The organism is Paraburkholderia nodosa, assembly GCF_001718195.1.
GTDB classification, from domain to species: domain Bacteria; phylum Pseudomonadota; class Gammaproteobacteria; order Burkholderiales; family Burkholderiaceae; genus Paraburkholderia; species Paraburkholderia nodosa_A.
Genome location: NZ_MCNV01000009.1, coordinates 113,204 through 170,874, shown reverse-complemented (window position 1 = coordinate 170,874; position 57,671 = coordinate 113,204). Strand labels below are relative to the sequence as shown.

Annotated in this window: 46 protein-coding genes and 1 pseudogene; 17 read left to right on the top strand and 30 right to left on the bottom strand. The window is 65.9% G+C overall.

Annotation, left to right across the window (positions count from 1 at the left end; genetic code table 11):
• Positions 1-97: 97 nt before the first annotated feature.
• Positions 98-2,497: a phosphoenolpyruvate synthase gene (gene ppsA / locus BFD71_RS17865; RefSeq protein ID WP_069265628.1), complete on the bottom strand. Its 2,400-nt coding sequence runs from the start codon at positions 2,495-2,497 to the stop codon at positions 98-100.
• 399 nt (positions 2,498-2,896) lie between these two features.
• On the opposite strand from ppsA, the gene ppsR reads away from it, so the two are divergent.
• A complete protein-coding gene (ppsR, locus tag BFD71_RS17860) occupies positions 2,897-3,712 on the top strand; it encodes a posphoenolpyruvate synthetase regulatory kinase/phosphorylase PpsR (RefSeq protein ID WP_028204047.1) in 816 nt (271 codons plus the stop codon).
• Positions 3,713-3,779: 67 nt separating this feature from the next.
• On the opposite strand, the gene BFD71_RS17855 is transcribed toward ppsR, so the two are convergent.
• From BFD71_RS17855 to rpsB, 16 genes are all read right to left on the bottom strand, one after another.
• A complete protein-coding gene (locus BFD71_RS17855; RefSeq protein WP_069265627.1) occupies positions 3,780-4,565 on the bottom strand; it encodes a TrmH family RNA methyltransferase in 786 nt (261 codons plus the stop codon).
• A gap of 103 nt (positions 4,566-4,668) precedes the next feature.
• Entirely contained in the window at positions 4,669-5,457 is a 789-nt protein-coding gene (gene rnhB / locus BFD71_RS17850) for a ribonuclease HII (protein ID WP_083245318.1), read from the bottom strand.
• A complete protein-coding gene (gene lpxB / locus BFD71_RS17845; RefSeq protein ID WP_069265626.1) occupies positions 5,454-6,623 on the bottom strand; it encodes a lipid-A-disaccharide synthase in 1,170 nt (389 codons plus the stop codon). The genes rnhB and lpxB overlap by 4 nt, the downstream gene beginning before the upstream one ends.
• A 3-nt stretch (positions 6,624-6,626) precedes the next feature.
• On the bottom strand, positions 6,627-7,415 hold the full coding sequence (gene lpxA, locus BFD71_RS17840) for an acyl-ACP--UDP-N-acetylglucosamine O-acyltransferase (RefSeq protein ID WP_069265625.1): 789 nt from the start codon (positions 7,413-7,415) through the stop codon (positions 6,627-6,629).
• Between the two features lie 77 nt (positions 7,416-7,492).
• A complete protein-coding gene (fabZ, locus tag BFD71_RS17835) occupies positions 7,493-7,957 on the bottom strand; it encodes a 3-hydroxyacyl-ACP dehydratase FabZ (protein WP_028204052.1) in 465 nt (154 codons plus the stop codon).
• A 225-nt stretch (positions 7,958-8,182) separates the two neighbouring features.
• Positions 8,183-9,256 carry a UDP-3-O-(3-hydroxymyristoyl)glucosamine N-acyltransferase gene (gene lpxD / locus BFD71_RS17830; RefSeq protein WP_069265624.1) on the bottom strand — a complete coding sequence of 358 codons (1,074 nt, stop codon included), beginning with the start codon at positions 9,254-9,256 and terminating at the stop codon, positions 8,183-8,185.
• 37 nt (positions 9,257-9,293) lie between these two features.
• Positions 9,294-9,842, bottom strand: coding sequence for an OmpH family outer membrane protein (locus BFD71_RS17825; RefSeq protein WP_141710716.1), 549 nt, complete (start codon positions 9,840-9,842; stop codon positions 9,294-9,296).
• 71 nt (positions 9,843-9,913) lie between these two features.
• On the bottom strand, positions 9,914-12,220 hold the full coding sequence (gene bamA, locus BFD71_RS17820; RefSeq protein WP_069265622.1) for an outer membrane protein assembly factor BamA: 2,307 nt from the start codon (positions 12,218-12,220) through the stop codon (positions 9,914-9,916).
• Positions 12,221-12,288: 68 nt separating this feature from the next.
• On the bottom strand, positions 12,289-13,677 hold the full coding sequence (rseP, locus tag BFD71_RS17815; RefSeq protein WP_069265621.1) for an RIP metalloprotease RseP: 1,389 nt from the start codon (positions 13,675-13,677) through the stop codon (positions 12,289-12,291).
• Positions 13,678-13,786: 109 nt separating this feature from the next.
• The gene (locus BFD71_RS17810; RefSeq protein ID WP_042265799.1) at positions 13,787-14,968 is read right to left on the bottom strand and encodes a 1-deoxy-D-xylulose-5-phosphate reductoisomerase; all 1,182 of its coding nucleotides are present in this window, start codon (positions 14,966-14,968) and stop codon (positions 13,787-13,789) included.
• A 37-nt stretch (positions 14,969-15,005) separates the two neighbouring features.
• Positions 15,006-15,815, bottom strand: a complete 810-nt coding sequence (locus BFD71_RS17805; RefSeq protein ID WP_069265620.1) for a phosphatidate cytidylyltransferase — start codon at positions 15,813-15,815, stop codon at positions 15,006-15,008.
• Positions 15,809-16,585 (bottom strand): isoprenyl transferase, encoded by a 777-nt coding sequence (locus BFD71_RS17800; RefSeq protein ID WP_069265619.1) that lies wholly within the window; start codon positions 16,583-16,585, stop codon positions 15,809-15,811. The genes BFD71_RS17805 and BFD71_RS17800 overlap by 7 nt, the downstream gene beginning before the upstream one ends.
• A 71-nt stretch (positions 16,586-16,656) precedes the next feature.
• Positions 16,657-17,217, bottom strand: coding sequence for a ribosome recycling factor (gene frr, locus BFD71_RS17795; RefSeq protein WP_069265618.1), 561 nt, complete (start codon positions 17,215-17,217; stop codon positions 16,657-16,659).
• 92 nt (positions 17,218-17,309) lie between these two features.
• Positions 17,310-18,026, bottom strand: a complete 717-nt coding sequence (gene pyrH, locus BFD71_RS17790) for a UMP kinase (RefSeq protein WP_028204061.1) — start codon at positions 18,024-18,026, stop codon at positions 17,310-17,312.
• A gap of 256 nt (positions 18,027-18,282) precedes the next feature.
• Entirely contained in the window at positions 18,283-19,164 is an 882-nt protein-coding gene (tsf, locus tag BFD71_RS17785; RefSeq protein WP_069265617.1) for a translation elongation factor Ts, read from the bottom strand.
• 210 nt (positions 19,165-19,374) lie between these two features.
• Positions 19,375-20,130 (bottom strand): 30S ribosomal protein S2, encoded by a 756-nt coding sequence (gene rpsB / locus BFD71_RS17780; protein WP_069265616.1) that lies wholly within the window; start codon positions 20,128-20,130, stop codon positions 19,375-19,377.
• Positions 20,131-20,569: 439 nt separating this feature from the next.
• Between rpsB and map the strand changes: the two genes are divergently transcribed.
• The 4 genes and pseudogenes from map to BFD71_RS42840 all read left to right on the top strand — a co-directional run bounded on the left by map (position 20,570) and on the right by BFD71_RS42840 (position 26,382).
• Positions 20,570-21,391 carry a type I methionyl aminopeptidase gene (map, locus tag BFD71_RS17775; RefSeq protein ID WP_069265615.1) on the top strand — a complete coding sequence of 274 codons (822 nt, stop codon included), beginning with the start codon at positions 20,570-20,572 and terminating at the stop codon, positions 21,389-21,391.
• Positions 21,392-21,662: 271 nt separating this feature from the next.
• The gene (locus tag BFD71_RS17770) at positions 21,663-24,242 is read left to right on the top strand and encodes a [protein-PII] uridylyltransferase (protein WP_069265614.1); all 2,580 of its coding nucleotides are present in this window, start codon (positions 21,663-21,665) and stop codon (positions 24,240-24,242) included.
• Positions 24,243-24,267: 25 nt separating this feature from the next.
• Positions 24,268-25,713 (top strand): annotated as a pseudogene (locus tag BFD71_RS39185) (hypothetical protein); the annotation flags it as partial.
• Between the two features lie 99 nt (positions 25,714-25,812).
• Positions 25,813-26,382: a pseudouridine synthase gene (locus BFD71_RS42840; RefSeq protein ID WP_324153263.1), complete on the top strand. Its 570-nt coding sequence runs from the start codon at positions 25,813-25,815 to the stop codon at positions 26,380-26,382.
• A 78-nt stretch (positions 26,383-26,460) separates the two neighbouring features.
• Here the strand turns inward: BFD71_RS42840 and def are convergent, their stop codons facing one another.
• The 5 genes from def to BFD71_RS17735 form a co-directional block, all read right to left on the bottom strand.
• Positions 26,461-26,994, bottom strand: a complete 534-nt coding sequence (def, locus tag BFD71_RS17755; protein ID WP_069265612.1) for a peptide deformylase — start codon at positions 26,992-26,994, stop codon at positions 26,461-26,463.
• The gene (gene ligA, locus BFD71_RS17750; RefSeq protein WP_069265611.1) at positions 26,991-29,060 is read right to left on the bottom strand and encodes an NAD-dependent DNA ligase LigA; all 2,070 of its coding nucleotides are present in this window, start codon (positions 29,058-29,060) and stop codon (positions 26,991-26,993) included. Before ligA ends, def begins: the two co-directional genes overlap by 4 nt.
• Positions 29,061-29,358: 298 nt before the next feature.
• Positions 29,359-30,654 (bottom strand): cell division protein ZipA C-terminal FtsZ-binding domain-containing protein, encoded by a 1,296-nt coding sequence (locus tag BFD71_RS17745; protein ID WP_069265610.1) that lies wholly within the window; start codon positions 30,652-30,654, stop codon positions 29,359-29,361.
• Between the two features lie 144 nt (positions 30,655-30,798).
• Positions 30,799-34,317 (bottom strand): chromosome segregation protein SMC, encoded by a 3,519-nt coding sequence (gene smc / locus BFD71_RS17740; protein WP_069265737.1) that lies wholly within the window; start codon positions 34,315-34,317, stop codon positions 30,799-30,801.
• A 169-nt stretch (positions 34,318-34,486) separates the two neighbouring features.
• Positions 34,487-35,590, bottom strand: a complete 1,104-nt coding sequence (locus tag BFD71_RS17735; RefSeq protein ID WP_083245316.1) for a DMT family transporter — start codon at positions 35,588-35,590, stop codon at positions 34,487-34,489.
• Positions 35,591-35,901: 311 nt separating this feature from the next.
• Between BFD71_RS17735 and dapC the strand changes: the two genes are divergently transcribed.
• The 6 genes from dapC to cls all read left to right on the top strand — a co-directional run bounded on the left by dapC (position 35,902) and on the right by cls (position 42,205).
• Positions 35,902-37,125, top strand: coding sequence for a succinyldiaminopimelate transaminase (gene dapC, locus BFD71_RS17730; RefSeq protein WP_069265736.1), 1,224 nt, complete (start codon positions 35,902-35,904; stop codon positions 37,123-37,125).
• Between the two features lie 82 nt (positions 37,126-37,207).
• On the top strand, positions 37,208-38,035 hold the full coding sequence (gene dapD, locus BFD71_RS17725; RefSeq protein ID WP_069265609.1) for a 2,3,4,5-tetrahydropyridine-2,6-dicarboxylate N-succinyltransferase: 828 nt from the start codon (positions 37,208-37,210) through the stop codon (positions 38,033-38,035).
• On the top strand, positions 38,035-38,400 hold the full coding sequence (locus tag BFD71_RS17720; protein WP_028204073.1) for an ArsC family reductase: 366 nt from the start codon (positions 38,035-38,037) through the stop codon (positions 38,398-38,400). Before dapD ends, BFD71_RS17720 begins: the two co-directional genes overlap by 1 nt.
• Positions 38,401-38,525: 125 nt before the next feature.
• Positions 38,526-39,665, top strand: coding sequence for a succinyl-diaminopimelate desuccinylase (gene dapE, locus BFD71_RS17715; protein ID WP_069265608.1), 1,140 nt, complete (start codon positions 38,526-38,528; stop codon positions 39,663-39,665).
• A gap of 33 nt (positions 39,666-39,698) precedes the next feature.
• Positions 39,699-40,595 (top strand): 50S ribosomal protein L3 N(5)-glutamine methyltransferase, encoded by an 897-nt coding sequence (gene prmB, locus BFD71_RS17710; protein ID WP_069265607.1) that lies wholly within the window; start codon positions 39,699-39,701, stop codon positions 40,593-40,595.
• Positions 40,596-40,762: 167 nt separating this feature from the next.
• A complete protein-coding gene (gene cls / locus BFD71_RS17705; protein WP_069265606.1) occupies positions 40,763-42,205 on the top strand; it encodes a cardiolipin synthase in 1,443 nt (480 codons plus the stop codon).
• 24 nt (positions 42,206-42,229) lie between these two features.
• Here the strand turns inward: cls and BFD71_RS17700 are convergent, their stop codons facing one another.
• Entirely contained in the window at positions 42,230-42,712 is a 483-nt protein-coding gene (locus BFD71_RS17700) for a glutathione peroxidase (protein ID WP_069265605.1), read from the bottom strand.
• Positions 42,713-42,873: 161 nt separating this feature from the next.
• Between BFD71_RS17700 and BFD71_RS17695 the strand changes: the two genes are divergently transcribed.
• Positions 42,874-44,823, top strand: a complete 1,950-nt coding sequence (locus tag BFD71_RS17695; RefSeq protein ID WP_069265604.1) for an ATP-binding cassette domain-containing protein — start codon at positions 42,874-42,876, stop codon at positions 44,821-44,823.
• A 66-nt stretch (positions 44,824-44,889) separates the two neighbouring features.
• On the top strand, positions 44,890-46,128 hold the full coding sequence (locus BFD71_RS17690) for a CaiB/BaiF CoA transferase family protein (RefSeq protein ID WP_083245315.1): 1,239 nt from the start codon (positions 44,890-44,892) through the stop codon (positions 46,126-46,128).
• 67 nt (positions 46,129-46,195) lie between these two features.
• Here BFD71_RS17690 and BFD71_RS17685 read toward each other — a convergent pair whose 3' ends face one another.
• From BFD71_RS17685 to alr, 3 genes are all read right to left on the bottom strand, one after another.
• A complete protein-coding gene (locus BFD71_RS17685) occupies positions 46,196-46,459 on the bottom strand; it encodes a DUF2866 domain-containing protein (protein WP_042265827.1) in 264 nt (87 codons plus the stop codon).
• A 141-nt stretch (positions 46,460-46,600) separates the two neighbouring features.
• Positions 46,601-47,977, bottom strand: a complete 1,377-nt coding sequence (radA, locus tag BFD71_RS17680; protein WP_069265603.1) for a DNA repair protein RadA — start codon at positions 47,975-47,977, stop codon at positions 46,601-46,603.
• 16 nt (positions 47,978-47,993) lie between these two features.
• Complete coding sequence (alr, locus tag BFD71_RS17675; protein WP_069265602.1) at positions 47,994-49,064, bottom strand: alanine racemase; 1,071 nt, start codon at positions 49,062-49,064, stop codon at positions 47,994-47,996.
• A gap of 220 nt (positions 49,065-49,284) precedes the next feature.
• Here alr and lplT point away from each other — a divergent pair, with 220 nt between their 5' ends.
• Complete coding sequence (lplT, locus tag BFD71_RS17670; protein ID WP_069265601.1) at positions 49,285-50,595, top strand: lysophospholipid transporter LplT; 1,311 nt, start codon at positions 49,285-49,287, stop codon at positions 50,593-50,595.
• Positions 50,596-50,712: 117 nt separating this feature from the next.
• Complete coding sequence (gene thiD, locus BFD71_RS17665) at positions 50,713-51,519, top strand: bifunctional hydroxymethylpyrimidine kinase/phosphomethylpyrimidine kinase (RefSeq protein ID WP_069265600.1); 807 nt, start codon at positions 50,713-50,715, stop codon at positions 51,517-51,519.
• Positions 51,520-51,535: 16 nt separating this feature from the next.
• Here the strand turns inward: thiD and BFD71_RS17660 are convergent, their stop codons facing one another.
• From BFD71_RS17660 to tsaB, 4 genes are read right to left on the bottom strand one after another with little or no spacing between them, the layout of a single operon-like run.
• Positions 51,536-52,582: a DUF1853 family protein gene (locus tag BFD71_RS17660; protein WP_083245314.1), complete on the bottom strand. Its 1,047-nt coding sequence runs from the start codon at positions 52,580-52,582 to the stop codon at positions 51,536-51,538.
• On the bottom strand, positions 52,579-53,565 hold the full coding sequence (locus tag BFD71_RS17655) for a uracil-DNA glycosylase (RefSeq protein ID WP_069265598.1): 987 nt from the start codon (positions 53,563-53,565) through the stop codon (positions 52,579-52,581). The genes BFD71_RS17660 and BFD71_RS17655 overlap by 4 nt, the downstream gene beginning before the upstream one ends.
• Positions 53,552-54,046: a ribosomal protein S18-alanine N-acetyltransferase gene (gene rimI, locus BFD71_RS17650; RefSeq protein WP_069265597.1), complete on the bottom strand. Its 495-nt coding sequence runs from the start codon at positions 54,044-54,046 to the stop codon at positions 53,552-53,554. The genes BFD71_RS17655 and rimI overlap by 14 nt, the downstream gene beginning before the upstream one ends.
• Positions 54,043-54,852 carry a tRNA (adenosine(37)-N6)-threonylcarbamoyltransferase complex dimerization subunit type 1 TsaB gene (gene tsaB / locus BFD71_RS17645; RefSeq protein ID WP_069265596.1) on the bottom strand — a complete coding sequence of 270 codons (810 nt, stop codon included), beginning with the start codon at positions 54,850-54,852 and terminating at the stop codon, positions 54,043-54,045. Before tsaB ends, rimI begins: the two co-directional genes overlap by 4 nt.
• 196 nt (positions 54,853-55,048) lie before the next feature.
• Between tsaB and BFD71_RS17640 the strand changes: the two genes are divergently transcribed.
• Both BFD71_RS17640 and BFD71_RS17635 read left to right on the top strand, forming a co-directional pair.
• On the top strand, positions 55,049-55,318 hold the full coding sequence (locus tag BFD71_RS17640) for an acyl-CoA-binding protein (protein WP_028204087.1): 270 nt from the start codon (positions 55,049-55,051) through the stop codon (positions 55,316-55,318).
• Between the two features lie 412 nt (positions 55,319-55,730).
• Entirely contained in the window at positions 55,731-57,452 is a 1,722-nt protein-coding gene (locus tag BFD71_RS17635) for a DEAD/DEAH box helicase (protein WP_069265595.1), read from the top strand.
• Positions 57,453-57,671 lie beyond the last annotated feature (219 nt).

Sequence of the window (57,671 nt, the reverse complement as noted above, 5' to 3'; positions counted from 1 at the left end):
GAAGCTGACACTTTTTTCCGCAGCGTGCAGTGACGCACGGGAAGCTGCATCAAGCTCCGTATGTGCCGAGGAGTGACGCCCTCGGCACCGCGCTTACTTACTTCGACTGCGACTTCGCCAGCTGCTGCCACGTCTCGACAACCGAGTCCGGGTTCAGCGAGATCGAAGCGATGCCTTCTTCCGCGAGCCACTGGGCGAAATCCGGGTGATCGGACGGGCCCTGACCGCAGATGCCGACGTACTTGTTCAGACGGCGGCAGGTTTCGATCGCGCGCTTGAGCATGAACTTCACGGCCGGATCGCGCTCGTCGAAGTCGACGGCCAGCAGTTCCATGCCCGAGTCCCGGTCGAGGCCGAGCGTGAGCTGCGTAAGGTCGTTCGAGCCGATCGAGAAGCCGTCGAAGTACTGCAGGAACTCTTCGGCGAGAATCGCGTTCGACGGCACTTCGCACATCATGATCAGCTTGAGGTCGTTCACGCCGCGCTTGAGGCCGAACTTCTCGAGCAGACCGACCACGCGCTCCGCCTGCTTGAGCGTGCGCACGAACGGCACCATGATCTCGACGTTCGCGAGACCCATTTCTTCACGCACGCGCTTGAGCGCCAGGCACTCCATTTCGAACGCCTGCGCGAAGTCCTCGGCGATGTAACGCGACGCGCCGCGGAAACCCAGCATCGGGTTTTCTTCGTCCGGCTCGTAGCGCGAACCGCCGATCAGCTTCTTGTACTCGTTCGACTTGAAGTCCGACAGACGCACGATCACGGGCTTCGGATAGAACGCCGCCGCGATCGTGGCGATGCCTTCCGTGAGCTTGTCGACGTAGAACGCGCGCGGCGAGGCGTGGCCGCGAGCCACGCTTTCTACGGCCTTCTTCAGGTCCGCGTCGACATTCGGGTACTCGAGAATCGCCTTCGGGTGCACGCCGATGTTGTTGTTGATGATGAACTCGAGACGCGCGAGGCCAACACCCGCGTTCGGCAGCTGCGAGAAGTCGAACGCGAGCTGCGGGTTGCCGACGTTCATCATGATCTTGACCGGAATGGCCGGCAGATCGCCACGCTGGACTTCGCTGACTTCGGTTTCCAGCAAACCGTCGTAGATGCGGCCTTCGTCGCCTTCCGCGCACGAAACCGTCACGAGCGCGCCGTCCTTCAGCACGTCGGTTGCGTCGCCGCAGCCCACCACGGCCGGCACGCCCAGCTCGCGCGCGATGATCGCCGCGTGGCAGGTACGGCCGCCACGGTTCGTGACGATCGCCGAAGCGCGCTTCATCACCGGCTCCCAGTTCGGGTCGGTCATGTCGGCGACGAGGACGTCGCCCGGCTGCACGCGTTCCATTTCGGACGGATCGTGAATCACCTTCACGCGGCCCGCGCCGATCTTCTGGCCGATCGCGCGGCCCGTTGCGAGCACCTGCGACTGGCCCTTGAGCTTGAAGCGCTGCTCGACCTTGCCGGCGGCCTGGCTCTTCACGGTCTCCGGGCGCGCCTGGAGAATGAAGATCTTGCCGTCGAGGCCGTCCTTGCCCCACTCGATGTCCATCGGACGCTGGTAGTGCTTCTCGATGATGACGGCGTACTTCGCCAGCTCGATCACGTCTTCGTCGGTGATCGAGAAGCGGTTGCGCTGTTCGTGCGAGACGTCGACCGTCTTCACGCGACCCGGCTCGCCCGGCTGCGTGAATTCCATCTTGATGAGCTTCGAGCCGATCGAGCGGCGGATGATCGGAGCCTTGCCCTGCGCGAGCGTGGTCTTGAAGACGTAGAACTCGTCCGGATTCACGGCGCCCTGCACGACCGTTTCACCGAGGCCGTAGCTCGACGTGATGAAGACCGCGTCCTTGAAGCCCGATTCCGTGTCCAGCGTGAACATCACGCCTGCGGCGCCGCGGTCCGAGCGGACCATGCGCTGCACGCCAGCCGACAGCGCGACTTCGGCGTGGGTGAAGCCCTTGTGGACGCGATAGGAAATGGCGCGGTCGTTGTAGAGCGACGCGAACACGTGCTTGAGGCGATCGAGCACGTCTTCGATGCCGACCACGTTGAGGTAGCTTTCCTGCTGACCGGCAAACGATGCGTCGGGCAGGTCTTCCGCCGTTGCCGACGAACGTACGGCGAACGAGAGCTCGGACGGCGAACCGTTTTGCAGCGTCTCGAAACCGGCGCGGATGTCCGCTTCGAGTTTCGGCTGCAGCGGCGCGTCGATGATCCACTGACGGATCTCCTTGCCAGCTTCGGCCAGCGCCTTCACGTCGTCGACGTCGAACGTCTCCAGACGAGCCGCGATCCGTTCGGTCAGGTTGTTATGTTTCAGGAAGTCGCGGAAGGCGAGCGCCGTCGTCGCGAAACCCGTGGGCACTCGCACGCCTGCCTCAGCCAACTGGCTGATCATTTCGCCGAGCGAGGCGTTCTTGCCGCCTACGATCTCGACATCGGTCATCCGCAACTGCTCGAAAGGCACTACATACGCCTGATCCTTGGCAACGGTGTTAGTCATACAAGCCCCTAAGTGTGAAAAAAATTCACGATTGCGCAAGTGGGCTCGAACGCGGTCCGCCCATTGGGGGCGGATTCACGTCTTGCGCAACCTGTTGGAGAAGCAATCGCTCAAGAGCCGAGCGAATTTCCATTCAATGGAAAAGCACGAAGATGCGGGCGATTACATAAAGTTAGACGGAATCGCTGCAAATTGACACCAGAATGCACCGCGATAGGCGGCGGTTTGGCGCGGTTGCACTGCAATTGCTTATCCAACAGGTTGCCGCTATTCTACCGTGCCGACTCTCGAATTTGTGCCAGTCGGCGAGAATTGCCCCTCGGTCCCGCCGGACGGGGCTTTCCGGGCGCCCAAGCCTGTCCCGAGCGGCCCTGCAGCTCACGTACCCAGCCTCAACCGATGCCGCCTACCGTATTCATCGTCTCCGACGGTACCGGGATCACTGCCGAAACTTTCGCGCATTCGATCCTGTCGCAGTTCGACCAGAAATTCCGCCTCGTGCGCGTGCCCTTCGTCGATTCGTCCGAAAAGGCCTACTCGACCGCCGAGAAGATCAACGAAGCCGCCGTGCAGGAAGGCCGCCGTCCGATCGTGTTCACGACGCTCGTGGACAGCAACTCGAACGAGATCGTCAAGCGCGCGAATGCGCTCGTGATGGACATGTTCCAGACCTTCGTGGAACCGCTCGAGCAGGAGCTGGAGCTCAAGTCGAGCCACGCCATGGGCCGCGGCCACCAGAACGCCGACACCGACGAATACAAGAACCGTATCGAGGCGATCAACTTCTCCCTCGCGCACGACGACGGGCAGTCCGACCGCAATCTCGCCGACGCCGACGTGATCCTCGTTGGCGTGTCGCGCAGCGGCAAGACGCCGACGAGCCTGTATCTCGCGATGCAGTACGGTGTGAAGGCCGCGAACTACCCGCTCATCCCCGACGATTTCGAGCGCGGCAAGCTGCCGAATGCGCTGCTTTCGCATCGCACGAAGATTTTCGGCCTCTCGATCGATCCGCAGCGCCTGACCGAGATCCGCAACGAGCGGCGCCCGGGCAGCAAGTACGCCGCGCTGGAAAATTGCCGCTACGAGGTCAACGAAGCCGAGGCGATGATGCGGCGCGAAGGCATCAAGTGGCTCTCGTCGACGCACAAGTCGATCGAGGAAATCGCCACCACGATCCTGCAGGAAATCCGCATCGACAAGCCGTCGTATTGAAACGCCCGGCCAGAAACGAAAAGGCCCGCATCTGAGCGGGCTTTTTTATTGCTCTCCGGCGCGAGTGTCAACGTGCGTGACGCTGCTGCCGGCATTGCTCGAACACGCACACCGCCGCCGCCGCCGCGACGTTGAGCGACTCCATGCCGCCCGGCTGCGGAATCGTCACGCGCAGCGCGGCCGCGTCGCGCCATACCTGCGAGACGCCCGCTCCTTCGTTGCCGAACACCCACGCGAGCTGGCCCGTGAGATCGGCCTCGTCGATCGCCTGCGCGCCGTGCGAATCGGTGATGACGACCGGCACGCCGAGCATCTCGACGAGCGCTTCGGCCTCCACGTTCTCGAACACCTGTAAGAGGAAATGCGCGCCCATTGCCGAGCGCAGCACCTTCGACGACCACACATAGGCCGTACCCGGCGTGCAGAATACCCTGTCGATGCCGGCGGCCGCCGCGCTGCGCAGGATCGAGCCGACGTTGCCGGCGTCCTGCAATCCGTCGAGCACGAGGCACGTCGATGCAACGCGTTCGGGCAACGGCGCTTCAGGCATATCGACGAGCAGTAGCAGCCCTACGCCGTGCACGACGTTCGAGAGCTGCCCGAAGAGTGCATCGGGCAGTGTGATGACGCGGCGCTCGTCGACGCGGGCAACGATCGCCTGCGCTTCTTCGTGCGCGAGCGCGCCTTCGGTCACGACGCAGTACTCGGGCTGTGTGCCGCCGTCGAGCCACGCGCTCGCGAGATGGAAGCCTTCGAGCAAGGCCTGATGGCTGCGCCGCTGTTGATGCGTCGAGCCGGCGAGCGCCTTCAGACGCTTGTAGAGCGGATTGTCGCGCGAGGTAATGGCTTTCACGGGCGGCTCAGGCGTGTCAAATGAGAATCGGGAGATAGAAAAACGGCTGCGCCGGCACCGTGCGAGACGGCGCCGGCTCGCGCGAGACGCCGTCAGCGGCGGCTCAAGGCAGCGGCGCGAAGGCGTCGTCTTCTTCGAGGCCGGCGGCGTCGCTGACCACGGTCGAAGCGTCGGGCAGGACGATGCCGTGCAGCACGTAGGCGTCGCGCACGGGCGCGAACGAGCGCCGGTGATGCTCGCACGGACCATGTACGCGCAACGCTTCGAGGTGCTGCGGCGTGCCGTAGCCCACATGGGCGTCGAAACCGTAATACGGATGGCGTTGGTGCAGATCGATCAGCATGCGGTCGCGCATAACCTTGGCTACGATCGACGCCGCCGAAATGCTCGGCACGAGCGCGTCGCCGCCGATCACTGCCTCGCTGCGCACCGGCATCACCGGGCAGCGATTGCCGTCGATCTTCGCGAGCGTCGGCACGAGGCTCAAGCCCTCGACCGCGCGCCGCATCGCCAGCATCGTCGCGTGCAGGATGTTGAGCGTGTCGATTTCCTCGACGCTCGCCGATGCGACGCACCACGCGAGCGAGCGTTCGACGATGCGCTCGTAGAGCGTTTCCCGCGCCTGTGCCGTCAGCACCTTCGAATCGTTGAGCCCACGAATCGGCCGGGCCGGATCGAGAATCACGGCCGCGGCAACCACGGGCCCGGCGAGTGGCCCGCGGCCGGCCTCGTCCACGCCGCAGATCACGTCGTCCGGCGATTCGAACAGCAGTCCGGCCTGCCGCGCCGCCTTGCGACGCGCGGCGAGCTTGAGCGCCGCCTGCGACGGCGGTTTTTTCTCCGCCGGCGCTGTCGTGCGCCTGGCCGTGCGCTTGATCGTGCCCTCGCTCATGCCCGCCCCTTTCGGCCTTCGACGATGCTCGCGACCACCTCGGCCGCGCGCTCCGCTGTGTTCTGGCGCAGGGTCAGATGCATCTGCGTGAACACCTCGGTCAGCGTGCGCCGGTTTGCCTCGTCCTGCAACTGCGTGAGCGTCGCGTCGGCAAGCGCCTCCGGCGTCGCGAAGTGCTGCAGGATTTCCGGCACGACGAAGCGCCCCGCGAGAATGTTCGGCAGGCCCACGTACGGCAGGTAAGCCTGACGGCGCATGATCTGCCCCGTGAGCCAGGGCACCTTATAGGAGATGACCATCGGCTTCTTGAGCAGCGCCGCTTCGAGCGTGACCGTGCCGCTCTTCACGAGGATTGCGTCGGCGGCCGTCATGGCGAGTTGCGACTGGCCGTCGATGATCGTGAGCGCGAGACCCTGATGCGCGTTCGCGAGTTCCTGCAGCTGCGCGTGGATGGCCGGCGTTGCCGCCGGCATCACGAAACGCAGCGTCGGCTCGCGCCGCTGCATGATCTGCATCGCGTCGAAGAAGGTCGGCCCGATCAGGTTGATTTCCGAGCGGCGGCTGCCCGGCAGCACCGCGATCACCGGGCCGCTTTCCGGCAGGCCCAGCGTGCGGCGCGCACCGGGCATGTCCGGTTCGAGCGGAATCTCGTCGGCGAGCGGATGGCCCACGTACGATGCCGCCACCCCGGCCTTCTCGAGGAGCGCCGTTTCGAACGGAAACACGCAGAGCATGTGATCCACAGCCTTCTGGATCTTCTTGATGCGACCGCCGCGCCACGCCCAGATCGACGGGCAGACGAAGTGGATGGTCGGAATACCCGCGTCGCGCAGCGCGTGCTCGAGGCCGAAGTTGAAGTCAGGCGCGTCCACGCCGATGAAGGCGTCAGGCGGCTCGGCCAGCAGCTGATGCTTGAGCTCGTTGCGGATGCGCAGAATCTCGGGAATATGCCGCAACGCCTCGACGTAGCCGCGCACCGAAAGTTTTTCCATCGGCCAGTGCGCATCGAAGCCGGCGGCCATCATGCGCGGCCCGCCGATTCCGTAGTACTGCGTAGTGTCGGGCAAGCGGGCTTTGAGACCTGCAAGCAGCGACGACGCAAGCAGGTCGCCGGACGGCTCGCCGGCGACCATTGCGAGGCGCAGCGGACGCGTTTGCAGCGCCATCGATCAGCGAATGATGCCGCGTTGCGACTGCTCGACGAAGTCGAGCAGCGCCTTCACGTGCACGTCGCCGTCGCCGCCCGCTTGCGCGAGGTCGGCGAGCTGCACCTTCGCCTCTTCGAGCGAGAGCCCGTTCTTGTAGAGCGTGCGATACGCCGAGCGCAGCGCGGAAATCGCGTCAGCCGAAAAGCCGCGACGGCGCAGACCTTCGACGTTGATGCCGTGCGGCACCGCCTTGTTGCCGGCGGCGATCACGAACGGCGGCACGTCCTGCACGAGCGCCGAGGCGCCGCCGACCATCGAATGCGCGCCGATGCGCACGAACTGGTGCACGCCGGTCATGCCGCCGACGATCGCGTGGTCTTCGACGAACACGTGGCCCGCGAGCTGCGCGTTGCTCGACATGATGACGTTGTTGCCCAGACGGCAGTCGTGGCCGACGTGAACGTAGGCCATGATCCAGTTGTCGTCGCCGATGATCGTGACGCCGGTGTCCTGCACCGTGCCCGTATGCAGCGTCGTGAACTCGCGGATGGTGTTGCGGCTGCCGATTACGAGCTTGGTGGGCTCGCCCTTGTACTTCATGTCCTGCGGACGGCCGCCGATCGACGCGTAGTGGCCGATCGTGTTGTCTTCGCCAATCGTCGTGTGGCCTTCCAGCACGCTATGCGAACCGACCTTCGTGCGTGCACCGATGGTGACGTTCGCACCGATGACCGCGAACGGTCCGATTTCGACCAATTCGTCGATCTGCGCGCCCGACTCGACGACCGCAGTGGGATGGATCCTGCTCATTCGTCCTCGCTCTCCGATTCTGTTTCCGTGCGCCGGCGCCTCGAGGTCAAGGGCGCTGCGGCATGCGGCGGCGCTGCTTATTGCGCCGCGTCCATTTTCTTGACGGTGCACATGAGTTCCGCCTCGCAGGCCACGGAGCCTTCCACTTCGGCCACCGCCTTGAACTTCCAGATGCCGCGCATGTAGCGCTCGAACGTCACGTTGAGGATGAGCTGGTCGCCCGGCTCGACCACGCGCTTGAAGCGCGCGCCGTCGATGCCCACGAAGTAGTACAGCGTATTCTCGAAGTCCTGCTCCTCCTCCGAGAACGTGAGCAGCGCGGCGGTTTGCGCCAGCGCCTCGAGAATCATCACGCCGGGCATGACCGGACGCTGCGGGAAGTGTCCCGTGAAAAAGGGCTCGTTGACCGTCACGTTCTTCAACGCCTTGATGCTCTTGTGCGGCTCCAGTTCGATGACCCGGTCCACCATCAGGAACGGATAGCGGTGCGGCAGCAGCGTGAGAATCTTGTGGATGTCGAAGTTGAGTTTTTCGATGTTCATGGTGGTTCTGCTCACGCAGGAATTGCGCGTGTGACTTTCGATTTCGATATTCGAGGCGCCGGACCAAACACGCCCGCGCTGACGCGAAGTATGCGCCACGCCCGCGCTCCCGTGCATGCGTATTGCCCCGGGCGGGCAGCCCCGGGGCGGCCAGTCTGGTCGTCCGCGACGCAAAGCGGCGCGCCGCTCCCGCGACACGCCGCCCGCTACCTCGATACTGCTTTCTTATTCGCCCTGCGGCTTCTGGGCTACCGCCGCCTCGAGCGCCTTGATACGGTCGCGCAGCTTGTCGATGTTACGCAACAGCGCGGCGCTCTTGTTCCAGTCGGCGTGATCGACCGCCGGGAAAGCGCTCGTATAGATGCCAGCCTTCGGCAACGACTTCGAGACACCCGACTTCGCCGTGACGATCACGTAGTCGCCCAACGTGACGTGCCCCGCGATGCCCACCGCGCCGCCAATCATGCAATGACGCCCGATCGTCGTGCTGCCCGCAATGCCGGCGCAGCCCGCGATGACCGTGTACGCGCCGATCCGGCAGTTGTGGCCGATCTGCACGAGGTTATCGATCTTCACGCATTCTTCGATGATCGTATCGGCCATCGCGCCGCGGTCGATCGTGGTGTTCGCGCCGATCTCGACGTCCGGCCCGATGGCCACGCCGCCCACCTGCGGAATCTTGACCCAGCTACCCGTGCGCGCGGCGCCCTCGCCCGTGAAATCGGGGGCGAAACCAAAGCCGTCCGAACCGATCACGGCGCCGGCATGCACGATGGCGCGCGGGCCAAGCTTGCAGCTGTGGTAGACGGTCACGCCCGGATACAGGTGCGAGCCCTCGTCCACCTGGGTGCCGCGGCCGATGAAGACGTTCGCGTCGAGCCGTACGTTTTCCCCGATCACGGCGCCCGCTTCGACCGTGACGTTCGGGCCGATCACCGCGCTCGCGGCAACCTGGGCCTTCGCGTCGACGTGGGCGCTGGCGTGGATGCCCGGCTGCGCCTTCGGCGCGGCGAGGTCGATATACGCCTGCGCGACACGCGCGAAGTAAGCATACGGATTCGGTGTGACGATGAAGTTGCGTCCTTCGCGCGATGCGAGCTTCTCGAGGTCGCCGGGGCTGATGAGCACCGCGCCCGCCCGGGTCGTCTCGACCTGCGCGAGATACTTCGGATTGGCGAGGAACGCGAGCTGTTGCGGACCAGCCTGGTCGAGCGGCGCCAGCGAACTGACGCGTTGCGTCGCATCGCCCACCACCTCGCCGCCGAACCGCCCGACGATGTCCTCAAGCGTAAATGCCATGCGCGTGCTGCTCCTGCCTTAGTTGCTTTTCGTTGCCTTAGTTGCTGCTGCTACCGCCCGCGCTATTCGCTGCGAGCGCCTTCAGCACCTGGTCGGTGATGTCGATGCGCGGGCTCACGTACACCGCTTCCTGCACGATCAGGTCGTAATGCTGCTGCTCGGCGATCTGCTTGATCACCTTGTTCGCGCGATCGAGCACCGCAGCCAGTTCCTCATTGCGGCGCTGGTTCAGGTCTTCGCGGAATTCGCGCTGCTTGCGCTGGAAGTCGCTGTCGAGCGCGGACAGGTCGCGCTGCTTCGACGCGCGATCGGTCGGCGCCATCGACGGGCCGTTCTTGTCGAGCGAATCCGACATCGACTTCAGGCGCTGCGCCATGTCCTGCAGATCCTTGTCGCGCTTGGCGAACTCGGCTTCGAGCTTGGTCTGCGCGGCCTTCGCGGGAGCGGATTCACGCAGGATGCGATCGGAGTTCACCGCCGCGATCCTGGCTTCCTGCGCCTGCGCCACGCCCATGCCAAAACCGAGGAGCGCCAGCGACACGGTCATCGCCCCGATCGTCCGTCTGGAAAACATACCCGTTAGCAAAGTCATCCTCTCGTTTCCTGGATTCCGGCGCTGTGCGCTGCGCGCGCAACCATCGCCGGGCAAAACATACGTCAGAACGCCGTCCCGATCTGGAACTGGAACTTCTGGTACTGGTCGCCCGTGTGCTTGGTCACCGGGAAGCCCAGGCTCAACTTCAGCGGGCCGATCGGCGAAATCCACGCGAGACCGAAACCGTAGCTGTAACGCAGGCCGTTGGCGCCAATGCTGTTGCCTTCCGTGCCCCAGACGTTACCACCATCGACGAACGTGAAGACGCGCAGCGTGCGGTCATAGCCCGTACCCGGCAGCGGGAAGGTCAGCTCGATGTTGCCGACCAGCATCTTCGAGCCGCCGATCGGGTCGTTCGTCGTCTTGTCGCGCGGACCCAGCGAGCTCGGCTCGTAGCCACGCACCGAACCGATACCACCGGCGTAGTAGTTCTTGAAGATCGGGTACGGCTTGCCGCTGAGGCCGTTACCGTAGCCGCCCTGGAAGTTCAGGCCCAGCACGAAGCCGCGCGCGAACGAGTAGTAGTACTGCGCCTGAATATCGGCCTTGTAGTACTGCGTACCGCCAACCGGCGTGCCGTACTCGGCGTTCGCCTGCGTGAAGTAGCCCTTGCTCGGCACGAGCGCGCTGTCACGCGCGTCGCGCGACCAGCCCACCGTGAGCGGTACGTTGTTCGACACGCGGCCAAACTGGTTCACGTAGTCGATATAGCTCTGCGGCGTGTTCGAGTCGACGTCGAGCGTGTCCTGCTCGAAGCCGGCGCCGAAGTAGACCGTGTCGACTTCCGAGAACGGGATGCCGAACTTGAGGTCGCCGCCCATCGTGATGATGCGGAAGCTCGAATCGGTCGAGTAGTACAGCGGCTGGTACGTGCGGTAGTAGACGTCGGTAATGCGCTTGATGCCGTCCACCGTGAAGTACGGGTCCACCTGCGTGAGGGCTAGCGTGCGGTACGTCTTCGCGGTGTTCACGTTCAGCGAGAGCGAGGTGCCCGAACCGAACACGTTGTCCTGCGACACGCCCGCCGAGAGCACCACCTTGTCCGTGGACGAGAAGCCCGCACCCAGCGTGATCGCGCCGGTCGGCTTTTCAGCGACCTTCACGTTCACGTCCACCTGGTCGGCCGTGCCTTCCACGGGCACCGTGGTCACGTCGACGTCGGTGAAGTAGCCCAGACGGTTGATACGGTCCTTCGAGAGCGCGAGGCGGTTCGAATCGAACCACGAGCTTTCGAGCTGGCGCATTTCGCGGCGCACGACTTCGTCGCGTGTGCGCGTGTTGCCCACCACGTTGATGCGGCGCACGTACACGCGGCGGCTCGGATCGACCTGCAGCGTGAGGTTGACCGTGTGGTTCGCCTGATCGATCTGCGGCAGCGCATTGACGGTCGCGAACGCGTAACCGTATTCGCCGAGCTTGTCGACGATGGCCTTGGTCGTGGCCTGCAGCTTCTCAGCCGAGAAGGTGTCGCCCGGCTTGATCTTGATGAGCTTCTTGAGCTCGGCCTCACGGTCGAGCAGATTGCCCGACAGCTGGATGCCCGACACCTTGTACGGCTCACCTTCGTGAATGCCGATGGTGAGGTACATGTCCTTCTTGTCGGGCGAGATCGAGACCTGCGTCGAGTCGATGTTGAACTCGAGGTAGCCGTGGTTCAGGTAGTACGAGCGCACGTTCTCGAGGTCGCCCGTGAGCTTTTCCTTCGAGTACAGGTCGTTCTTCGTGTACCACGAGAACCAGTTCGGCGTGGACAGCTGCATCTCCGAGAGAAGCGTGCCGCTGCTGTACGTCTTGTTGCCGATGAAGTTGATCTGGCGGATCTTCGCGCTCGGACCTTCGACCACCGAGAACAGCAGACCGACGCGATTGCGGTCGATCGGCGTGACCGTGGTCGTGACCTCGGCGGCATAGAAGCCGCGCGTGAGGTACTGGCGCTTGAGCTCCTGCTCGGCCTTGTCGACGAGCGCCTTGTCGTAGTAGCGGCCTTGCGAGAGACCCACCGCGCGCAGCGCCTTCGTGAGGTTGTCCTTGTCGAATTCCTTGATGCCCGCGAAGTCGATCGTGCCGATGGCCGGGCGCTCCTGCACCTGCACCACCACTACGCCGCCTTCGGTGGCGATCTTCACGTCATTGAAGAAGCCCGTCGCATACAGTGCGCGGATGGCCTCGGACGCCTTGTCGTCGGTGAACGTGTCGCCCTGCTTGATCGGCAGGTAGGCGAACACCGTGCCCGGCTCGACGCGTTGCAGCCCTTCGATGCGGATGTCCTGAACCACGAAAGGCGTCGTTGCTGCGTGGGCAACGAGTCCATGTGCGGCGATCGCCGCGGCCGCAACCGTTTTTGGAACCAAGCGATGAGGTCTAAACAACGTGCTTCCCCAATTATGTATAGCTGCATCAGGTCAGGCGGCCCGCCCACGGACGCCGCCAGACATCTTTAAAAATGGATTAACCGAGCCAGATCGTTGAACAACGCGATCGCCGACAGTGCGACGATGCAGGCAAGTCCCGCGCGCTGCAGTACGAGCTGCCAGCGGTCCGAGACGGCTTTGCCCGTTACGGCTTCAACCGCATAATATAACAGATGCCCCCCGTCCAATACCGGAATTGGGAGCAGATTCAATACGCCGAGGCTGATGCTCACGAGAGCGAGGAACGACAGGAACGCCGAGGGACCGAGTCTCGCGCTCTTGCCGGCATAGTCGGCAATCGTCACCGGGCCCGACAGATTCTTCAGCGAGGCTTCGCCCGTGATCATGCGGCCGAACATCCTCAGCGAATACACCGCAATGTCCCACGTGCGATACGCACCGAGCCGCACGCTCTCGAGCGGCCCGTAACGCACATCCACGGAAGGCGCCTGCGCCGAGAGCGCCGCGCCGATTCGGCCCACTTCCTCACCGGTCTGCGCGTCGCGCTGCAGGGCGGGAGTGACCGTGAGCATGAGCGTCTGCTGCGCGTGCTGGGAAGCGTCGCCGCGCGCGACCGTGAGCCGCACGGGCTTGCCCGCACGCGCCTTCACCCAGGCGATGAAAGTGCTTGCGCTGTCCACGGGTCGGCCATCGACGGCGCGCAGCTGATCGCCCGCCTGCAGCCCGGCATGTTGCGCCGCACTACCCGCCTCCACCGCCGCCACCTTGAGCGTGTTACCGCCCGCCTCGAGGCCGAGCTTCGCCATGAAGTCGTCGTCGAGATCCTTGCCGGTCAGTTGCGAGAGATCGAGCGGAAAATCGTAGGTGCCCTCGCCATCGCGCGCGGCAAGGACGACATGGCCCTGGTCGAACGCCGTGGCGAGCAGTTTCCAGCGCAGGTCCGACCACGATCGCACGGGCTCGGTGCGGCTGCCGTTTGCATCGCTCACCGAAAGAATCGTTTCGCCGCCCTGGAAGCCGGCACGCGCCGCTGCCGTTTGCGCGGGCGGCGCCGCGACAATCGCCTTCTGCTCGGTCACCCCGCTCGCGTAGACCACGGAAAAGAGCGCAATGGCCAGCACGAAATTGGCGATCGGCCCCGCCGCGACGATCGCAATGCGCTTGCCAACCGACTGGCGGTTGAATGCATGTGGCAAATCGCCTGCGGGAATCTGATCGGCCGATTCGCGCTCGTCGAGCATCTTCACGTAGCCGCCGAGCGGCAGCGCTGCGATGGTCCACTCGGTGCCGCTCTTTTTGCTGACCCACTGGACGAGCGGCCGGCCAAAGCCGATCGAGAAACGCAGGACCTTCACGCCGCACAGACGCGCGACGCTGTAGTGCCCGTATTCGTGCACGACGACCAGAACGCCGATCGCCACGACGAATGCGACCAGTTCGGTAAGCAGGTTCATGAGCGCCTCCTGGGCTGGAAGCAGCGCACCGGTGCGGGAGCGGCCCCGAGGTCAGGCTCGCGTGCCAGAGGGGCCGCCAGGGCCCTTCCGCAAGCCCCTCGCTGACCTGTCAGGCCGGCACCGGCAGGCTGTCGATGATGGTGTGAGCCGCGCGGCGAGCCGCCGCGTCGGCTTCGAGCACGACTTCGAGACTCGACGCATTGCGGTTCTCGAGCGCGTTCAGTACGGCATCCACCGTCTGGGCGATGGCCATGAAGCCGATGCGCCGGTTCAAAAATGCCTCCACTGCCACTTCGTTCGCAGCGTTCAGTGCCGCGCTCGCCACGCCGCCGGCGGCCAATGCCTGCATCGCGAGTGCGAGACACGGGAAGCGCGCGTAGTCGGGTTTTTCGAACGTGAGCGTCGCGATTTGCGCGAGATCCAGCTGCGCGACGCCGGAATCGACACGGTCCGGGTACGCCAGCGCGTGCGCGATCGGCGTGCGCATGTCGGGGTTGCCTAGTTGCGCGAGCACCGAACCATCGGCGTACGAAACCATCGAGTGGATCACGCTCTGCGGGTGAATCAGCACGTCGATGCGCTCGCCCGGCAGGTCGAACAGGTAGTGCGCCTCGATCACTTCGAGGCCCTTGTTCATCATCGTGGCCGAATCGACGGAGATCTTGCGGCCCATCGACCAGTTCGGGTGCTTGCAGGCCTCGTCGGGCGTCACGTTCACGAGCGTCGAGGGCTCGCGGGTGCGGAACGGGCCGCCGGAGGCGGTCAGGATGATCTTCGTGACGCCGTCGCGCTCGGCGTTTTCGCGCGGGAAGCACTGGAACACGGCGTTGTGCTCGCTGTCGAGCGGCAGCAGAACGGCGCCGCTGTCGCACACGGCATCGATGAAGATGTCGCCCGACATCACGAGCGCTTCCTTGTTCGCGAGCAGGATCTGCTTGCCGGCCTTCGCCGCTGCGAGCGTGGGCGCGAGACCCGCCGCACCGACGATGGCCGCGACCACGGTGTCGCAGCCGTCGCTCTTCGAGACTTCGACGAGCGCCTGCGGCCCGTAGGTCACGACGGTCTTCGAGCCGGCCGCGCGCAGCTTGCGCTCGACCTGTGCGGCGGTGTCGGCGTCGCCGACCACGGCCACTTCGGGGGCGAAGCGCAGGCATTGTTCGACGAGCTTCTCGCCGTTGCGATGCGCAGTGAGCGCATAGACCGAGAAGCGTTGCGGATGACGCGCGACGACGTCGAGCGTGCTGTCTCCAATCGAGCCCGTGGAACCGAGCAGTGTGAGTCGTTTTTGCATATTCAAATCTCTAACCTGGCGTCCCGGCCAGACGCCTTTAGCCGAGCAGCAGCATGGCGAGCGGCAGCACGGGCAGCAGTGCGTCGATGCGGTCGAGGACTCCGCCGTGGCCCGGCAGAAGCCCGCTCGAATCCTTCACGCCGGCCTGGCGCTTCATCATCGACTCGAACAGATCGCCGATCACGCTGAACGCGACCAGCACGGTAAGTACGAAAAGCGCACGGCCGAGCCCGATCTGGGCGGCGAGCGCGGAATACAGCGTGGGTTCGAACGCGTGCAGCGCGATTGCCGCTCCGGACACCACCATCACGGCGGCCCAGCCGCCCACGGCGCCCTCCCAGGTCTTGCCGGGGCTGATCGCAGGCGCAAGCTTATGCCTTCCGAATGCCTTACCTGCAAAGTATGCGCCGATATCGGCCAGCCAGACCACGAGCAACAGGGACAGAACAAACGCCACGCCGGCCGTGCGCGCGGCCACCAGGGCGTGCCAGCAGGCCGCGAAAACGACGAGCCCGGCGGCCAGCAGGAAGGCGCGCCAGGCGCCGGCGGCGAGCACCGGCTTGCGCAGCAGCACGTAAGGGCCGGCAATGATCCAGAACACGCCCGCCGCCTGAAAGAGCGGCCGGGGCGCCGGCAGGCGCGTACTGAGCGCCACGGCGGCCGCCGCGATCACGGCGTAGACGATCGAGCCGGTCGCGCCCGCCTTCAGCAGACGCGCCCACTCCCATGCGGCGAAGACGACCACGACGCCGATCAGCGCGCCGAACGCCGCCACAGGCGCGAACAGCGTGATCGGCAGGAAGACTGCCAGCAGGACGAGCGCCGTAATGACGCGGGTCTTCAGCATGAAAGCGAATCGGCGTTCTGGGCGACGACCTGCGCGCTCGTGCGGCCGAAGCGGCGCTCGCGCTCCGCATACGAGGCAATGGCGCGGCTGAGCGCTTCGGCGTCGAAATCCGGCCAGAACGTATCGGTGAAATAGAACTCCGCGTAGGCGAGTTGCCAGAGCAGGAAGTTGCTCACCCGCTGCTCGCCGCCCGTGCGAATGAAGAGATCCGGTTCGGGCGCGTAGGCCATGGCCAGATGCTGGGACAGCGTGTCTTCGGTGACGGGAACCGGCTGGCCCGTGGCCGCGGCTTCCTCGACCAGCTTGCGCGTGGCCTGCAGGATATCCCAGCGGCCGCCGTAGTTCGCGGCGATCGTGAGGGTGAGACGGGTGTTGCGCGCGGTTTTGGTTTCCGCGCGGCGAATCAGGTCCTGGATGCGCTCATTGAACATCGACAGGTCGCCGACCACGCGCAGGCGGATGCCGTTCGCGTGCAGGCGCGCCACCTCGCGCTCGAGCGCAGTGACGAAGAGGCGCATGAGGAACGACACTTCGTCGGTCGGGCGGCGCCAGTTCTCGGAGCTGAACGCGAAGAGCGTCACGTATTCGACGCCGCGCTGCACGCACGATTCGACGACCGAGCGCACGGCGTCGACGCCGCGCGTGTGGCCCGCGACGCGCGGCAGGCGCCGCTGGGTTGCCCAACGGCCATTGCCGTCCATGATGATCGCGATGTGGCGCGGCACGGCCGCCACGTCGGGCACGCGAACGGTTGAGCTGGTATAGGTCATGGCCGTCGGACTGTAACTGCGATAAGAAAGGGAAACCGCCTGGAATCTGGCGAATCTGGAGGCCTGAGGCCTCAGACCGTCATGATCTCGGCTTCCTTCGTCTGGACGAGCTTTTCGATTTCGGTCACGAAGCGGTCGGTCAGTTTCTGCACTTCGTCGCCGCCGCGGCGCTCGTCGTCTTCGGAAATTTCCTTGTCCTTCACGAGCTTCTTGAGCTGCTCGTTGGCATCGCGACGCAGGTTGCGCACGGCGACCTTCGCCGTTTCACCTTCGTTCTTGACGACCTTCGTGAGCTCCTTGCGGCGTTCTTCGGTCAGCGCGGGCATCGGCACGCGGATCAGGTCGCCGTGCGTGGCCGGGTTCAGGCCGAGATCCGACTCGCGGATCGCCTTTTCGATGACCGGCACCATCTTCTTTTCCCACGCCTGCACGCCGATCGTGCGCGCGTCGACGAGCGTGAGGTTCGCGACCTGCGAGATGGGCACGGGCGAGCCGTAGTAGTCGACCTGGATGTGGTCGAGCAAACCGGTATGGGCGCGGCCCGTGCGGATTTTCGCCAGATCGCTCTTGAACGCTTCGATCGAGCGCTGCATTTTCTGCTCGGCGCCCTTCTTGATGTCAGCCACAGCCATTTTGATACCTCCGAACCTTCATAACGGAACGGGCCCGCCGGCGCGCTGATGGGCGGCGCGGCCCGTGTTCGAACCTCTCGTGAAACGAGAGTTTACACGTGGACGAGTGTACCTTCGTCTTCGCCCAGAACGATGCGCTTGAGCGCACCCGGCTTGACGATGGAAAAAACCCGGATCGGCAGCTTCTGGTCGCGGCACAGCGCGAACGCGGTGGCGTCCATCACCTGCAGATTGCGGCCAATTGCCTCATCGAAGCTGATCGTCGAGTAGCGCGTGGCGGTCGGGTCCTTCTTCGGGTCGGCCGAATAGACGCCGTCGACCTTGGTGGCCTTCAGCACGACTTCGGCGCCGACTTCCGAGCCGCGCAGCGCAGCAGCCGTGTCGGTGGTGAAGAACGGGTTACCCGTGCCGGCGGCAAAGATCACGACCTTGCCTTCTTCGAGCTGGCGAATCGCGCGGGGGCGGATGTACGGCTCGACGACCTGGTCCATGCGCAGCGCCGACTGCACGCGCGCCTCGATGCCTGCGTGACGCATGGCGTCCTGCAGCGCGAGCGCGTTCATCATCGTGGCCAGCATGCCCATATAGTCGGCCGTGGCGCGGTCCATACCGGCTGCGCCGCCCGCGACACCGCGGAAAATGTTGCCGCCGCCGATCACGACTGCGAGCTGGGTGCCCAGACGCACCACCTCGGCCACGTCTGCCACCATACGTTCGATCGTGGCGCGATTGATGCCGAAGGCATCATCGCCCATCAGGGCTTCGCCGGAAAGTTTGAGCAGGACGCGTTTATAGGCGGGTGTGGGCATGGAGGTATCCAGGATCGCGCGCAAAGGGCAATAACTTGAAACTGTAGGGGTGAAATACGGCTTCGGGCAAGCGCCGCCAGAAATAGCGAAGATTTCCGACGCCGCGCACGGCGGGGGACTACCATGCGCGTCGCCGCTACGCTGCCCGCCACGGCGGATTGCTCCGCCACGGCTTACCACTGAACAAACTGCGGTGCTGCAACAACTGCAGTCGCCGCCTGCCGCGCTGGGCGCGGCGAGACGGGCTGACCGATCTTTATTGCTGCTTTGCAGCAGCGACTTGCGCGGCCACTTCGGCAGCGAAGTCGTCCTGGCGCTTCTCGATGCCTTCGCCGACCACGAAGAGGGCGAACTTCTGCACCGTCGTGCCAGCAGCCTTGAGCATCTGCTCGATCGTCTGCTTGTCGTTCTTAACGAACGGCTGGTTCAGCAGCGAGACTTCCTTCAGGTACTTCTGGACCGAACCTTCGACCATCTTCGCGACGATCTCAGCCGGCTTGCCCGATTCCGCAGCCTTCTGCTCGGCGATGCTGCGCTCCTTGGCGATCAGGTCGGCAGGCACGTCGTCCGACGACAGCGAGACCGGCTTCATCGCGGCGATGTGCATCGCGACGTCCTTGCCCACTTGCTCGTCGGCACCCGTGTACTCGACCAGCACGCCGATGCGCGTGCCGTGCAGGTACGCAGCCAGCTGGTTGGCGGTTTCGAAACGCGCGAAACGGCGGATCGAGAGGTTTTCGCCGATCTTGCCGACCAGTGCGAGGCGCACTGCGTCGACCGTCGAGCCGTCCAGCGCCAGCGCCGACAGAGCGGCGACGTCAGCCGGGTTTTGCGTGGCGACGAGTTCGGCGATCTTCTTCGAGAAGCCGATGAAGTCATCGTTCTTCGAAACGAAGTCGGTTTCGCAGTTCAGTTCGACGATCGCGCCAGCGCCGCCGCCGATGAACGACGAGATCACGCCTTCAGCCGTGACGCGCGAAGCGGCCTTGCTGGCCTTGTTGCCGAGCTTCACGCGCAGCAGTTCTTCGGCACGCGCGAGGTCGCCGTCGGCTTCCGTCAGCGCCTTCTTGCATTCCATCATCGGCGCGTCGGTCTTCGCGCGCAGTTCTGCCACCATGCTTGCGGTAATTGCCGCCATCATTCGCTCCTTGAGTCTGTCTGGTACACGCCGCCCGCCTTTCGACGCGGCCGGCAGAAATTCGTTTCCGTTTCCGCCTGCGGTGAAACGCTTTTTTACAGCTGCTTCTACAGGGCTACGGTGCCGCTCATATGACGCGGCGACGAAAGTCGCGGCTTAAAAAAAAGGGGCCTATGGAAAGCCCCCTTTTCTTGCCGGACACGGGGCAGCTTACGCCTCCGGGTTGACCTCGACGAACTCGTCGTCGCCGTCGTTGCCGCGCGCAGCGACAACCACGTCGTTGACCGCGTTCGCACGGCCTTCGAGGATCGCGTCAGCCACGCCTTGCGTGTAGAGCGCAACAGCCTTGCTCGCGTCGTCGTTGCCCGGGATCACGTAATCGATGCCTTCCGGCGAGTGGTTCGTGTCGACCACGGCGATCACGGGGATGCCCAGCTTGTTCGCTTCCGTCACGGCAATCTTGTGGTAGCCGACGTCGACCACGAAGATCGCGTCCGGAATGCCGCCCATGTCCTTCACGCCGCCGATCGACTTCTGCAGCTTGGCGATTTCGCGTTCGAACAGGAGCGCTTCCTTCTTGCTCATCTTCTCGAGCTCGCCCGCTTCCACGGCTGCTTCCATGTCCTTCAGGCGCTTGATCGAAACCTTCAGCGTCTTGAAGTTGGTCAGCATGCCGCCGAGCCAGCGTGCGTTCACGAACGGCATACCAGCGCGTTGTGCCTCTTCGGCGATCGTGTCGCGCGATTGACGCTTCGTGCCGACGAACAGGATCGTGCCGCGGTTCGCTGCCAGTTGACGCACGTACTTCAGCGCGTCGTTGTACATCGGCAGCGTCTTTTCGAGGTTGATGATGTGAATCTTGTTGCGATGACCGAAGATGAAGGGGGCCATCTTCGGGTTCCAGAAGCGCGTTTGGTGACCGAAGTGGACACCGGCTTCCAGCATTTGGCGCATGGTAACTGCCATGAGAAATTCTCCGCTAGGGTTTGGGTCTGAAGCCGGCTGCCGTATCGGTGCGCCCTCCCATTTCCGGAGATCGACGCGCCCGACACCCTGGGTGCGCCGGCTTGCGAGTGTGCTGCCTGAAGAAGATGCTTCCGAATGTTCTTCGCGCACCCGCCAAAATGCGTTTTTGGCAAAGCGCTCCGCGGCAACGGCGGATTCAGCCACTTCCACGAACTCCGAACGCGAATCCGAAAGATATGGGAAGCGACTTAGCCGAAGAGTATAGCACGCAAACTGCCCCTTACTCAAGACAGCTATTACCCGCGGAATACGGCGCCATCAATGGCAATGCGGCGCGCGGCGCATTTGCCATTGATGGCGCCCCGCCTTCTCAAAAGTCAGCGACCCCTGGCATTAGGTGCGATAATTCCATATTCGACTGCATTTCCGGGCGCATACCATGGCCATTTCGATCAAGAACGAACAAGACATCGCGCAAATGCGCGTCGCCTGCCGGCTGGCGAGCGAGGTGCTCGACTACATCACGCCGTTCGTCACCGCGGGTGTGACGACGGGTGAGCTCGACCGCCTTTGCCACGAGTACATGACCAACGTGCAGGGCACGGTGCCCGCGCCGCTGAACTATCAGCCGCCGGGCTATCCGCCCTACCCGAAGGCAATCTGCACCTCTGTGAACGACGTGATCTGTCACGGTATTCCCGGCGACAAGGCGCTGAAGAACGGCGACGCGCTCAATATCGACATCACCGTCATCAAGGAAGGCTATTTCGGCGACACGAGCCGCATGTTCATCGTCGGCGAAGGCTCGATCCTCGCGAAGCGCCTCGTGCAGACCACCTATGAATGCATGTGGCTCGGCATCGACCAGGTGCGTCCCGGCGGCCATCTGGGCGACATCGGCCACGCCATTCAGCGCTACGCCGAAAGCCAGGGCTACAGCGTGGTGCGCGAATACTGCGGCCACGGCATCGGCACGGTGTTCCACGAAGACCCGCAGGTCCTGCACTACGGCCGCCCCGGCACCGGCATCGAGCTCGTGCCCGGCATGATCTTCACCGTCGAGCCGATGATCAACGCCGGCCGCCGCGACATTCGCACCATGCCGGACCAGTGGACCGTCAAGACAAAGGACCGCAGCCTCTCGGCACAGTGGGAACACACGGTACTGGTGACGGAAACGGGCTACGAAGTCCTGACGGTCTCGGCGGGTACGCCCGCTAAGCCTGCCATCGTCGCGCAGATGGCGGGCACCGCGGCCTGAGCGTCCGAAAAAGTGCCGGAAAGCGCTTCGCGGCGCGATCCGGCGCAAAATGGATAGGCTCGTAGAACATCGGCCTGCGGCCTCGAGGCAGTACGTCCAGCGCGAGCGATGCACCCAATGCGGACGCCGCCCGGCGCCCGCAGCATGATGAGGCAGCCCGCAAAGCAGCCGACGCATTAACCGACGAACCAACGCGGCCAGCCGCCATCGCGAGGCGCGCCGCGCGCACGACCAGCCGCCCGCCCAACCACGCCAGACACGACCCGAGCCCATGAGTGTTCCCGCTGTCGCCGTTCCCGATACGTCGTCGCTGAAGTCCGACTACAAGGCCGCCAAGGCCCAGTTGCTCGAGCGTTTCAAGACCGCGACCAATGTCGACTCGCTGATGCGCGCCCTCGCCCGCATCACCGACGACACCTTGCGCAGCGCCTGGAACCGGTGCGAGCTGCCGGCCACGCTGGCGCTCGTGGCGGTGGGCGGCTTCGGGCGCGGCGAGCTTGCGCCCTGGTCCGACGTCGACATCCTCGTGCTGCTGCCGGACGACGAGCCGCTCGCGCCGCTCGAAGAACGCATCGAGCGTTTTATCGGCCTTGCATGGGATCTCGGACTCGATATCGGCAGCAGCGTGCGCAGCGTCTCGCAATGCCTCGAAGAAGCCGCCAACGACGTCACCGTGCGCACGTCGCTCCTCGAGGCGCGCCGCATCACGGGCAGCGCGACGCTGTTCGGCGACTTCGCGCAGCGCTATCGCGACGCCATGGACCCGCGCGCATTCTTCCAGGCGAAGGTGCTCGAAATGCGCCAGCGCCATGCGCGCTTCCAGGACACGCCCTATTCGCTCGAACCCAACATCAAGGAAAGCCCCGGCGGCCTGCGCGACCTGCAGCTGATCCTCTGGATCACCGAGGCCGCCGCCTTCGGCAGCAGCTGGAAGGAGCTGGACCAGCGCGGCCTCATCACCGGGCGCGAGGCGCGCGAACTGCGCCGCAACGAGGCATTTCTCAAGGCGCTGCGCGCGCGCCTGCATGTGATCGCGGGCCGCCGCCAGGACATCCTCGTGTTCGACCTGCAGACGGCCGTGGCCGAAAGCTTCGGCTACAAGGCGAGCAGCGCGCGGCGCGCGAGCGAACAGCTCATGCGCCGCTACTACTGGGCCGCGAAGGCGGTCACTCAGCTTTCTACCATCCTGATCCAGAACATCGAGGCGCAGCTCTTCCCGAGCACGAGCGGCATCACGCGCACGCTCTCGGAGCACTTCGTCGAGAAGCAGGGGATGCTGGAGATCGTCAGCGACGACGTGTTCGAGCGCGAGCCGCACGCAATCCTCGAGGCGTTCCTGCTCTACGAGCAGGTGCCCGGCGTGAAGGGCCTGTCGGCGCGCACGCTGCGCGCGCTCTACAACGCGCGCGAGACCATGGACCAGAACTGGCGCCGCGACCCGGAAAACCGCCGGCTCTTCATGGAGATCCTCAAGCAGCCGGCCGGGATTACGCACGCCATGCGCCTCATGAACCAGACGAGCGTGCTCGGGCGCTATCTGCTGAATTTCCGCCGCATCGTCGGGCAGATGCAGCACGACCTCTATCACGTCTATACGGTCGATCAGCACATCCTGATGGTGCTGCGCAATATGCGCCGCTTCGCCGTGGCCGAGCATGCGCACGAGTATCCGTTCTGCAGCCAGCTCATCGCCAACTTCGAGCGTCCGTGGGTGCTCTACGTCGCGGCGCTGTTCCACGACATCGCCAAGGGCCGCGGCGGCGACCACTCGCAGCTCGGCATGGCCGACGCGCGGCGCTTTTGCCGCGAGCACGACATCACGGGCGACGACGCGGACCTGGTCGTCTGGCTCGTCCAGCAGCACCTGACGATGAGCCAGGTCGCCCAGAAGCAGGACATCACCGACCCTGAGGTCGTGAAGCGCTTCGCGGAGCTCGTCGGTACGGAGCGGCGTCTTTCGGCGCTCTACCTGCTGACGGTCGCCGACATTCGCGGCACGAGCCCAAAGGTCTGGAACAACTGGAAAGGCAAGCTGCTCGAAGACCTCTACCGCTCGACGCTCGCCGTGCTCGGCGGCGCCAAGCCCGACGCGCACTCGGAGCTCAAGACGCGTCAGGAGCTGGCGCTTGCGCTGCTGCGTCTCGAGACCGTGCCGGAGCACGCGCACCGCGCGCTCTGGGACAAGCTCGACGTCGGCTACTTCCTGCGCCACGACGCCGCCGATATCGCCTGGCAAACGCGCGTGCTCTACCGCCACGTCGAGGCGCCGGAGCCGGTCGTGCGCGCGCGCCCGTCGCCGATCGGCGAGGCGCTGCAGGTGCTCGTCTACGCGCAGGACCGCCCCGACCTGTTCGCGACGATGTGCGCGTACTTCGACCGCAGCGGTCTTTCCGTGCTCGACGCGCGCGTGAGCACCACGCGCCACGGCTACGCGCTCGATAACTTCATCGTCGCCCACACCGAGGGCGACGTGCACTACCGCGATATCGCGAACCTCGTCGAGCAGGAACTCGCGGCGCGTCTGAAGGCGACGGGCAATGCCCTGCCCGAGCCGTCGAAGGGCCGTCTCTCGCGCCTGTCACGCACCTTCCCGGTGACGCCGCGCGTCGACCTGCGGGCCGACGAGCGCGGCCAATACTACATCCTGTCCGTGTCGGCGAACGACCGGCCGGGCCTTCTCTATTCCATCGCGCGCGTGCTCGCGGAGCATCAGGTCGGCGTCCATGCGGCGCGGATCAATACGCTCGGCGAACGCGTGGAAGACGTGTTTCTGCTCGACGGCTCGGGGCTCTCCGACAACCGCCAGCAGATTCATGTCGAAACCGAATTGCTGCGCGCGATCGCAGTGTGAATGACCCAAGCGAAATACCAGATCCATGCGAGCCAAACTGACAGCCAAACATCCGCGCCCGACCACTCCGGAACGCGCCCCCGTCCGCCGCGGCAGTACGACCGCGCGTAAGCCGGTGCGGCCGGCGGAGGCGCGGGCGACGGACGCTCGGCCGACATCGGCCGCGAAGACTTCCGCCGGGAAGCCCGTGCGCGCCTCAACCGGACGCACCGCGCCTCGCACTGGCGATACGCGCCCGGGCGAGCGCCCGGCGCGGCCGGCTCGCGAAGGCGGATTCGGCGACGAGCGCCGCCCAGCCCGTCGCTCCGGCGATGAGGCGCGTGGATTTGCACGCGGCCGTGACGAAGGTGGTGCACGCCCCTTCGCGCGCCGCGCCGAGGGCGACGACCGCCGCCCGCCACGCAGCCGCGACGAAGGTGGCGCACGCCCCTTTGCACGCCGCCCCGAGGGTGATGACCGACGTCCGCCGCGTAGCCGTGAAGAAGGTGGCGCACGCTCCTTCGCGCGCCGTGCCGAGGGTGATGATCGTCGTCCGCCGCGTAGCCGTGAAGAAGGTGGCGAGCGTCGCTTCGAACGACGCACCGAAGGCGATGATCGCCGCACCGCACGTGGCCGCGATGAAGGCGGCGCACGCCCCTTCGCGCGGCGTGCCGAGGGCGACGACCGACGCCCGCCGCGCAGCCGCGAAGATGGTGGCGACCGGCGCTTCACGCGTCGTGCCGAAGGCGATGACCGCCGCCCGCCGCACAGCCGTGAAGACGGCGGTGCGCGCCCCTTCGCACGCCGCCCCGACGGTGATGACCGCCGCCCGCCGCGCAGCCGCGAAGACGGTGGCGAACGTCGTTTCGAACGACGCACCGAAGGCGATGACCGTCGCCCCGCACGCGGCCGCGACGAAGGCGGTGCACGCCCCTTCGCGCGCCGTGCTGAGGATGACGACCGCCGCCCGCCACGCAGCCGCGAAGACGGTGGCGACCGGCGCTTCACGCGTCGTACCGAAGGCGATGACCGCCGCCCGCCGCGCAGCCGCGAGGAAGGCAGCGAGCGTCGCTTCGAACGGCGCAGCGAAGGCGATGATCGCCGCCCGCCGCGTAGCCGCGGCGAAGGCAGCGAGGGACGCTTCGAACGCCGCAGTAACAGCGACGACCGCCGCCCCGCACGCACCCGCGACGAGGGCACGGAGCGTCGTTCCGCGCGCCCGGTGAAATCCGCCTGGAGCGATGACCGCGGCGGCGCTGCGCCGCGCGCTCGCCGCAGTACCGAAGAAGGCGGTGGCAGCCGCAAGACCGCCAGCCCTGTCAAACCGGTTGGGAAGCCCCCGCGCCGCACCGACGACGCCGAAACCGCACCGCGCCGCACACCGCGCGAAGAAGTCGATGGCGACAACACCCTGCGCCTTTCCAAGCGCATGTCCGAACTGGGCCTGTGCTCGCGCCGTGAAGCCGACGAATGGATCGAAAAAGGCTGGGTTTATGTGGACGGCGAAGTCGTCGACACGCTCGGCGCCAAGGTCACGCCGAATCAGCGCATCGAAGTCGATCCGGCCGCGCTCGCCGCGCAGGCGCGCCAGGTGACGATCCTGCTGCACAAGCCGGTGGGCTACGTGTCGGGCCAGGCCGAGGACGGCTATGAACCCGCCGCCACGCTCATCACGGGCGAGAATCATTGGGACGGCGACCACTCGGGCATCCGCTTCTCGGCGAAGCATCTGCGCACGCTCGCGCCGGCCGGCCGCCTCGACATCGACTCGACCGGCCTGCTCGTGCTGACCCAGGACGGTCGCGTGGCCAAGCAGTTGATCGGCGAGAGTTCGGACATCGACAAGGAATACCTCGTGCGCGTCACCTACAACGACATCGAGACCGAAATCGACCAGCACTTCCCGCCCGAGTTGCTCGCTCAGCTGCGCCACGGCCTGTCGCTCGACGACGTGCCGCTCAAGCCCGCGCAGGTGAGCTGGCAAAACGGCGAGCAGTTGCGTTTCGTGCTGCGCGAAGGCAAGAAGCGCCAGATCCGTCGCATGTGCGAACTGGTCGGCCTCAAGGTCGTGGGCCTCAAGCGTGTGCGCATGGGCCGCGTGCTGCTCGGCGCGCTGCCGCAGGGCCAATGGCGCTATCTGGCCGCCAACGAAGCGTTCTAGCGCCACATCGGCGTCAAACGCCGCACTGTATGAAAAACGGGAGCCAGATGGCTCCCGTTTTTCTTGATGCTTCGACTTTCAGTCGTCGCGGTTCGGGTCGAGTTCCGGAAACAGGACCTCCGTAAAGCCGAACTTCGAGAAGTCGGTAATGCGCATGGGATACAGCTTGCCGATCAGGTGATCGCATTCGTGCTGGACGACCCGTGCGTGAAAGCCCTCGGCCACACGTTCGATGGGCGTGCCGTACTGATCGAAGCCGTCGTAGCGGATCATCGAATAGCGGCTCACGGCGCCGCGCAGGCCCGGCACCGAAAGACACCCCTCCCAGCCCTCTTCCATGTCGTGCGACAGCGGATGGATGACCGGGTTGATGAGCACCGTCTGCGGCACGGCCGGCGCCTCGGGATAGCGCTCGTTCTGCTCGAAACCGAAGATCACCACCTGCAAATCGACGCCGATCTGCGGGGCGGCGAGTCCGGCGCCGTTCGCCGCGTGCATGGTGTCGAACATATCGGCAATGAGTTCGTGCAACTCGGGCGTATCGAAGTGATCGACCGGCCTCGCAATGCCAAGCAGGCGCGGATCGCCCATTCTGAGAATTTCGCGAATCATGTCGTTTGCCCCTCCAGGAGCTTGCGCATTCCTTCTTCGTCGAGCACCGGCACGCCGAGTTCCTCGGCTTTTGCGAGCTTGCTGCCCGCGTCGGCGCCCGCCACCACGTAATCGGTCTTCTTCGATACCGAGCCGGCGACCTTCGCACCGGCTGCTTCGAGCATCTCCTTTGCCTCGTCGCGCGAGAGCGTGGGCAGCGTACCCGTGAGCACCACAGTCTTGCCGGCCAGCACGCCCACCGGCGCCTTGGGCGCGGGCGGCCCTTCCGCCCATGTCACTTTGCCCGGCGCGCGCAGTTGCTCGATCACTGTGCGGTTATGCTCTTCCGCAAAAAACTCGTGGATCGCAAGCGCGACGATAGGGCCCACATCGTTGACTTCGAGCAATTCCTCGACCGTCGCGTTCATGATCGGATCGAGCGAGCCGAAGTGCTTCGCAAGATCCTTCGCCGTCGATTCGCCCACGTGCCGGATGCCGAGCGCGTAAACGAAGCGCGCAAGTGACGTCGATTTGGCCTTCTCGAGCGAGTCGAGCAGGTTCTGCGCCGACTTGTCCGCCATGCGCTCGAGTTGCGCGAGCGTGCCGAAGCCGAGATTGAACAGATCGGCGGGCGTGCGCACGAGGTTCTGGTCGACCAGCTGGTCGATGATCTTCTCGCCCAGGCCGTCGATATCGAGCGCGCGGCGCTGGGCGAAGTGCCAGAGCGCCTGCTTGCGCTGGGCCGGACAGAACAGTCCGCCCGTGCAACGCGCGATTGCCTCGTCGGGCAGCCGCTCGATGCGCGACCCGCAGACCGGGCATTCGGTCGGCATGACGAACTCGTGGGCGTCGGCCGGACGGCGGTCCATGAGCGCACTGACCACCTCGGGAATCACGTCGCCGGCACGCCGCACGATCACCGTGTCGCCGATGCGGATGTCCTTGCGCCGCACCTCGTCTTCGTTGTGCAGCGTGGCGTTGGTCACCGTCGCGCCGCCGACGAACACCGGCTCGAGCCGCGCGACCGGCGTAATCGCGCCCGTGCGGCCCACCTGGACGTCGATCGCCAGCAGCTTCGTGAGCGCTTCCTGGGCCGGGAACTTGTGCGCGAGCGCGAAGCGCGGCGCGCGCGAGACGAAGCCGAGCGCATCCTGCTCGTCGCGGCGGTTCACCTTGTAGACCACGCCGTCGATGTCGTACGGCAGGCCGTCGCGCTTCTCGCCCACCGTGCGGAAAAATTCCAGCAGACCGTGCGCGCCCTTCACGACCGCTCGCTCGGCATTGACCGGCAGGCCCATTTCCGCGTACCAGTCGAGCAGTTCGCTATGGGTGGCCGGCATCGGCTCGCCGTCGAGCACGCCAATGCCGTAAGCGAAAAACGAGAGCGGCCGCTGCGCCGTGATTTTCGGATCGAGCTGGCGCAGGCTGCCCGCCGCCGCGTTGCGCGGGTTCGCGAATTCCTTGTGGCCGGCATCGCGCTGACGCTGGTTCATGCGCTCGAAGTCGCGGCGGAACATCAGCACCTCGCCGCGCACGTCGAGCACCTTCGGCACGCGCTTGCCCTTCAGGCGCAAGGGCAGCGAGCGGATCGTGCGCACGTTCTCCGTGACGTTCTCGCCGGTCGCGCCATCGCCGCGCGTGGAGGCCTGGACGAACACGCCGTCGACGTAGCGCAGCGAGATGGCGAGGCCGTCGAACTTGAGTTCGGCGGCGTATTCGACCTCGACGACTCCGGCGCCTTCGATCTTGCCGAGCGCATCGGCCACGCGCTTGTCGAACGCGACGATGTCTTCGTCGGCAAAGCCGTTGTTGAGCGACAGCATCGGCACGTCGTGGACCACGGGCTCGAAGCCCCCGGCGACTTCGCCACCCACACGCTGCGTGGGCGAATCGGGCGTGATGAGGTCGGGATGCTCGGCTTCGATTTGCTGAAGTTCGCCGAACAGCTTGTCGTATTCCGCGTCAGGCAGCTCCGGCTGGTCGAGCACGTAGTAGGCGTGATTCGCACGCTCGAGTTCGGCGCGCAACCACACCGCGCGCTGTGCAGCGGTGGCTTCTTCGGGGGGACGGGCGGAAGTACGGACCATGCCTTGGGCAACTCGCTGTTGAAAATGATTTCGGACGTCAGATTATCTCAGGAAGCCGCGCGTGTCGCATCGGACGAGCGGCTATCTGCGTGCGCCGCCGAACGGGTCTCGCCAGCGTCCTGGCCGAATGGCCAACGCTGCGTGCGTCGCTCTGGCATCCAGGGCCCGGTGGGCTGAGCTCGAATGCACTGCAACACGCGTGCCGATGCCCTCTGCGCTGTACCGCCTGCGCGCAAAAAAGGCGCGGCGCCTTTACGGCGTCGCGCCTTGTCTGCAGGCCCGCTGCACGCCTTCGGCGCTACTGGCTGAACAGTCGCCGCGTGGCCGGCGAGCCCGCCGGAATGCCGGCCTGCTCCAGCTTCGCGTAGAGCGTCATCAGCTGCTTGTCGATCGACTGCAACACCGATTCCGGCAGCGGCCGGCGCTGGTCGTCGACCACGCGCCCGCCAATGCGCTCGGCAAGCGATTTCGCGTAGTCGCACATCAGGCGGAACGGCAGGATGTCTTCGTCGGCCACGGGCACGTCGAGGATCAGCGTGATCAGTTCACCGCCCTTGTACGTGAGGTCGTCGCGCAGGAAGTTGGTGTCGCCGAACTGCAGCATGAAAACGGGGCTCTGCTTCGCATCGAGCTTGACGAAGCGCGTGCCGTCGCGCGAAAGCAGCAAGCCGTCCTGCGCCGCCACCGCCTGCACGTAGTTTGCCGACCACGGCGCGCCGTCCGACATCACGTTCACGGAAAGCTGGGCGTCGCATTGCGCCGCGAAGCCGTCCAGTTCGCGCGCCATGGCGACCGTCTCCATCATGTCCGGAAACTCGGGCGCGGCGTCGAGCGCGTCGGCGAATTGCTGCACGCCGGTCACGAATTCCGAGAACTCGAGTTCGTTGAGCGGGCCGTTGCGATTCGCGAGTTGCGCAGCCGCGCGCAGTTCCTCGTAGCGCACACCGCTCTGGAGCAACTCCCAGCCGTCGCCCCCTTCGGGTTTGCCTTCGATATGAACCGGCTTGCTGCCCGCGCGGCGCAATCGCTGCGCAAACGGAATCACCCGCTCGCCTGCCACCGGCGCACCAAGCCGGATCGGCACGATGCAGTCGATGCGACGGTCGACCACGGCGGGCGGCGCCGAAGAGATCGTCGTGGCCGCCGGCATGACCGGCTCGATGCGCTCCGCTTCGTCGCCATCGTCCTTTGCGGATTGCGGGGCAGCCGCAGTTGCAGCCGGCGCCTTGTCGGCAGCCTTCTCGGCAACTTCGTGCGCATCGGATTCAGCTTCCGGAAAGCCGTTGGGCGTCGTCGTTTCCGCCTGGATGTCGGCTGGCGTGTCGAGCGGCGCAGCAGTGCCGAAACCCGGCTCCACGCGCCCGGCTTGCGTGCTGCCCGCGAGCGACGGCTCGCGGCGCGACGGAGCATGGGCCGGTTCGATGAACGGGCTCGGCTCCTGGAACTCGTCGCGCTGCGGCGCTTCGACTGCCTCTTCGGGCATCGGGCGCGGCATGCGCCGGCGCACTCTCGCGCCCTGCCACGCGTTGTACACCACCACGCCCCCGACGACCACGGCGCCCGCGCCGATCAACCCGAGAGTCAATTCATCCATGCATGCTCCATCAGCAATTCTTTTTCGACGGCGTGCTCATTGCATGCGCCGTTGCTCTGGCGCGCGCATTGCGCGCGGCGGCTGCCTCACTGATGGCGCCGCCGGCCGCGCATCGCGCGCCGTCCGTTAGACCGTATAAATCGATTAGACCGTATTTTGGGCGAAACCCGCTGCCGTTTCCATGTCGACCGCGACGATGCGCGAAACGCCCTGCTCCTGCATCGTCACGCCAATGAGCTGCTGCGCCATCTCCATGGCGATCTTGTTGTGCGAAATGAACAGGAACTGTGTTTTGTCCGACATCGCGCGAACAAGGTTCGCGAAGCGCTCGGTGTTCGCGTCGTCGAGCGGTGCGTCCACTTCGTCTAGCAAGCAGAACGGCGCCGGGTTGAGCTGGAACATCGCGAACACGAGGGCCGTGGCCGTGAGCGCTTTCTCGCCGCCGGAGAGCAGGTGAATCGTCGAATTCTTCTTGCCGGGCGGTTGCGCCATCACCTGCACGCCGGCATCGAGAATCTCGTCGCCGGTCATGATGAGCTTCGCCTGACCGCCGCCGAACAGGCGCGGGAACAGCTCGCCGAAATGACGGTTCACCTCGTCGAAGGTGCCCTGCAGCAGCGTGCGCGTTTCCTGGTCGATCTTGCGGATCGCGTCTTCGAGCGTTTCGATTGCGCTCGTGAGGTCGGCCGACTGCGCGTCGAGGAAGGTCTTGCGCTCCTTCGCCGCGGCCAGTTCGTCGAGCGCGGCCATGTTCACGGGCCCAAGCGCCGTGATCGCGTTGTTGATGCGCGTAACCTCGCCTTGCAGATACGACGGCTTCATATCGGCCGTGAGCTTTTCCTGCAGCGCGGCCTCGTCGACGCCCGCGGCCTGCAGTTGCTCGACGAACTGCTCGCCGTTCAGGCGCGCGGCCTGCTCCTTGAGCTGAAGCTCGGTGATGCGGTCGCGCAACGGCTGCAACGCGCGCTCCGCGGCGAGGCGGGTTTCGTCGGCGGCCCGCAGCTTCGCGCTCAGATCGTCGAGTTCGGCGCGCGCGGCACGCAGCGTATCTTCCTTCTGGGCGCGAATTTCCAGCGCGTCCTGCAGGCCCGTGTGCGCGGTCTGCTCGTTGATCGTTTCCAGCTCGGCGCGCGCGTCTTCGAGCGACGCGGCCACGCGTTCGCTCTGATCGTGCGCGACCTGAATGTTGCGCTTCAACTCTTCGATGCGGTTCGCCATGTTGCGCGCGGCAAAGCGCGCGTCGGCCGCCGCACGTTCGAGGTCGCGCGCCTCATTGCGCGCCGCGCCGAGTTCCTCGTCGAGCGACTCGAAGGCGAGCTGGTTGTCCTCGAAGCGGGCCTGCAGTTCGGCGAGTTCCACATCGTGGCGCTCGAAGTTCGCTTCCGATTCTGCCCGCAATGCGCGCTGCTCTTCGATCTGCGTGCGGATCTCGTCGAGCTCTTCACGGATCTGCGTGCTGCGCGCCGTGTAGCGTTCATGCGCCTGCGTCAGCTTGAGCACATCCATCTGCAGCGCGTGCACGCGCTGGGTCGCGCGCTCGGCCTGCTGGCGCACATCCGTGAGCACCTGGGCGGCCTGCGTGTGCGCCGCTTCCGCGCGCACGACAGCCGTGCGTGCATCGTCGGCGAGCAGCGTCTGGGCGCGCACCTGGCGCTCGAGATTCTCGATTTCCTGCTGACGCGCGAGCATGCCGGCCTGCTCGGTGTCGGCGGCGTACAGCTGCACGCCTACGCGCGTCACCGTATGGCCAGCCTTCACGACGAACGCGCCGCTGCCTGGCAGCTGCGCACGCTGGGCGAGCGCTTCGGCGAGATCGTTCGCAACGTAGGTCGAGCCGAGCCATTCGGTGAGCACTGCGCGCAAGCCTGCATCGTCGATACGGACGAGCGAGAGCAGCGGCGTGAGCCCCGCGGCCGCAGCGCTTGCCTGACCCGCGGCCGGCGGCGAATAGAACGCGAGCTTCGCAGGCGGAGCGTCGCTCGCGAATGCCTTCACCCAGTCGAGGTTCGACACCTCGAGCGCGGCGAGCCGCTCGCGCAACACCGATTCGAGCGCCGTTTCCCAACCGGCTTCGACGTGCAGCTTCTTCCATAGCCGCGGCAACGCGCCCAGTTCGTGACGTTCGAGCCACGGCTGGACCTTGCCTTCCGTCTGCACGTTTTCCTGCAGTTGCTTGAGTGCAGCGAGACGGGCTTCGAACTGGTGGATCTGTGCGTTTTCCGCCTGCACGCGCTCGTGTGCGGCGCGGCGTTCCGCGTCGAGGCGCGGCACCGTTTCCTGCGCGTCGGCGAGGCGCGCCTGCGCTTCGTGCAGGACTTCCTCCTGCTCGGCCAGCTGCATGCGCAGCTCTTCGAGCTGGGCTTCGTCCGGCGCGTCGAGGCCGCCTTCCTCCGACTTCAGACGCTCGTGGCGCTGCTGAAGCTGCTGAAGCATCTGGTCGGCGTTGCGTTGATGCGCGGCTTCGAGCTTGATGGCCTGCTCGGTGCGCGCGATGCCCGCGCGCTCGTCATTCAGTTGCGCCTGCGCGTCGCGCCAGCGGTTTTCGAGCGCGGGCAGCGCTTCCTGCGTCGCCGCCGCATCTTCCTCGGCCAGCGCAGCCTTTTCCTCGGCGATCGCCAGTTGTTCTTCGGCGTCCTCGATATCGTCCTGCGCCTTCTGCGCCTGGACCTGCCATTGCTCGCGCTGCGCGGTGAGCGCGGCGATCTGCGCCTGCACGCGGTTGCGCGACTCGACGATGAACTTGATCTCGGCCTCGAGACGGCTCACCTCGGCGTTCGCTTCGTAAAGCGCGCCCTGCGCGCCCTGCATGGCGTCGCTTGCCGAGTAGTGGGCCACGCGCAGCGTTTCGAGCTGCGCTTCCACTTCGCGCAGCTGCGCGGTATGGCGCTCCAGGTCGATCTGCGCCTGCTCGATCGCGCGCTGCTGGCGTTGCTGCTCGCCCGCTGCCTCGTTCTTGCGCAAGAGCCACAGAAGGCGCTGCTTTTCCTCGCCCTCGGCCTGCAGCTCGCGATATTTCGTGGCAACGACCGCCTGGCCCTCGAGCTTTTCCAGGTTGCTGGACAGCTCGCGCACGATGTCCTCGACACGCGTCAGGTTCTCGCGCGTGTCGTGCAGGCGGTTCTCGGTCTCGCGGCGGCGTTCCTTGTATTTCGACACGCCCGCGGCTTCTTCGAGGAACACGCGAAGCTCTTCGGGCTTTGCCTCGATGATCCGCGCGATCATGCCCTGCCCGATGATCGCGTAGGCGCGCGGGCCGAGGCCAGTACCCAGGAAAATATCCTGAATGTCGCGCCGGCGCGCCGGCAGGTTGTTGATGTAGTAGCTCGACGTGCCGTCGCGCGTGAGCACGCGCTTCACGGCGATCTCGGCATACTGGCCCCACTGCCCGGCGGCGCGGCCGTCCGCGTTGTCGAACACCAGTTCGACGCTCGCGCGGCTGCCCGGCTTGCGCGCGGTGGAACCGTTGAAGATGACGTCCTGCATCGACTCGCCGCGCAGCTCGGACGCCCGGGATTCACCCAGCACCCAGCGCACCGCGTCGATGATGTTGGATTTCCCACAGCCGTTTGGCCCGACCACCCCGACGAGTTGGCCCGGAACCTGGAAATGCGTGGGATCGACGAATGATTTGAAGCCAGCGAGTTTAATCGAGGTCAGACGCACGGCGATATCGCTGTTTGAATAGTGGTGAACGGGACCGCCCGTGCCGTACGTCGCTTGCCGCCGCGCATCCGGTATCGATCGCGCGACGGCGGAGTGCGCACTGGGCAGCCGCCACGGCTCGCCGTACGAACGCGCATGCACGCGTGCGGCCGGCGGGAATCAGCGGCAATCATACCATCGCACGCGCGCCATTCCGCGCGCGGGAAGGCCCTGGGCCCGTTCCGCCGCCTGCGCTGCCATCGCCATTGCCGCCGCCGTTGCCATCATCGCCGCCGGGGCCGCTGCCGTCGGCGTCGTCCGCGTCATGGGTGCGGCTGGCGTCGGCGTGGGTCATGACGCTCGCATCGGCGCTCGCGTGCGCGCCGCCCTTGCGCGCATCCTGCGCCCGGTGCACCCAGCTCGACAACAGGGAAGCCAGCACGATGCAGGCGCCGCCCGCCCATTCGCGCGGGCCCGGCGTCTCGCCGGCGAAGAGCCACGACGTGAGCGCCGTCACGACGATCTCGAACAGCATGATGATCGAGGCGCGGTTTGCCGGCACGCGGGCGAGCCCGTACTGGACGAGCATGTTGTTGCTGCCGAGCACGATGCCGAGCGCGAGCACGAGCAGCACGACGCGTGCGAGATGCTCGCCCGCCGGTGCGGCCGACATCGGCTCGAAACAGGAGGTCAGCAAGCCGAACAGCGCCGCGCCCGCGAAGATCACGGCCGTGCGCATCTCGGGCTTCATGTGCGGCAGCACGCGGCTCGTCTTTACGACGAGCACGTTGCTCATCGCGAAACCCATGCCGCCGATGAGACCGGCCCATTCGGCCGCGTTCGCGGGCAGCGGCACGCCGAGCCGCGGCGACCAGAGCATCAGCACCGCACCCAGCAGCGAGAGCGCCGCCAGCGCGCCGCCCGCCCAGTTCAGGCGCTCGTGCAGGATGAAGTGCGCGAAGATCGCCGTCCACGCCGGGGTCAGATAAAAGAGCAGCAGCACGCGCATCACTTCGCCGTGGATTGCGCCCCACACGAACCCGACGTTGGTCACGCCCGCGGCGAGTCCGAGCATCGGCAGCACCCAGTGCCAGCGCACGCTCGCGAGCGAGCGCCAGCGCAGCACCAGCACGAAGAGACAGCCGGCCGCGCTCGTTGCCGCGCTCGAGGCCGTACCGGTGAGCCCGGCGGCCGCCAGCATGCGCAGCGGATACCAGACAAAACCCCAGACGGACGCGCCAATCATGATGGCGAGCGTCGGCCAGGCGGCGCGCAAGCCCGTGCTCTGGCTCATGGCTTGCGCTGCCCTTGGCCCGGCCGCGCGTTCGCAGCGCCTGCGCCTTGGTTCGAAACGTCGTTCGAAGCTTTCATGCTTTTCCTTTATTTCGTCGCCCGGCAGGCACCGGCCGCGCCAGGGCGGGATCCGGCCGGCGCCCGCAGCAGCAGCGGCGCCACGCTATAATCGACCGCTTGCAGCCGCAAGGCCGCGCCGTTCATCGGTGTTTGTACGCCGAGCGCGGTGCAACCGGCTCGCCGGCCCGCAGTGGCCACCCGAATCCTGCGCGCCACGCCATCCGTCTTTCGCCCACGCCTGTCCAGCCCCAAGTGAATCCGCTACTCGACACCCTTCAGTCCTATCCCTTCGAAAAGCTGCGCGTGCTCTTCAAGGACATCACGCCGAACGCCGGCCTGCGCCACATCAGCTTCGGGATCGGCGAGCCGAAACACCCCACGCCGGCGCTGATCCGCGACGCCATCGTCGCTTCGCTCGACGGCCTCTCGTCGTACCCGGCCACGGCGGGCACCCCGGCGCTGCGCGAGTCGATTGCGAACTGGGTGAAGGCGCGCTACGGGCTGCCGGCCATCGATGCGAACACGGAAATCCTGCCTGTGTCCGGCTCGCGCGAGGCGCTGTTCGCGCTCGCGCAGGCCGTGGTCGACCCGACAGCGGGCGTGAAAGACCCGGCAAAGCGGGCGATCGTACTCTGCCCGAACCCTTTCTACCAGATCTACGAAGGCGCCGCGCTGCTCGGCGGCGGCGAGCCGTACTTCGTAAATAGCGATCCGGCCCGCAACTTCGCCTGCGACTATTCGCAGGTTCCCGAAGAAGTCTGGGCGCGCACGCAGCTGCTGTACGTGTGCTCGCCCGGCAATCCCACGGGTGCCGTGATCACGCTCGACGACTGGCGCGAGCTGTTCGCGCTCTCCGACCGCTACGGCTTCGTGATCGCCTCGGACGAGTGCTACTCGGAGATCTACTTCGACGAGGCCACGCCGCCGCTCGGCGGTCTCGAAGCGGCGCACAAGCTGGGCCGCGGCTTCGAGCGCCTCGTCATGCTGTCGAGCCTTTCGAAGCGCTCGAACGCGCCGGGCATGCGCTCGGGGTTCGTCGCCGGGGACGCCGCCATCCTCAAGCAGTTCCTGCTGTACCGCACCTATCACGGCGCGGCACTGTCGCCGGTCTGGCAATCCGCCAGCATCGCGGCATGGGGCGACGAGGCGCACGTGCGCGAAAACCGCGCGAAATACGTGAAGAAGTTCTCGACCGTCACACCCATGCTCGCCGACGTGCTCGACGTGAAATTGCCCGACGCCGCGTTCTACCTCTGGGCCAACGTCGCGCGCACCGGCCTCGCGGACACCGCGTTCGCCCAGCGTCTCTACGCCGACTATAATGTGACGGTTCTGCCCGGCTCGTTCCTCGCGCGCGAGGCGCATGGCGCGAATCCGGGTAAAGACTTCGTGCGCATGGCGCTCGTCGCCGACGTCGAGGAGTGCATCGAAGGCGCGCAGCGCATCGTCGAGTTCTGCCGCTCGCTCAAACCGTAAAGCCTTTTTCGTGCGCGCCGCGGTCCCGCCCCTTGCGGCGCGCAACACCGCTTTCAACCATCAATCTCACGAAATCACCACCATGTCGCAACAACTTCAGCAGATCATCGACACCGCCTGGGAAAACCGCGCCGACTTCTCGCCCAGGTCGGCTCCGAACGACGTGCGCGAAGCCGTCGCCCATGTCATCGCCGAGCTGGACAAAGGCGCGCTGCGCTGCGCCGAGAAGAAGGACGGCGACTGGGTCGTCAACCAATGGGTGAAGAAGGCCGTGCTGCTGTCGTTCCGCCTGGAAGACAACGCACCGATGCCCGCGGGCGGCTACAGCCAGTTCTACGACAAGGTGCCCTCGAAGTTCGCCAACTACACGGCCGAAGACTTCGCCGCCGGCGGCTTCCGCGTCGTGCCGCCGGCCATCGCGCGCCGCGGCTCGTTCATCGCGAAGAACGTCGTGCTGATGCCGTCGTACACCAACATCGGCGCCTATGTCGACGAAGGCACGATGGTCGATACGTGGGCCACGGTCGGTTCGTGCGCGCAGATCGGCAAGAACGTGCACCTTTCGGGCGGCGTCGGCATCGGCGGCGTGCTGGAGCCGCTGCAGGCCAACCCGGTCATCATCGAAGACAACTGCTTCATCGGCGCGCGCTCGGAAGTCGTGGAAGGCGTGATCGTCGAAGAGAACTCGGTCATCTCGATGGGCGTCTACCTTGGCCAGTCGACCAAGATTTACGACCGCGAAACCGGCGAAGTCTCGTACGGCCGCATCCCGGCAGGCTCGGTCGTGGTCGCGGGCAACCTGCCCTCGAAGGACGGCTCGCACAGCCTGTACTGCGCCGTGATCGTCAAGAAGGTCGACGCCAAGACGCGCGCCAAGGTCGGCCTGAACGAGCTGCTGCGAGGCGACTGATGGCGAAGTCCGCCAAGACCGTCGTCTACGGCATTCCGAACTGCGACACCGTGAAGAAGGCCCGTGTGTGGCTCGAAGAGCACGGCGTCGAGTTCGAGTTTCACGACTTCAAGAAAGCGGGCGTCTCGAATGCGCTCGTCCAGGACTGGCTCAAGGACGTGTCGCTCGATCAGCTGATCAACAAGCGCGGCACGACCTGGCGCGGCCTGTCGGACGTGCACAAGGCCGAAGCCGACACGACCGCCGGCGCGATCGCGCTGATGATCCACAAGCCGTCGATCATCAAGCGGCCCGTCGTCGTGGTGAACGGCCGCGTAAAGACGCTCGGCTTTTCCGCCGACCAGTATGCGGAGCTGTTCGCGTGAGCGCCGCATGAGACCGGTGCGTCTGAACTGCTTGATGGCAGCTTGGGCGCACATGGTCATGACACGTTGTTGCCGGCCCCTGCTCCATCAGCGGCGCCGGCATTTTTATTGAAAGTGGTCTTTTTATGTCCGCCACCCTCGCCCTTACCGAAGCCCTGATCGCGCGCGCGTCCGTCACGCCCGACGACCAGCACTGCCAGCGCATCATGACCGAACGCCTTGGTGCGCTCGGCTTCGCGTGCGAAACGATCGAATCCAACGGCGTGACCAACCTGTGGGCCGTCAAGCGCGGCACTGCGGGCGCGCAAGGCCCGCTGCTCGCCTTCGCGGGCCACACCGACGTCGTGCCCACCGGCCCCATCGAGCAATGGAGTTCGCCGCCGTTCCAGCCCTCGCATCGCGACGGCATCCTCTACGGCCGCGGCGCCGCCGACATGAAGACTTCGCTCGCGGCCTTCGTGGTGGCGAGCGAAGAGTTCGTGGCGACGCATCCGCAGCATCGCGGCGCCATCGCGTTCCTCATCACGAGCGATGAAGAAGGCCCGGCCACCGACGGGACCGTGAAGGTCGTCGAGGCGCTGCAGGCGCGCGGCGAGAAAATGGATTACTGCATCGTGGGCGAGCCGACTTCGACGCATACGCTCGGCGACTGCGTGAAGAACGGCCGCCGCGGCTCGATGTCGGGCAAGCTCGTCGTGAAGGGTGTGCAGGGGCATATCGCCTATCCGCATCTCGCGAAGAACCCGGTGCATCTGCTGGCGCCCGCGCTCGCCGAACTCGTCGCCGAAAAGTGGGACGACGGCAACGAGTACTTCCCGCCCACCACGTGGCAGGTGTCGAACATGCACAGCGGCACCGGCGCGAGCAACGTGATTCCGGGCCACGCTGATGTGATGTTCAACTTCCGCTTCTCGACCGCGAGCACGGTGGAAGGCCTGCAAAAGCGCGTCCACGCGATCCTCGACAAGCACGGCCTCGAATACGACCTGCACTGGAGCGTGAGCGGCCTGCCCTTTCTCACGCCGCGCGGCGCGCTCTCGAATGCGCTCGAAAAAGCGATCCACGACGAAACCGGCGTCACGACCGAGCTTTCGACCACAGGTGGCACATCCGATGGCCGCTTCATCGCCCGCATGTGCGAGCAAGTCGTGGAGTTCGGGCCGCCGAACGCCAGCATCCACAAGATCGATGAGCATATCGAAGTGAAATTCATCGATCCGCTCAAGAACGTCTATCGCCGCGTGCTCGAACAGCTGATCGCCTGACCGGCCCACCGAACACGCTCTGGAGTCCAGAACATGACCCATCCGCTCGCCGCTACCTTTGCCACCGTTCGCGACCTGCTGCGCTACGGTGTCTCGCGCTTTTCGGCCGCGCAACTCGCGTTCGGCCACGGCTCGAACAACGCCTACGACGAAGCCGCGTACCTGATCCTGCACACGCTGCATTTGCCGCTCGACCTGCTCGACCCGTTTCTCGACGCGCGCCTCACGAGCGAGGAAATCGACAAGGTGCTCGGCGTGATCGAGCGCCGCGCGACCGACCGCGTCCCCGCGGCCTACATCACGCAGGAAGCGTGGATGCACGGCCTGCGCTTCTACGTGGATGAGCGCGTCATCGTGCCGCGCTCGTTCATTGGCGAGCTGCTCGCAGACGGCCTGCAGCCCTACGTGGAAGATCCCGAACAAGTCACGGCGGTGCTGGAGCTATGCACCGGCTCGGCGAGCCTTGCGATTCTCGCGGCGCACGCGTTTCCGAACGCCGACATCGATGCGGTCGATCTGTCCGCACCCGCCCTCGAAGTGGCGCGGCGCAACGTGCACGAACACGATCTCGACGAGCGCATCGCCCTCTTCGAAGGCGACCTGTACGCGCCGCTGCCCGAGCGCCGCTACGACGTGGTCATCACCAACCCGCCGTACGTGAACGCCGACTCGATGCAGGCGCTGCCGCCCGAATACCGCCACGAGCCGGAACTGGCGCTCGCGGGCGGCGCGGACGGCATGGACATCGTGCGCCGCATCGTCAAGGACGCACGCAACTGGCTCACCGACGACGGTGTGCTGGTGATCGAAATTGGCAACGAACGCGAGAACGTGGAAGCGGCGTTCGGCGGCCTCGATCTCGTCTGGCTCTCGACGAGCGCCGGCGACGACCAGGTCTTCCTGATCCAGGCCTGCGACCTGCCGGTCTGATCGTCCTGTGCGAAAGAGCCGCGGCGCCTGTGCGCCGTGCCTCGCCGCGCGCAGGACCGGGGCGCTCGCCGTCATCGCAGCGGGTTCGGTAAGATTGAGCCCTCCGGCCGTGCGCTTCCCGGCGCGGGCCGGTCCTGCGTCCGGCTGAAGGAGCGTCCCACGCATCTATGCGATTCGACTGGTCACATCTCGGCACGCTGCTCGCGATCATCCATTTGCTCGGACTGATCGCAGCGTGCCACGCCATCCTCAACACGCGCACCTCGCAAGGCGCGATTGCCTGGGCCGTCTCTCTCGCGACGATGCCCTACCTCACGCTCGTCCCGTATCTCTTTCTTGGCCGCAGCAAGTTCGCGGGCTATGCGGACGCGCGGCGGCTGCGCAACGAAACCTTGCGCTCACGCGCTCACGCGCCCGACTGGGACAATCTCGTCCGCGCGGGCGAATGGCCTGCCGACGAGCTGGGCGTACGCGTGATCCGCACGTTCGCGCGCCTGGGCGGGATGCCGCTCGTGCCGGGCAACGCCGTGCGCACGCTCGTGAATGGCGAAGCGACCTTCTCCGCCATCTTCGATGCGATCGAGCAAGCCCGGCACTACGTGATCGTGCAGTTCTTCATCGTGCGCGCCGACGCGCTCGGCGACATGCTCAAGGACGTGCTGCTCGACTGCACGAAACGCGGCGTACGCGTGTACTTCCTCTACGACAGCATCGGCTCGTTCGACCTGCCCGCCAGTTACGTGCACGAGTTGCAGGACGGCGGCGTGGAAGTGCACCCATTCTCGACGAAGCGCCACTTCGTGAATCGCTTCCAGCTCAATTTCCGCAACCACCGCAAGATCGTCGTGGTGGACGGCCAGCACGCATTCGTGGGCGGCCACAACGTGGGCATCGAATACCTGGGCGCGAACACGCGCCTTTCTCCGTGGCGCGACACGCATATCGAACTGCGCGGACCGGCGGTCGCCAACGTGCAGTTCGCCTTCACCGAGGACTGGTACTGGGCCACCCAGCAGCTCCCCGGCTGCGAGCCGCCCACGGTCGTGCCGCGGGACGGCGACGACATGTACTGCCTCGTCCTGCCCACGGGGCCGGCCGACCGCCAGGAGACCTGCTCGCTCTTCTTCGTCGAGGCGATCAACGCCGCGAAAAAACGCCTGTGGATCACGACGCCCTACCTCGTGCCCGACGAAGCCGTGTTTTCGGCTCTACGCCTCGCCGCACTGCGCGGCGTGGACGTGCGCATCATGATCCCGAGCCGGCGCGACCATTACGTGGTCTTCGAGGCGTCGATGCTGTACGCCTTCGATGCGGTACGCGCGGGCATCCGCATCTTTCGCTACAAGCCGGGCTTTCTGCACCAGAAGGTCGTGCTGATCGACGACGTGGCTGCGGCGATCGGCAGCGCGAATCTGGATAACCGGTCGTTTCGCCTGAACTTCGAGATCATGGTGCTGACCGTGCATCGCGGCTTCGCGGCCGAAGTCGAAGCGATGCTGCTGCGCGATTTCGACGAGGCGTTCGAGATCGATCGCAGCGAATACCGCGACGCGCCCGCGTGGCGCAAGATCACGATGCATCTCGCGCGGCTCTTCGCGCCGATTCTCTAGCGCGCCTGCGCCGCCAGGCTGCGCTCAGAGCTGCTTCTCGATGTCCGCCGCAATCGCCTCGGGTTTCGTCATCGGCGCATAGCGCTTCACCACATCGCCGTTGCGGTCGACCAGAAACTTCGTGAAATTCCATTTGATGCCGCCGAGCCCGAGCAGCCCCGGCGCCTCGCCCGTGAGCCAGCGATACAGCGGATGCGCGTTCGCCCCTTTCACGTCGATCTTTTCGAACATAGGGAACGTGACGCCGTAGTTCTTCTCGCAGAAACTGCCGATCTGCGCGGCGTCGCCGGGTTCCTGCTTGCCGAACTGGTTGCACGGAAAGCCGAGCACCGCGAGCCCGCGCGCGGCGTACTGGTCATACAGCGTTTGCAGGCCCGCGTACTGCGGCGTGAATCCGCATTCGCTCGCGGTATTGACGATCAGGAGCACCTTGCCCGTATAGCGCTCGAGGCTCACCGGCTCGCCGCCGCCGAGCGGTTGCGCCGAAAACGAATAGATCGATGTCATCTGGCTCTCCCGTGGAAAAGCGCCAGTCTACGTGAGAAAACGCGCAATTAGCACTCGACCAGGCGGCTAGCCGTTCGGCCAATGCCGGCCTGAGCGCGCCCAGGCTGCGCGCCCCGGTTTAAAATAGCGCTTTCTTTCGTTTTCTTCCTGCCGGCGCCGTCGTGATCCGCTTCAACCAATTCAGTCTTGCCCGCGGCACCAAGCCGCTTTTCGAACAGACCTCGTTCACGCTGAACCCCGGCGAAAAGGTCGGTCTCATCGGCGCGAACGGCGCGGGCAAATCGACCCTGTTCGCCGTGCTGCGCGGCGAACTGCACGCCGACGCCGGCGACTTCTCGCTGCCGCCGTCCTGGCGCATCGCGCACGTCGCGCAGGAAACGCCGGCGGTCGAGCGCACCGCGCTCGACTACGCGCTGGACGGCGACGCCGCGCTGCGCGAAATCGAGGCCCGCATCGCCGCGGCCTCGGCGGCGCACGACGGCGCGGCGGAAGCCGAAGCGCACGGTGCCTTCGCCGACGCCGACGGCTACACGGCTCCCGCGCGAGCCGAAGCGCTGCTCCTCGGCCTCGGCTTCACGCTCGAGCAAACGCGCCAGAGCGTCTCGAGCTTCTCGGGCGGCTGGCGCATGCGCCTGAACCTCGCGCAGGCGCTCATGTGCCGCTCCGACCTGCTGCTGCTCGACGAGCCCACGAACCACCTGGATCTGGACGCGATCGTCTGGCTCGAAGACTGGCTGCACCGCTATCCCGGCACGCTCGTCGTAATCTCGCACGACCGCGAATTCCTCGACTCGATCTGCAACGTCACGCTGCATCTGGAGAACCAGCAGATCAAGCGTTACGGCGGCAATTACTCGCAGTTCGAGATCCTGCGCGCGCAACAACTGGCGCTCCAGCAAAGCGCCTATGAAAAGCAGCAGCGCACCGTCGCCCATCTGCAAAGCTTCATCGACCGCTTCAAGGCCAAGGCCACCAAGGCGCGCCAGGCGCAAAGCCGCGTGAAGGCGCTGGAAAAGATGGAGTTGATCGCGCCGGCGCACGCCAGTTCGCCGTTCACGTTCGAATTCCGCACGCCCGACTCCGCGCCCAACCCCATGCTCGTGATGGAAGACGTGCGCTGCGGCTATCGGGCTGAAGATGGCAGCGAAACGCCTATCGTCGAGCGCGTCACGCTCTCGATCCAGAACGGCCAGCGTATCGGCCTGCTCGGTGCGAACGGCCAGGGCAAGTCCACGCTCATCAAGACGCTCGCGGGCACGCTCGCGGCGCTCTCCGGCGAGATGGGCACGGGCAAGGGCCTGCAAATCGGCTATTTCGCGCAGCACCAGCTCGAAACGCTGCGCCCGGACGACTCGCCGCTCCAGCATCTCGCCCGTCTCGCACCCGACACGCGTGAGCAGGAGCTGCGCGACTTCCTCGGCGGCTTCAACTTCCCCGGCGAAATGGCCACGGCGCCCATCGCGCCGTTCTCGGGCGGCGAGAAGGCGCGCCTCGCGCTCGCGCTCATCATCTGGCAAAAGCCCAACCTGCTGCTGCTCGACGAGCCGACCAACCACCTCGACCTCGAAACGCGCCATGCGCTGACCATGGCGCTCGCGCAGTTCGAAGGCACGCTGATCCTCGTGTCGCACGACCGGCACTTGCTGCGCGCCACGACCGATCAATTCATGCTGGTGGCGAAGCACCGTCTGCAGCCGTTCGACGGCGACCTCGACGACTACCGCGACTGGCTGCTGCAACACGCGGCCGAGCAACGCGCGGCGCTCAAGGAGGCCGCTTCCGGCACGGCGGATGCGGCAAATGGCGCAGGTGCCGCCGATGGCGTCAATCGCAAGGAACAGCGCCGCCAGGAAGCCGGGCAGCGCCAGAAGGTTGCGCACCTGAAGAAGCCGTTACAGGCGAAAATCGGCAAGATCGAAAAGGAAATGGATGCGCTCAACAGCGAAAAGAGCACGCTCGACACCTTCGTCGCCGACCCGGCGAGCTACGAGCCTCAGCAGAAGAGCCGCCTGACCGACGCGATTCGCCGCCAGGCCGAAGTCGCCTCGCGCCTCGAAACGCTCGAAGCCGAATGGCTCGATGCGCACGAGGAACTCGAGCAGATCGGCTAGCGCAACGCTGCTTCACCATCGCGCCACCAGGCGCTTTCGCCAGGTATTTTCGCCAGGGAGCCACGAGTGTCGTCACCCGCCGCATTGCAGGGCCTTCGCGTACTGGATCTGACCCGCCTCTTGCCTGGGCCCGTGGCCACGTTGCGGCTCGCGGAAATGGGCGCCGATGTCCTGAAAATCGAGCCGCCCGGTGCAGGCGACGCGGCGCGCGTGATGATGCAAAGCGCAGTGGACGAAGTGGCCGCGCGCCCCGGCGCGTTCTATCGCCTCGTCAACCGCGGCAAGCGCGAAACGCGAGTCGATCTGAAGACCGAGAGCGGCCGTTCGGTGTTGTTTGCGCTTGCCCGCGACGCCGACGTGCTCGTCGAAAGCTTCCGGCCCGGTGTGATGGACCGCCTCGGCGTAGGCTACGAGGCATTGCGCAAGGTCAATCCGAAACTCGTCTACTGCGCGATCACGGGCTACGGCACAACCGGCCCGTTCGCCGGCCATCCTGGCCACGACATCAACTATGTCGCCTATTCGGGCGTGCTCGACCAGTTGGCCGCGCGCGACGGCGTGCCGGTGCTGCCCAACTTCCAGATTGCCGACCTGCTTGGCGGCGCACTCAGTGCGGTCACCCAGATTCTCGCGGCGCTCTGGCAGGTGGCGCGCGGCGGCGAGGGTCGTTTCGTCGATGTTTCGATGGCGCACGCGAGCTACGCGCACAACGTGGTCGCCCAGGTCGCGCTCGCCAACGACGACGCCGCGGCGCTGCAGCCGGGCGGCGGTCTGCTCAACGGCGGCGTGCCCTGCTACAACCTCTATCGCACGCAAGACGGGCGGTGGCTCGCCGTCGGCGCGCTCGAGTTGAAGTTCTGGCAGACGCTGTGCCAGGCCCTTGGCCGCGACGACTGGGCGGAGCGGCACTGGAGTCTCGGTCAGGCGATCGGCGGCGCGGATGCCGCGGCGCTCACGCGCGAGTTGGCGGCCATCATCGAGTCGGAGTCGCTGCAGACCTGGATCGACCGTCTGGAGGCGATCGACACCTGTGTATCGCCCGTCCTCACGCCAGGCGAGGCGTCGCGCCATCCCCTCTTCAACGCCGACGTGCTGCAAGCCATGATGGACGAAATGGCCGCGAGGCAAACGCAGCAGGCCACGCCCGGTATGCAGGCGGCGCCTTTTCAGCCAGGTGTTCACCCGCAAGGTACGCATGCCGCCCAACCTGCCCGACCGGTCCAACCCGCCCAACCAGGCCAAGGCACCGACACGCCGGGCGCGCCTGGCGGCAAGAAGCCCTTCACTTACGGCCCTTGGGGCTAGTCCTCGCCGTAACCCGCATGCCCCTGAGCATAATGAAAAATGGGCGCATCGCAGCGCCCATATTTGTTTAGCGTCGCGGCAGCGTTTGCCGCGGCGACCGCTCGTCGTCGTACATGACGTACTTGCGGCCTTCCACGTGGTGCGCAATGGTGCTGCGCACTTCGGCCGCCGTCACGTCTTCTGCTACCACGCGGCGCGAAATGCGCCCGTCGCCATCGATCCACTCGACGATGCGGCACGTGCTGCCCCAAGGTTGCATGAGCGGCTCGGACACCCGGCAGCCGCGCACGACGATCGAACGACCGCCGAAGGACGTATCAGTCTGTTTCAAGTCGCTATCCTTTCCGCTCGACACGGGTTGAACACCGCGCCAAGGATAGGGAAATCGCAGTCTGAAATGGTTACAGCCGGAACCAGGGTTGTTACTAATCATTACGCGCCAGTACAGGCCTTCTGCACGTGCGCGGCCCGCTCAATCCAGTTCGCGTATCCGGTCGATCGCTTCCTCGAGGCGCTCCACCGCAATCACCTGTAAACCTTCGATCGGCTGTTTCGGCGCATTGGCGCGGGGAATCAGGGCGCATGAAAACCCGAGCTTGGCGGCTTCCTTCAGACGATCCTGCCCGCGCGGCGAGGGTCGGATCTCGCCCGCGAGCCCGACTTCGCCAAAAACGATCAGACCCTTGGGCAACGCCTTGTTACGCATCGAAGAATGAATGGCGAGCAGCACGGCGAGATCGGCGGCCGGCTCCGTGATCTTCACGCCGCCCACGGCGTTGAGGAACACGTCCTGATCGAAGCACGCGATGCCGGCATGGCGATGCAGCACCGCCAGCAGCATGGCGAGCCGGTTTTGTTCGAGGCCGACGGCGAGGCGTCGTGGATTCGGCACGTGCGCCGTATCGACGAGCGCCTGCACTTCGACGAGCAACGGACGCGAGCCTTCCTGGGTCACGAGCACGCAGGAGCCCGGCACGCTCTGCTCGTGCTGTGAGAGAAAGAGCGCCGAGGGATTCGCCACGCCGCGCAGGCCCTTCTCCGTCATCGCGAACACACCCAGCTCGTTGACCGCGCCGAAGCGGTTCTTGAACGCGCGCACGAGCCGGAACGACGAATGCGTGTCGCCTTCGAAATACAGCACGGTGTCGACGATGTGCTCGAGCACCCGCGGACCCGCCAGGTTGCCCTCTTTCGTCACGTGGCCGACCATGATGATCGCCGTGCCCGACTGCTTCGCGATGCGCGTGAGCTGCGCCGCGCACTCGCGCACCTGCGCGACCGAACCGGGCGCGGAAGTCAGCGCTTCGGAGTAGATCGTCTGGATCGAGTCGATGACCGCGACGTCCGGCTTCTCGGCCTCGATCGTCGCCTGGATCTTTTCGAGCTGGATCTCGGCGAGCAATTGCAGCTCGCTCGCCATGGAGCCGGGATCGAGCAGCGCCAGTCGTTGCGCGCGCAACGCGATCTGCGCCGCCGATTCTTCACCGCTCACATAGAGCGCACGCCGCTCAGCCGCGATTTGCGCGAGCGACTGCAAGAGCAGCGTCGATTTGCCGATCCCGGGATCGCCGCCGATCAGCACCACGCCGCCTGCGACGAGGCCGCCGCCCAGCACGCGGTCGAATTCGCCCACGCCGGTCGTAAAGCGCGGCACGTCGGACGCCTCGATATCGGCGAGACGCCGCACCGGGGCGCTCTTCGCGAGCGACTGGAAACGGTGGCTGCTCGCCGTTTCCGCAACGCCCTCCACGAGCGTGTTCCACGCGCCGCACGCGGGGCACTGGCCTTGCCACTTGGGAGCCTGCCCGCCGCATTCGGTACATGTATACAGTGTCTTGACCTTCGCCATGCTCTTTGCCATGGCGTTATTCGGCCCGCACGGGAACACGCGGCGCAACGGCGCACATCAGCTCGTAGCCGATCGTGCCGCAGGCTTTCGCGACGTCGTCGATGGGCAGATTGTTGCCCCACAGCTCCACGCGCGCGCCCACGCCCGCGGTGTGCACTGGCGTAAGGTCGACGGTAAGCATGTCCATCGAGACGCGGCCCACCACATGCGTGAGCACGCCGTCGACGATCACGGGCGTGCCTTCGGGCGCGACGCGCGGATAGCCGTCGGCGTAACCGCACGCCACCACGCCGATGCGCATGGGCTTGCGCGCCGTGAAGATCGAGCCGTAGCCGACGGTCTGTCCTTCAGCCACATGCTGCGTGGCGATGAGTTCCGACGCGAGCGTCATGGCCGGCTGCAGGCCTGTGCCTTCGAGCGCCGAGGCGAAACCCGATGGCGAAGCGCCATACAGAATGATGCCGGGGCGCACCCAGTCGAAGTGCGTCGAAGGATGCCACAGCGTGGCGGCCGAATTGGCGAGGCTGCGCGCGCCGGCAATGCCTTGCGCGCCGCGCTCGAACGTTTCCATTTGCTCGCCGACGCCGCGCGGCGTGTCGGCGTCGGCGAAGTGCGTCATCAGCGTGATCTGGCCGATGCCTGCACAGGCACGCGCACGCTCCCATGCGGCGCGGTACTTCTCCGGCGTGTAGCCGAGCCGGTTCATACCGCTGTTCATTTTGAGCTGGACGTTGACCGGCTTCGACAGACGCGCCATTTCGAGCATGCGCATCTGCTCGTCGCTGTGCACGACGGTCGTGAGGCTGTAGCGGTCGATCACGTCGATGTCGGTCGGCCGGAAGAAACCTTCGAGCAGCAGGATCGGCCCCGCCCAGCCGAGTTCGCGCAGCTTCACGGCCTCCTCGAGGTCGAGCAGGCCGAAACCGTCGGTTGCGCGCAGGCCGGGGAACGCGCGCGCAAGCCCGTGCCCGTAGGCGTTGGCCTTCACCACGGCCCAGATTTTCGACTTTGGCGCGTACTGGCGGACGACGGCGAGGTTATTGGCGAGAGCGGCGGTGTGAATCGTTGCTGAGAGGGGGCGCGGCATGGGAGATATTTTCGCAAAGACGCTTTCGAATCAGGAGCTTACAGGGTGTTTTCAGCGCCCCGCAGGCCCGCCTGACGGGCGCTCAAGGATTGTGCTAGTCCGAATACACCTATTTTCGTGATATAAAGCCCTGCGCACAACCCATTTCGAACGTAATAAGCCCGGATGCCTCCCACCCGTCCGGGGCGGACGGACCGCAGCGAGGAAAGCATCGCATCAGATGAAAAAAGGCTTTTACACCATCATGGCCGCGCAGTTTTTTTCGTCGTTGGCCGACAATGCGCTCCTCATCGCTGCAATTGCACTGCTGAAAGACCTCCACGCCCCGAACTGGATGACGCCGCTGCTCAAGCTGTTCTTCGTCCTCTCCTACGTCGTTCTTGCCGCCTTCGTCGGCGCCTTCGCAGATTCCCGCCCTAAGGGCCGCGTGATGTTCATCACGAACACGATCAAGGTCGTGGGCTGCGCCATGATGCTGGCAGGCACCCATCCCTTGTTCGCCTATGGCGTTGTGGGTTTCGGGGCTGCGGCTTATTCTCCCGCCAAGTACGGCATCCTGACCGAGCTGCTGCCGCCTGAGCGCCTCGTCGCCGCCAACGGCTGGATCGAGGGCACGACAGTCGGCTCGATCATTCTCGGCACCGTGCTCGGCGGCGCGTTGATCAGCCCCCACATCGCGTCGCATGTGCTGCGCCATACGCCCGCCGCGATCAGCACGCCCGCCGAAGCCGCGATGGTCGTCATCATGGTGATTTACGTAATCGCCGCCCTCTTCAATCTGCGCATTCCCGACACCGGCGCACGCTACCCGCGCCAGCAGCACGGTGTCATCCGCCTCATCAGCGACTTCGCCGACTGCTTCAACACGCTCTGGCGCGACAAGCTCGGGCAGATCTCGCTCGCGGTCACGACGCTCTTCTGGGGCGCGGGCGCGACGTTGCAATTCATCGTGCTCAAGTGGGCCGAAGTCTCACTCGGCATGTCGCTCTCCGAAGGCGCTGTGCTGCAGGCCGTGGTGGCCGTGGGCGTGGCAGCCGGCGCCATGATCGCGGCCGCGCGCGTGCCGCTCAAGAAGTCGCTCTCGGTGCTGCCGGTCGGCATCATCATGGGTCTTGCGGTCATGCTCATGGCGTTCTACACGCGCCATCTCTTTCCGCCGCATTGGGGCCTGCATATCGGCCACATGCGCATTCCCGGCTACCTGATTTTTGCGTACATCTTCCTCATGGTCGTAGGCGGCCTTTCGGGCTTCTTCGTCGTGCCGATGAACGCGCTGCTCCAGCACCGCGGCCATGTGCTGCTCTCCGCCGGCCACTCCATCGCCGTGCAGAACTTCAACGAGAACCTCTCGGTGCTCGTGATGCTGTGCCTCTACGCCGTGCTCGTCTGGCTCGACGTGCCGGTGACCATCGTGATCGTGCTGTTCGGCACGTTCGTCTGTCTGATGATGTGGCTCGTGATGCGCCGCCACCAGGCGAATCAACGCTCGTTCGACTCGGTCGCGCTGATCGGCGAAAATCACAGGCATTGATGGGCGCGCCTGTGGGCACACTGTCCGTGCCGCCACGTCTGCTGAATCGATCCTTCCCTGCGCACGCGCGGCACGTCTTGTCGACCCGGCCGCGCGCGACGCGCACCTGACGCTGCCATGACTTCACCGATTTTCAACGTTCTCACGATCGCCGGCTCCGACTCGGGCGGCGGCGCGGGCATTCAGGCCGACCTCAAGGCGTTCTCCGCGCTCGGCGCGTACGGCGCGAGCGTCATCACGGCGCTCACCGCGCAGAACACACGCGGCGTCACCGCGATCCACGCGCCCGACGCGGGCTTCGTCACCGCGCAGCTCGACGCCGTGTTCGACGACATCCGCATCGACGCCGTGAAGATCGGCATGCTCGCCAACGCGCAGATCGTGCGCGCCGTCGCCGACGCGCTGCGCCGCCATCAGCCGCCGCGCGTCGTGCTCGACACCGTGATGATCTCGAAGAGCAATCACGCCCTGCTCGCGCCCGAAGCGGTCGCTGCGCTGCGCGAGGAGCTGCTGCCGCTAGCGGGCGTCGTCACGCCGAATCTGCCGGAGGCCGCGGCGCTGCTCGGCGTGCCGCCCGCCGCAGACGAAGCCGCGATGGTCGAGCAAGGCGAAGCGCTGCGCGCGCTCGGGGCGCAGGCGGTGCTCATGAAAGGCGGGCATCTGGGCAGCGCGGACAGCCCCGATTGGCTCATCGAAGCCGGCGGCACGCTGCGCCTGGGCGGCCCGCGCGTGCCGGTCACGAATACGCACGGCACGGGCTGCACGCTCTCGTCTGCGATTGCCGCACTGTGGCCGCAGCGCGGGACGCTCGCAACGGCCATTGGCGAAGCCAAGCAGTATCTGACGGCGGCGCTCGAGGCCAGTGAGCGGCTCGACGTCGGTCATGGCGTCGGACCCGTGCATCACTTCTGGCGCTGGTGGTGAGCGTGCTTGCGCGCGCTTATTGACGTGCAAATGCCGCGGCGCGCGCAGGCCAGTCGTCGGGAACGATGAAGCCGCGCGACTGTTCGCGGTAGCCGCCTGCGCTGTCGGGCGTGAATGCCGCAATCAGCGCGGGCTCGTCTGGCCGGGCTAACGCATCGAGTAACGCGTTGGGGTCGACGCAGGGCGCGTCCGCCAGCCTGCGCGGCGCGAGCCATGCGAGCCTCGGCAGGACGCTCCAGCCATCGGCGGCCTGTTGCCCGGCGAACGCCGGCCAGTCCGAGCACGTCACCCACCAGCCACGCCCATGATCTGCGGTCAGCTCGGGGGCGTCCTCCACCCGTGACGGCGCCCCCTCTCCCGCCCGGTAGAAGAGCCAGCCTTTCACGAACATCTGCGCGAGCCAATGGCCTTCGTAGCCCAGCGAAGCGAATTCTTCGTGTGCGCTCAAACGCAGTTGACGGTCGCGCAGATGCGTCAGTTTCAGATCAAAGCGATCGCGCAGATTCGGCCCGACGAATTCGGCGAGCGACGCACGTGCGTCATCGCCCGGTCCTGCGTGCAGGTAGCACTTCACCGCCAGCTCCCAATGCAGACGTTCGCCGGCCCGCGTGCGCACGAGAAAATCGCACTCGCCGAGCGTGAGCCCCGCACGGCGCAGCGGCACGTTCTGCGCGACGAGCTGCGCCGCCGGTCCATGCGCGAGAAACCATCCCAGCAGATTTTCGGCATAGCGGCCGAGGCGGTGCGTCGGCGCGGCCATGAGCGCTTCATGCAGCCGCGCCGGATCGCGATCGAGTTGCGCGAGCCAGTCGCGTGTGGCGCGCGCTTCATCGGCATCGGCGCACCATTGCGCCAATGGAGCTAGCGGTGGTTGCGCACGCAACAGATCCGCGCTGAAAAGCAGCCACGCGAGATCGCGCACGGCCGGATCGGCGAGGCGATCGAGTATGTCGCGGTTCGCGCCGCTACCAGGCACACGCTGAGACCCAGCATCGTCTTGCGGCCCGCCGTCGCCCCCGGCACATTGGGCGCCGGATACGTTCGCGGGCCGCGCAGCGTTCATTGCTCGCCGCCGGACGCCGCACGCCAGGTGTCGCGGGCGAGACAGAGGTCGGTCCAGGCCTTCGCCTTGTCGTGCAGGCTGCGCAGCAAATAAGCGGGGTGATAGGTGACGATGACGGGCACGCCCTCGTATTCGTGGACGCGTCCGCGCAGCGACGCGATGCTGCCATCGGTCTTGAGCAGGCTTTGCGCCGCGAAACGCCCGAGCGCGACGATGATCTTCGGCTTCACGATCGCCACCTGCCGCTGCAGATACGGCTCGCAGCGCGCGACCTCGTCGGGTTCCGGATTGCGGTTGCCAGGCGGGCGGCACTTGATGACGTTCGCGATATAGACGTTCTCGCCACGGGCGAGCGAGAGCGCGCGCAGCATGTTGTCGAGCAGCTTGCCGGCCTGGCCGACGAAGGGCTCGCCCTGGCGGTCTTCGTTCTCGCCGGGCGCCTCGCCGATCAGCATCCAGTCGGCCTCGCGATCGCCTACGCCGAACACGGTGTTGGTGCGCTTCTCGCACAGGCGGCAGCGCGTGCACGAGGCCACGCATTCGGCGAGCGCGTCCCAGTCGAGCGTCGCGACATCGTTGCGCGGTGCGCCGTCAGCCTGCGCCGGCTCGGCGTCGTGAGGCAGAACCGGCTGGGCCACTGTGTCGAACCAGGCGAAATCTTCGTCGGTGAGGGGCGGCGGTTCGTCCGATGAACGCGGTGCGGGCGTCGATGGCGAAGCAGCGCGCGCAACGGGCTGCGGTGCTTGCGAGCGCTCCGCGGCGGCCGGGTGTATTTCGGACGGCTCCGCCGCAGCGACCGGACGATGCACGACCGGCACCACCGGCGCCGCCGGCGCCTCGGCTTGCGCGCGTGTCACCGCGGACGACGGCGCAGCGGCCTCATCTTCGCGCACTGCTTCGAGCGGCGCGGCACCCCGCGCCCCTTTGCGCACCCAGCGCGGCGCGAGCCCAAGCTCCTCCAGCGCGATCTCATCGAGCGACATCCGCGCCCTCCCCTGCAAAAGAAAAACGCATCACGAGTGCGTCCTCGCGGCTGTGATGCCGGGCCGGATAGTAGTTCTTGCGGCGGCCGATCGTGACGAAGCCGAACTGTTCGTACAGCCGGATTGCCCGGTGATTCGAAGGCCGGACTTCGAGCAGCAGGCCTTCGAGCCCCTGCGTGCGCGCAATGCGCACCGCCTCGCGCAGCATGGCGAGCCCCGCGCCCGCGCCCTGCGCCTGAGGCGCGACACACAGATTCAGCAGATGCATCTCGTCGACCACGGGCATCAGCACGCAATAACCGATCAGCGTGCCGGTGACGTGGCGCATGCACAGCCCGTAGTAGCCATTGCGCAGCGAATCCTCGAAGTTGCCGCGCGACCACGGAAACTCATAGGCGGAACGCTCGACGATCGCGACTTCGTCCAGGTCGCTTTCGGTCATCGGCGACAGGTAGCGGTCGGTCATGAGCACGCCGCTCATTGCGCGCCCTCTCCGCCTGCGCCACCGTGAGCGGCAGCCTTCGCGGCCAGGCGCTCGGCCGTGGTCTGCGCGACCTTGTTGCGCACGTATTCGGGCGCAGCCTGGTCGGCGGGTTGCGTGCGGCCCGCGCGATACGCGCGCAACGCCGCGTGCGCCAGCGGCAGCGCGTGCGGGAGCGCCTCGGCGTCGATCGTGCGCGCTGCGGCGGCGGCCGTCAGGCGCGCGCCGAACGCTGCGGCGGCGTTGCCCGCCAGCGTGAACGGCGCCTCGGGCGCGGCGATATGCTCCGGCGAGTCGAGCGATGCGGCCTGCAGCGTGCGCCAGTCGCCGGCTGCGGCATCCCACGCGTAGTCGGCCCAGTAGGCTTCGTCCATGCGCGCGTCGAGCGCGGCCAGCACGCGGGTCGCGGCGGGATCGCGCAGCCTCGCGCTCTCCGCACACACGAGCAGCGTGCCCACGGGCACCACCGGGATATCGAGGCCGAACGCAAGCCCTTGTGCCACGCCCGTCGCCGTGCGCAGCCCCGTGAAGGAGCCCGGGCCCGCGCCGAACGCGATCGCGTCGCAGTCGGCGAGCGTGAGGCCGGCATCGTCGAACAATTCGCCAATGGCCGGCAGGAGCCGCGTGCTGGAGACGGCACCGGTGGCTTCGTGGCGCACCCAGACGCTGACTTCCGAGCGCGACGCGGTAGCAGCCTCGCCGCCGGTAGAGGGAGAAAGATCTGCGCCGCCAGGGGCGACGCGAAGCAGCGCGACCGAGCAATATTCGGTCGAAGTATCGAGGGCAAGCAGCACGGTTTCGGTCATGAGCGCTATTGTAATGCCCCGCCCTCCGCGCGGGCCCAGGGCTCTCGCCAACCGGCGGATGCACAAGCATCAGGCGTCATGGCCTCCTCTGGCCCACCCGTGCCCGGCACGAGTGGAGGAATCGCTCCAGCTTTTCCGGGGTTTGCGCTGCTACCATCGGCGCGCTGACCTGAACCCCTATGCGGAGGAAACAATCATGAGCGACGTGAACACTCAGTTCGCCCAAGCCCAGCAAGACGTGCAGCAACTGCCGGAGCGCCCCGGCAATCTGACGCTGCTGCGCCTCTATGCACTCTTCAAGCAGGCCACCGAAGGCGACGTGCACGGCGACAAGCCCGGCTTCACGGATATCGTCGGCAAGTACAAGTACGAAGCGTGGGCCGCGCTGCAAGGCACCGCGCAGGAAACGGCCAGGCAGCAATACGTAGAATTGGTTGAATCGCTCAAGAGCGGCGCCACGAGCTGAACGCGCGCAACTGACAAGGCGCGCGTGACGAGTTGAGGCGCCCCGCCCGCTGCGTCACACCGCCGCACCCGTGCCCTCGCGGTGCGTCGCTCTGGCGCGTCGCAACAAAACGAGATATACTGCGCGCTGCGTTGTGCTCCGGTCGCTCGTTCGATCAGCACAACGCCTCGTAGCGTTAAGCTCCAATCCAGTTTAGAACCTGTCCCCCCCTGCCATGGCCCTTTTTTTGGGGCCGTCAATATCAGGCTGGCGGCTGGCCAATCCCGGCCTGAGCCGCACCCAAAACAGCTTCTAACGAAAAATCCGCCATTGTGTGCGGATTGCCCCCGTTTTTCGATTTGTTCGCAAAATCCGACGACTTGGGTATGCCGATTGGCGCCGACGTTCTATTTCCTGTGTAACAAGGATTTTCATGACTTCGAGCAATACCCAAAGCCCCCTGGACGCAATCGCCGATCAGGCCCTCGGTCTTTCCGCCGCCGCCGACGCTTCCGTTGAAGCCCCCGCGCAGGCCGCCGATGTGACCGACGGTGCGGCGTTCGCGGCACTCGGTCTGTCGCCGGAGATCGTCTCCGCGCTGATCGCAGCGGGCTACAAGGCTCCGACGCCGGTGCAGGAACGCGCCATTCCTGTCGCCATCGCCGGACGCGACCTGCTGGTCTCGAGCCCGACCGGTTCGGGCAAGACCGCAGCCTTCATGCTGCCCGCCATCGAGCGCTTCGCGCAGATCCAGAAGGCCCTGGCCGCCCAGCCGCGCGAGCCGCGCCCGCAAGGCGCGAACGGCCCGCAAAGCGATCGCCGCCAGCGCCGTCCGCAACCGGTGGCACGCCCCGGTCTCCTCGTCCTCACGCCCACGCGTGAACTCGCGATGCAGGTGACCACGGCTGCTTCGACGTACGGCAAGCACCTGCGCCGCCTGCGCACGGTCAGCATTCTCGGCGGCGTGGCTTACGGCCAGCAGCTGATGCTGCTCGCAAAGAACCCCGAGATTCTCGTGGCGACCCCGGGCCGTCTGCTCGATCACCTCGAGCGCGGCCGCATCGACTTGTCCGAACTCAAGATGCTCGTGCTCGACGAAGCCGACCGCATGCTCGACATGGGCTTCATCGACGACATCGACACGATCGTCGCCGCTACGCCCGAAACGCGTCAGACGATGCTGTTCTCGGCCACGCTCGACGGCAAGATCGCTTCGATCACCGGCCGCCTGCTGAAGGACCCGGAGCGCATCGAGATCGTGCGCAAGGTCGAGGCAGCCTCGAACATTGCGCAAACCGTGCACTACGTGGACGACCGCGATCACAAGGATCGTCTGCTCGACCATCTGCTGCGCGACGAGAGCCTCGACCAGGCTGTCGTGTTCACGGCGACCAAGATGGACGCTGACCAGCTCGCCGGCAAGCTCGCCGACGCTGGCTTCGAAAGCGCCGCGCTGCACGGCGACCTGCCGCAAGGCGCGCGTAACCGCACGATCCGTGCGCTGCGCGAGCGTCGTGTGCGCGTGCTCGTCGCGACCGACGTCGCGGCGCGCGGTATCGACATCCCCGGCATCACGCACGTGTTCAACTACGACCTGCCGAAGTTCGCCGAAGACTACGTGCACCGTATCGGCCGTACCGGTCGTGCAGGCCGTTCGGGCACGGCAGTGAGCCTCGTGCATCACGCCGAGCAAGGCGCCCTCAAGCGTATCGAGCGCTTCGTGCGTTCGCCGCTGCCGGTGAACGTCGTGGAAGGCTTCGAGCCGCGCAAGGCGCCGCCGGCCAACCGTGGCTTTGGCGGCCGCGGTCGCCCGGGTGGCGGCAATGGCGGTGGCCGTCGCTTCGGCAACGGTAACGGCAAGCCGGGTGGCTACGGCGCCCGTGCCGGCAATGGCGGCAATGGCGGCAACGGCGGCGAGCGCAACGGCAACAGCTGGGGCAACAAGCCGGAAGGCTCGCGCGGCGGCTACGGTGCCCGCGAAGGCGGCTACAACTCGGGTTCGCGTGAAGGCGGCTTCGGCGGCGGCTCGCGCGGCGAAGGCAACCGAGGCGGCTACGGCCAGCAACGCGAAGGCTACGGCCGCTCGCGCGAAGGCGGTGGCGGTTACGGCGCGCGCCGTAACGACGGCCCGCGTGGCGCGCGTCGCGACAGCTAAATCGCCTAAAACGGCGTGGCGCGGCCTTCGAGCCGCCCCGCCGCCACAGCGAAATACCCAGGACCGGTGCTTAGGCACCGGTCTTTTTTTATCTCCGCGTAGATTTCACGATGTGAAAAATTTTTTTGCTTCGTAAAAAATCGTGCTGCGTGGCACAAAGAGACCCATTGCAAGATGGAAAATTGCGTTTCACATCACAAAACAAATTGCATAACACAT

Coding starts and splice junctions, on each gene's coding strand:
- fabZ (WP_028204052.1), bottom strand. CDS start 7,957: ATGAACATCGAAAAACTCAACTTCGACATCCACAAGATTCTCACGCTG.
- BFD71_RS17770 (WP_069265614.1), top strand. CDS start 21,663: ATGAGTGTTCCCGCTGTCGCCGTTCCCGATACGTCGTCGCTGAAGTCC.
- lpxB (WP_069265626.1), bottom strand. CDS start 6,623: ATGGCGCTGCAAACGCGTCCGCTGCGCCTCGCAATGGTCGCCGGCGAG.
- frr (WP_069265618.1), bottom strand. CDS start 17,217: ATGGCTGTGGCTGACATCAAGAAGGGCGCCGAGCAGAAAATGCAGCGC.
- rpsB (WP_069265616.1), bottom strand. CDS start 20,130: ATGGCAGTTACCATGCGCCAAATGCTGGAAGCCGGTGTCCACTTCGGT.
- BFD71_RS17660 (WP_083245314.1), bottom strand. CDS start 52,582: ATGAACGCTGCGCGGCCCGCGAACGTATCCGGCGCCCAATGTGCCGGG.
- alr (WP_069265602.1), bottom strand. CDS start 49,064: ATGCCGCGCCCCCTCTCAGCAACGATTCACACCGCCGCTCTCGCCAAT.
- BFD71_RS17810 (WP_042265799.1), bottom strand. CDS start 14,968: ATGCAAAAACGACTCACACTGCTCGGTTCCACGGGCTCGATTGGAGAC.
- prmB (WP_069265607.1), top strand. CDS start 39,699: ATGACCCATCCGCTCGCCGCTACCTTTGCCACCGTTCGCGACCTGCTG.
- lpxD (WP_069265624.1), bottom strand. CDS start 9,256: ATGGCATTTACGCTTGAGGACATCGTCGGGCGGTTCGGCGGCGAGGTG.
- lplT (WP_069265601.1), top strand. CDS start 49,285: ATGAAAAAAGGCTTTTACACCATCATGGCCGCGCAGTTTTTTTCGTCG.
- BFD71_RS17655 (WP_069265598.1), bottom strand. CDS start 53,565: ATGTCGCTCGATGAGATCGCGCTGGAGGAGCTTGGGCTCGCGCCGCGC.
- ppsA (WP_069265628.1), bottom strand. CDS start 2,497: ATGACTAACACCGTTGCCAAGGATCAGGCGTATGTAGTGCCTTTCGAG.
- ligA (WP_069265611.1), bottom strand. CDS start 29,060: ATGGTCCGTACTTCCGCCCGTCCCCCCGAAGAAGCCACCGCTGCACAG.
- rseP (WP_069265621.1), bottom strand. CDS start 13,677: ATGAACCTGCTTACCGAACTGGTCGCATTCGTCGTGGCGATCGGCGTT.
- cls (WP_069265606.1), top strand. CDS start 40,763: ATGCGATTCGACTGGTCACATCTCGGCACGCTGCTCGCGATCATCCAT.
- BFD71_RS17720 (WP_028204073.1), top strand. CDS start 38,035: ATGGCGAAGTCCGCCAAGACCGTCGTCTACGGCATTCCGAACTGCGAC.
- BFD71_RS17735 (WP_083245316.1), bottom strand. CDS start 35,590: ATGAGCCAGAGCACGGGCTTGCGCGCCGCCTGGCCGACGCTCGCCATC.
- rimI (WP_069265597.1), bottom strand. CDS start 54,046: ATGAGCGGCGTGCTCATGACCGACCGCTACCTGTCGCCGATGACCGAA.
- def (WP_069265612.1), bottom strand. CDS start 26,994: ATGATTCGCGAAATTCTCAGAATGGGCGATCCGCGCCTGCTTGGCATT.
- map (WP_069265615.1), top strand. CDS start 20,570: ATGGCCATTTCGATCAAGAACGAACAAGACATCGCGCAAATGCGCGTC.
- tsf (WP_069265617.1), bottom strand. CDS start 19,164: ATGGCGGCAATTACCGCAAGCATGGTGGCAGAACTGCGCGCGAAGACC.
- BFD71_RS17805 (WP_069265620.1), bottom strand. CDS start 15,815: ATGCTGAAGACCCGCGTCATTACGGCGCTCGTCCTGCTGGCAGTCTTC.
- BFD71_RS17800 (WP_069265619.1), bottom strand. CDS start 16,585: ATGACCTATACCAGCTCAACCGTTCGCGTGCCCGACGTGGCGGCCGTG.
- BFD71_RS17640 (WP_028204087.1), top strand. CDS start 55,049: ATGAGCGACGTGAACACTCAGTTCGCCCAAGCCCAGCAAGACGTGCAG.
- lpxA (WP_069265625.1), bottom strand. CDS start 7,415: ATGAGCAGGATCCATCCCACTGCGGTCGTCGAGTCGGGCGCGCAGATC.
- BFD71_RS17745 (WP_069265610.1), bottom strand. CDS start 30,654: ATGGATGAATTGACTCTCGGGTTGATCGGCGCGGGCGCCGTGGTCGTC.
- BFD71_RS17700 (WP_069265605.1), bottom strand. CDS start 42,712: ATGACATCGATCTATTCGTTTTCGGCGCAACCGCTCGGCGGCGGCGAG.
- BFD71_RS17635 (WP_069265595.1), top strand. CDS start 55,731: ATGACTTCGAGCAATACCCAAAGCCCCCTGGACGCAATCGCCGATCAG.
- pyrH (WP_028204061.1), bottom strand. CDS start 18,026: ATGCCCACACCCGCCTATAAACGCGTCCTGCTCAAACTTTCCGGCGAA.
- ppsR (WP_028204047.1), top strand. CDS start 2,897: ATGCCGCCTACCGTATTCATCGTCTCCGACGGTACCGGGATCACTGCC.
- tsaB (WP_069265596.1), bottom strand. CDS start 54,852: ATGACCGAAACCGTGCTGCTTGCCCTCGATACTTCGACCGAATATTGC.
- rnhB (WP_083245318.1), bottom strand. CDS start 5,457: ATGAGCGAGGGCACGATCAAGCGCACGGCCAGGCGCACGACAGCGCCG.
- dapD (WP_069265609.1), top strand. CDS start 37,208: ATGTCGCAACAACTTCAGCAGATCATCGACACCGCCTGGGAAAACCGC.
- thiD (WP_069265600.1), top strand. CDS start 50,713: ATGACTTCACCGATTTTCAACGTTCTCACGATCGCCGGCTCCGACTCG.
- radA (WP_069265603.1), bottom strand. CDS start 47,977: ATGGCGAAGGTCAAGACACTGTATACATGTACCGAATGCGGCGGGCAG.
- dapE (WP_069265608.1), top strand. CDS start 38,526: ATGTCCGCCACCCTCGCCCTTACCGAAGCCCTGATCGCGCGCGCGTCC.